The sequence below is a fragment of the Cohnella silvisoli genome, assembly GCF_021190915.1.
GTDB classification, from domain to species: domain Bacteria; phylum Bacillota; class Bacilli; order Paenibacillales; family Paenibacillaceae; genus Cohnella; species Cohnella silvisoli.
In genome coordinates, this window is the sequence record NZ_JAIOAP010000002.1 from 401852 (window position 1) to 459522 (window position 57671).

Annotated in this window: 57 protein-coding genes (2 of these 57 running past the window's edge); 7 read left to right on the top strand and 50 right to left on the bottom strand. The window is 49.8% G+C overall.

The genetic code is table 11. The features are described from left to right. Positions 1-4373, top strand: the 3' portion of a protein-coding gene (locus tag K7P76_RS05485; protein ID WP_232184139.1) for an SdrD B-like domain-containing protein. It extends 1099 nt beyond the left edge of the window; only the last 4373 of its 5472 coding nucleotides appear in the window; its start codon lies beyond the left edge, outside the window; it ends in the stop codon at positions 4371-4373. Positions 4374-4446: 73 nt separating this feature from the next. On the opposite strand, the gene K7P76_RS05490 is transcribed toward K7P76_RS05485, so the two are convergent. The 5 genes from K7P76_RS05490 to ald form a co-directional block, all read right to left on the bottom strand. After that, on the bottom strand, positions 4447-5274 hold the full coding sequence (locus K7P76_RS05490) for a purine-nucleoside phosphorylase (protein ID WP_232184140.1): 828 nt from the start codon (positions 5272-5274) through the stop codon (positions 4447-4449). 21 nt (positions 5275-5295) lie between these two features. Continuing rightward, on the bottom strand, positions 5296-6471 hold the full coding sequence (locus K7P76_RS05495; protein WP_232184471.1) for a phosphopentomutase: 1176 nt from the start codon (positions 6469-6471) through the stop codon (positions 5296-5298). 20 nt (positions 6472-6491) lie between these two features. Continuing rightward, positions 6492-7388, bottom strand: coding sequence for a site-specific tyrosine recombinase XerD (gene xerD / locus K7P76_RS05500; RefSeq protein ID WP_232184141.1), 897 nt, complete (start codon positions 7386-7388; stop codon positions 6492-6494). A gap of 128 nt (positions 7389-7516) precedes the next feature. Beyond that, a complete protein-coding gene (locus K7P76_RS05505; protein ID WP_232184142.1) occupies positions 7517-7750 on the bottom strand; it encodes a DUF4227 family protein in 234 nt (77 codons plus the stop codon). 57 nt (positions 7751-7807) lie between these two features. After that, positions 7808-8938: an alanine dehydrogenase gene (ald, locus tag K7P76_RS05510; protein ID WP_232184143.1), complete on the bottom strand. Its 1131-nt coding sequence runs from the start codon at positions 8936-8938 to the stop codon at positions 7808-7810. Between the two features lie 157 nt (positions 8939-9095). On the opposite strand from ald, the gene K7P76_RS05515 reads away from it, so the two are divergent. Continuing rightward, positions 9096-10244, top strand: coding sequence for a S8 family peptidase (locus K7P76_RS05515; protein ID WP_232184144.1), 1149 nt, complete (start codon positions 9096-9098; stop codon positions 10242-10244). 231 nt (positions 10245-10475) lie between these two features. Further along, entirely contained in the window at positions 10476-11588 is a 1113-nt protein-coding gene (locus K7P76_RS05520; RefSeq protein WP_232184145.1) for a response regulator, read from the top strand. A 72-nt stretch (positions 11589-11660) separates the two neighbouring features. Here K7P76_RS05520 and K7P76_RS05525 read toward each other — a convergent pair whose 3' ends face one another. Both K7P76_RS05525 and K7P76_RS05530 read right to left on the bottom strand, forming a co-directional pair. Then, complete coding sequence (locus tag K7P76_RS05525) at positions 11661-12125, bottom strand: glutathione peroxidase (RefSeq protein ID WP_232184146.1); 465 nt, start codon at positions 12123-12125, stop codon at positions 11661-11663. A 30-nt stretch (positions 12126-12155) separates the two neighbouring features. Next, a complete protein-coding gene (locus tag K7P76_RS05530; protein WP_232184147.1) occupies positions 12156-12608 on the bottom strand; it encodes a MarR family winged helix-turn-helix transcriptional regulator in 453 nt (150 codons plus the stop codon). Positions 12609-12796: 188 nt separating this feature from the next. Between K7P76_RS05530 and K7P76_RS05535 the strand changes: the two genes are divergently transcribed. After that, the gene (locus K7P76_RS05535) at positions 12797-13282 is read left to right on the top strand and encodes a glutathione peroxidase (RefSeq protein WP_232184148.1); all 486 of its coding nucleotides are present in this window, start codon (positions 12797-12799) and stop codon (positions 13280-13282) included. A gap of 78 nt (positions 13283-13360) precedes the next feature. Here the strand turns inward: K7P76_RS05535 and fur are convergent, their stop codons facing one another. From fur to K7P76_RS05555, 4 genes are all read right to left on the bottom strand, one after another. After that, positions 13361-13825, bottom strand: a complete 465-nt coding sequence (gene fur / locus K7P76_RS05540) for a ferric iron uptake transcriptional regulator (protein WP_232184149.1) — start codon at positions 13823-13825, stop codon at positions 13361-13363. 73 nt (positions 13826-13898) lie between these two features. Then, the gene (gene spoIIM, locus K7P76_RS05545; RefSeq protein ID WP_232184150.1) at positions 13899-14558 is read right to left on the bottom strand and encodes a stage II sporulation protein M; all 660 of its coding nucleotides are present in this window, start codon (positions 14556-14558) and stop codon (positions 13899-13901) included. A gap of 68 nt (positions 14559-14626) precedes the next feature. After that, positions 14627-15823 (bottom strand): endonuclease Q family protein, encoded by a 1197-nt coding sequence (locus tag K7P76_RS05550; protein WP_373692340.1) that lies wholly within the window; start codon positions 15821-15823, stop codon positions 14627-14629. Between the two features lie 2 nt (positions 15824-15825). Next, complete coding sequence (locus tag K7P76_RS05555) at positions 15826-16395, bottom strand: NUDIX domain-containing protein (protein ID WP_232184152.1); 570 nt, start codon at positions 16393-16395, stop codon at positions 15826-15828. A gap of 121 nt (positions 16396-16516) precedes the next feature. On the opposite strand from K7P76_RS05555, the gene mciZ reads away from it, so the two are divergent. Continuing rightward, positions 16517-16666 carry a Z-ring formation inhibitor MciZ gene (gene mciZ, locus K7P76_RS05560; RefSeq protein WP_309244737.1) on the top strand — a complete coding sequence of 50 codons (150 nt, stop codon included), beginning with the start codon at positions 16517-16519 and terminating at the stop codon, positions 16664-16666. Positions 16667-16754: 88 nt separating this feature from the next. Here the strand turns inward: mciZ and K7P76_RS05565 are convergent, their stop codons facing one another. Continuing rightward, a complete protein-coding gene (locus K7P76_RS05565; protein WP_232184154.1) occupies positions 16755-17888 on the bottom strand; it encodes a M20/M25/M40 family metallo-hydrolase in 1134 nt (377 codons plus the stop codon). Positions 17889-17960: 72 nt separating this feature from the next. Between K7P76_RS05565 and prli42 the strand changes: the two genes are divergently transcribed. After that, positions 17961-18056 (top strand): stressosome-associated protein Prli42, encoded by a 96-nt coding sequence (gene prli42 / locus K7P76_RS33620; protein WP_373692333.1) that lies wholly within the window; start codon positions 17961-17963, stop codon positions 18054-18056. Here prli42 and lipB read toward each other — a convergent pair. From lipB to K7P76_RS05630, 13 genes are all read right to left on the bottom strand, one after another. After that, positions 18028-18720 (bottom strand): lipoyl(octanoyl) transferase LipB, encoded by a 693-nt coding sequence (gene lipB, locus K7P76_RS05570; RefSeq protein WP_232184155.1) that lies wholly within the window; start codon positions 18718-18720, stop codon positions 18028-18030. The two genes, prli42 and lipB, sit on opposite strands and share 29 nt — an antisense overlap. Before the next feature lie 209 nt (positions 18721-18929). Continuing rightward, positions 18930-20909, bottom strand: coding sequence for a hypothetical protein (locus K7P76_RS05575; protein ID WP_232184156.1), 1980 nt, complete (start codon positions 20907-20909; stop codon positions 18930-18932). Beyond that, a complete protein-coding gene (locus K7P76_RS05580; protein ID WP_232184157.1) occupies positions 20906-21733 on the bottom strand; it encodes a carbohydrate ABC transporter permease in 828 nt (275 codons plus the stop codon). Before K7P76_RS05580 ends, K7P76_RS05575 begins: the two co-directional genes overlap by 4 nt. A gap of 15 nt (positions 21734-21748) precedes the next feature. Then, positions 21749-22633, bottom strand: coding sequence for a carbohydrate ABC transporter permease (locus K7P76_RS05585; protein WP_232184158.1), 885 nt, complete (start codon positions 22631-22633; stop codon positions 21749-21751). A gap of 85 nt (positions 22634-22718) precedes the next feature. Beyond that, positions 22719-24095, bottom strand: coding sequence for an ABC transporter substrate-binding protein (locus K7P76_RS05590; RefSeq protein ID WP_232184159.1), 1377 nt, complete (start codon positions 24093-24095; stop codon positions 22719-22721). Between the two features lie 107 nt (positions 24096-24202). Then, positions 24203-25810 carry a response regulator gene (locus tag K7P76_RS05595; RefSeq protein ID WP_232184160.1) on the bottom strand — a complete coding sequence of 536 codons (1608 nt, stop codon included), beginning with the start codon at positions 25808-25810 and terminating at the stop codon, positions 24203-24205. Further along, a complete protein-coding gene (locus tag K7P76_RS05600) occupies positions 25785-27614 on the bottom strand; it encodes a cache domain-containing sensor histidine kinase (RefSeq protein WP_232184161.1) in 1830 nt (609 codons plus the stop codon). Before K7P76_RS05600 ends, K7P76_RS05595 begins: the two co-directional genes overlap by 26 nt. A gap of 158 nt (positions 27615-27772) precedes the next feature. Next, on the bottom strand, positions 27773-29170 hold the full coding sequence (locus tag K7P76_RS05605) for a dihydrolipoamide acetyltransferase family protein (RefSeq protein ID WP_232184162.1): 1398 nt from the start codon (positions 29168-29170) through the stop codon (positions 27773-27775). 34 nt (positions 29171-29204) lie between these two features. Beyond that, positions 29205-30191 (bottom strand): alpha-ketoacid dehydrogenase subunit beta, encoded by a 987-nt coding sequence (locus K7P76_RS05610; protein WP_232184164.1) that lies wholly within the window; start codon positions 30189-30191, stop codon positions 29205-29207. Continuing rightward, positions 30191-31219, bottom strand: a complete 1029-nt coding sequence (locus K7P76_RS05615; RefSeq protein ID WP_232184165.1) for a thiamine pyrophosphate-dependent dehydrogenase E1 component subunit alpha — start codon at positions 31217-31219, stop codon at positions 30191-30193. The genes K7P76_RS05610 and K7P76_RS05615 overlap by 1 nt, the downstream gene beginning before the upstream one ends. A gap of 189 nt (positions 31220-31408) precedes the next feature. Continuing rightward, positions 31409-32842 carry a dihydrolipoyl dehydrogenase gene (lpdA, locus tag K7P76_RS05620; protein ID WP_232184166.1) on the bottom strand — a complete coding sequence of 478 codons (1434 nt, stop codon included), beginning with the start codon at positions 32840-32842 and terminating at the stop codon, positions 31409-31411. A 159-nt stretch (positions 32843-33001) separates the two neighbouring features. Beyond that, positions 33002-34243 carry a DHHW family protein gene (locus tag K7P76_RS05625; protein WP_232184167.1) on the bottom strand — a complete coding sequence of 414 codons (1242 nt, stop codon included), beginning with the start codon at positions 34241-34243 and terminating at the stop codon, positions 33002-33004. 14 nt (positions 34244-34257) lie between these two features. Beyond that, entirely contained in the window at positions 34258-35667 is a 1410-nt protein-coding gene (locus K7P76_RS05630; RefSeq protein ID WP_232184168.1) for an MBOAT family O-acyltransferase, read from the bottom strand. Positions 35668-35822: 155 nt separating this feature from the next. On the opposite strand from K7P76_RS05630, the gene K7P76_RS05635 reads away from it, so the two are divergent. Further along, positions 35823-36137, top strand: coding sequence for a DUF2627 domain-containing protein (locus K7P76_RS05635; RefSeq protein ID WP_232184169.1), 315 nt, complete (start codon positions 35823-35825; stop codon positions 36135-36137). 36 nt (positions 36138-36173) lie between these two features. Here K7P76_RS05635 and K7P76_RS05640 read toward each other — a convergent pair whose 3' ends face one another. From K7P76_RS05640 to K7P76_RS05760, 25 genes are all read right to left on the bottom strand, one after another. Then, complete coding sequence (locus tag K7P76_RS05640; protein WP_232184170.1) at positions 36174-36449, bottom strand: hypothetical protein; 276 nt, start codon at positions 36447-36449, stop codon at positions 36174-36176. Next, positions 36446-37132, bottom strand: coding sequence for a D-alanyl-D-alanine carboxypeptidase family protein (locus K7P76_RS05645; RefSeq protein ID WP_232184171.1), 687 nt, complete (start codon positions 37130-37132; stop codon positions 36446-36448). The genes K7P76_RS05640 and K7P76_RS05645 overlap by 4 nt, the downstream gene beginning before the upstream one ends. Next, positions 37129-37335, bottom strand: a complete 207-nt coding sequence (locus K7P76_RS05650; protein WP_232184172.1) for a hypothetical protein — start codon at positions 37333-37335, stop codon at positions 37129-37131. Before K7P76_RS05650 ends, K7P76_RS05645 begins: the two co-directional genes overlap by 4 nt. An 87-nt stretch (positions 37336-37422) precedes the next feature. Further along, complete coding sequence (locus K7P76_RS05655; protein WP_232184173.1) at positions 37423-38523, bottom strand: sensor histidine kinase; 1101 nt, start codon at positions 38521-38523, stop codon at positions 37423-37425. Beyond that, a complete protein-coding gene (locus tag K7P76_RS05660; protein WP_232184175.1) occupies positions 38501-39199 on the bottom strand; it encodes a response regulator transcription factor in 699 nt (232 codons plus the stop codon). The genes K7P76_RS05655 and K7P76_RS05660 overlap by 23 nt, the downstream gene beginning before the upstream one ends. Before the next feature lie 229 nt (positions 39200-39428). Beyond that, on the bottom strand, positions 39429-40610 hold the full coding sequence (locus K7P76_RS05665) for a peptidylprolyl isomerase (RefSeq protein ID WP_232184176.1): 1182 nt from the start codon (positions 40608-40610) through the stop codon (positions 39429-39431). A gap of 376 nt (positions 40611-40986) precedes the next feature. Then, the gene (locus K7P76_RS05670; protein ID WP_232184177.1) at positions 40987-41214 is read right to left on the bottom strand and encodes a hypothetical protein; all 228 of its coding nucleotides are present in this window, start codon (positions 41212-41214) and stop codon (positions 40987-40989) included. A gap of 206 nt (positions 41215-41420) precedes the next feature. Beyond that, a complete protein-coding gene (gene spo0A / locus K7P76_RS05675; RefSeq protein WP_232184178.1) occupies positions 41421-42230 on the bottom strand; it encodes a sporulation transcription factor Spo0A in 810 nt (269 codons plus the stop codon). 238 nt (positions 42231-42468) lie between these two features. Continuing rightward, the gene (gene spoIVB / locus K7P76_RS05680) at positions 42469-43767 is read right to left on the bottom strand and encodes a SpoIVB peptidase (protein ID WP_255678385.1); all 1299 of its coding nucleotides are present in this window, start codon (positions 43765-43767) and stop codon (positions 42469-42471) included. A 159-nt stretch (positions 43768-43926) separates the two neighbouring features. Continuing rightward, the gene (recN, locus tag K7P76_RS05685; protein WP_232184179.1) at positions 43927-45612 is read right to left on the bottom strand and encodes a DNA repair protein RecN; all 1686 of its coding nucleotides are present in this window, start codon (positions 45610-45612) and stop codon (positions 43927-43929) included. A 30-nt stretch (positions 45613-45642) separates the two neighbouring features. After that, positions 45643-46092, bottom strand: coding sequence for a transcriptional regulator AhrC/ArgR (gene ahrC, locus K7P76_RS05690; protein WP_232184180.1), 450 nt, complete (start codon positions 46090-46092; stop codon positions 45643-45645). Next, positions 46092-46556 (bottom strand): hypothetical protein, encoded by a 465-nt coding sequence (locus K7P76_RS05695; protein WP_232184181.1) that lies wholly within the window; start codon positions 46554-46556, stop codon positions 46092-46094. Before K7P76_RS05695 ends, ahrC begins: the two co-directional genes overlap by 1 nt. A 205-nt stretch (positions 46557-46761) precedes the next feature. Further along, complete coding sequence (locus K7P76_RS05700; protein WP_232184182.1) at positions 46762-47613, bottom strand: TlyA family RNA methyltransferase; 852 nt, start codon at positions 47611-47613, stop codon at positions 46762-46764. Further along, entirely contained in the window at positions 47613-49508 is a 1896-nt protein-coding gene (gene dxs, locus K7P76_RS05705) for a 1-deoxy-D-xylulose-5-phosphate synthase (RefSeq protein WP_232184183.1), read from the bottom strand. The genes K7P76_RS05700 and dxs overlap by 1 nt, the downstream gene beginning before the upstream one ends. Before the next feature lie 94 nt (positions 49509-49602). Next, positions 49603-50484, bottom strand: coding sequence for a polyprenyl synthetase family protein (locus K7P76_RS05710; RefSeq protein WP_232184474.1), 882 nt, complete (start codon positions 50482-50484; stop codon positions 49603-49605). A gap of 32 nt (positions 50485-50516) precedes the next feature. Further along, positions 50517-50813, bottom strand: a complete 297-nt coding sequence (gene xseB / locus K7P76_RS05715) for an exodeoxyribonuclease VII small subunit (protein WP_232184184.1) — start codon at positions 50811-50813, stop codon at positions 50517-50519. After that, on the bottom strand, positions 50806-52167 hold the full coding sequence (gene xseA, locus K7P76_RS05720; protein WP_232184185.1) for an exodeoxyribonuclease VII large subunit: 1362 nt from the start codon (positions 52165-52167) through the stop codon (positions 50806-50808). The genes xseB and xseA overlap by 8 nt, the downstream gene beginning before the upstream one ends. A gap of 14 nt (positions 52168-52181) precedes the next feature. Then, complete coding sequence (folD, locus tag K7P76_RS05725) at positions 52182-53033, bottom strand: bifunctional methylenetetrahydrofolate dehydrogenase/methenyltetrahydrofolate cyclohydrolase FolD (RefSeq protein ID WP_232184186.1); 852 nt, start codon at positions 53031-53033, stop codon at positions 52182-52184. After that, positions 53030-53491 (bottom strand): transcription antitermination factor NusB, encoded by a 462-nt coding sequence (nusB, locus tag K7P76_RS05730; protein WP_232184187.1) that lies wholly within the window; start codon positions 53489-53491, stop codon positions 53030-53032. Before nusB ends, folD begins: the two co-directional genes overlap by 4 nt. 148 nt (positions 53492-53639) lie before the next feature. Further along, positions 53640-53870 carry a DUF2273 domain-containing protein gene (locus K7P76_RS05735; protein ID WP_232184188.1) on the bottom strand — a complete coding sequence of 77 codons (231 nt, stop codon included), beginning with the start codon at positions 53868-53870 and terminating at the stop codon, positions 53640-53642. Between the two features lie 14 nt (positions 53871-53884). Continuing rightward, positions 53885-54448, bottom strand: a complete 564-nt coding sequence (gene amaP / locus K7P76_RS05740; protein ID WP_232184189.1) for an alkaline shock response membrane anchor protein AmaP — start codon at positions 54446-54448, stop codon at positions 53885-53887. 153 nt (positions 54449-54601) lie between these two features. Next, positions 54602-55009, bottom strand: coding sequence for an Asp23/Gls24 family envelope stress response protein (locus K7P76_RS05745; protein WP_232184190.1), 408 nt, complete (start codon positions 55007-55009; stop codon positions 54602-54604). A gap of 113 nt (positions 55010-55122) precedes the next feature. Then, on the bottom strand, positions 55123-56508 hold the full coding sequence (accC, locus tag K7P76_RS05750) for an acetyl-CoA carboxylase biotin carboxylase subunit (protein ID WP_232184192.1): 1386 nt from the start codon (positions 56506-56508) through the stop codon (positions 55123-55125). A gap of 19 nt (positions 56509-56527) precedes the next feature. Then, the gene (gene accB / locus K7P76_RS05755; protein WP_232184194.1) at positions 56528-57007 is read right to left on the bottom strand and encodes an acetyl-CoA carboxylase biotin carboxyl carrier protein; all 480 of its coding nucleotides are present in this window, start codon (positions 57005-57007) and stop codon (positions 56528-56530) included. Positions 57008-57264: 257 nt separating this feature from the next. Further along, a protein-coding gene (locus K7P76_RS05760; RefSeq protein ID WP_232184195.1) for a SpoIIIAH-like family protein crosses the window boundary here: on the bottom strand, positions 57265-57671 show its 3' portion. The gene runs 277 nt beyond the window's last position; 407 of the gene's 684 nt are visible here — the last part of the coding sequence; the start codon falls outside the window, past its right edge — the gene reads right to left on this strand; it ends in the stop codon at positions 57265-57267.

The following is a 57671-nucleotide window of genomic DNA, read 5'->3' on the forward strand; positions in this document are numbered from 1 at the left end:
ACGTTATCAACTTCTTGCTGGAAGAAATCAAAACGGCAACCTTTGCAGGAATTGCCGATTACGAGGTATGGTATACCGAACTGGAGAATCCGGGCCCCCTGAATTGGGTCAAATGGGGAGCCAATGTGCCAGCTGGAACAAGCACGACTTTAACGGTAGCTTCTCTTGGAGGAGCGGTTGTCAAGGGAATCGAATACCGCTTTCCTACTACGCTTCCAATCAATTTTATCCAGACTCGTAACTTCGACATGACTTACCGGGTAGATAGCAGCTTCAATCCGGGAACATTTAGAAAAACATTAACCAATAAAGCCGTTTTGAACTACACGTTTAATGGCATTGCCCACTCTCCTGTTCAACCTGCTTCTACAATAGCAATCGTTGGCAACCGGCCGATTATTTCATTGGTGAAAACTCGCCCGGGATCGGAAGCAAACCGTAAGCCAGGCGAGACGATAACCTATACGATTAAAGCGTCAAATGTCGGTCATAGTACCGCAGCTCTATATAACCCGTTTATAACGGATAGTTTGCCGAATGAACTGGAATACGGCGACGGAGATTCAGCCACTCTCGTAGATTGGCAGCTCGTACATGCGCCGGGAGGATTTGCCGCTCCAACGTTTACCCTTGTCGACTCTTTGGATCCGCTAAATCCGACGGGGAAAACTTTGCTGAAATGGGAGTGGAGCAACTCGCTTCCTATCGGCGAAAACGTTGAAATCAAGTTCACCGCTCGGGTTAAACCGGGGACGCCAATAACGAACAACGTCCAGAATCTCGTTACCCTTCAAGCAGGTGATGGCACTTATCTCAACGATACGAACTTCAACAATGCCGGTTGCCCGGGTTGTACAGCTCCAGGAGGCATCTGGACAATCGGTCAAGGCGTTAATATCAACGTCGTAGAATCCGTGGATTTGCTATCCGTCATGTGGGTTAAAGGCGAATTGGATGCCGCTTGGAAAAAGATGGGACATACGATTCCGGGTGGAGCGGCCAATTATAAGCTGGAAATCTCCAATGTCGGCAATGTCAACATGGACAGACTCGTTATCGTTAACAAGCTACCTTTGATTGGAGATACAGGGGTCGTTTCGTCCGGCACGAGAGGAAGTCAATGGGGTCCGATTCTAACCAGTCCGGTGACGGTCCCTGCTGCAATTAGCAATGAAGTAACGGTGCTGTATTCCACGGATGGGAACGTTAAGATGGACAATCTGACCGGCGCGATCACGGGTACTTTCTCGTCTACGCCTCCATCGGATTTGACAAGCGTTACCGCCATCCAGTTGAAGTTCGCTCCAAGCTTCGTATTCTTGCCTTCAAGCACATTCGAATTGGAATGGACGATGCGAGCACCCGTAGGAGCTCCGACGGGCGGAGAAATCGCATATAATTCATTTGGTTATCAAGTTTCGAAAGTCGGCGCTTCCACGTCGTTGCTGCCAGCCGAACCGAATAAAGTAGGTATCGACATCGCTCCGGACAATAAAGGTTCGATCGGCAACTATGTTTGGCTTGATCGAAACGAGAACGGGGTCCAAGACGTCGGCGAGCTTGGCGTAAACGGCATGACCGTTGAATTGTACGATGCCGGAACAAATACTAAGTTAGCAGGAACGTTAACGGGTAACGATCAAAACGGCCAACCTGGCTATTATCTTTTCCCTAATTTAGATCCTGGTACTTATTACGTTAAGTTCGTAACTAGCCCGCAATACCAAAAACTGACTAGCAACTTGCAAGGGGGAAATACGGCTAAAGATTCCAATGCTGATCCTATTACCGGAAAAACCGCTAACATTCCTATCATCGCGACCGAAACAATTGATACGATTGATGCCGGTCTCTTGCCGGCAGCCTTAGGAGATTACGTATGGGATGATAAAAATAATGATGGCATTCAAGATGTTGGGGAACCGGGAGTTAGCGGCGTAACCGTTCATCTGCGCGATATGAATGGAGTAGATATAACTACTACGACTACTAACGCCACCGGGTTTTATGAGTTTAAGCAATTGCTTCCAGGAGTTTATTCCGTTAAATTCGATCTTCCAACGCCAACAGCTTCGTTGAGCTACATGTTCGCAAAGCAGAACGCAGCGGGCAGCACAACCGCTAACGATTCCAATGCGAACATCACAGACGGAACGACTGTTAACGTAACTTTAGTTCCCGGGGAGACGAACAGTTCGATCGACACCGGATTGGTAAGGTTGGCTTCCATCGGCAACTTCGTTTGGATGGATCGGAACTTAGACGGCAAACAGGATCCGAGTGAGCTTGGCGTGAACAATGTGACCGTAACCTTGTACGATGGGGCTGGCGTTCAAGTTGGCGTTCCTACTGTAACCGCACCACTCAGTGGAGTCGACGGATTCTATCAGTTCAACAACCTTGTTCCCGGCGATTATAAAGTGAAATTCACTCTTCCGGCAGGTTACATTTTTACGACAAACAATTCTTCTGCACTTGGAATTACCACACTTAACGATTCCAACGCGGACCCTGCAGTAGGCGTTAATCAGGGTTTTACGGCTGTTACCACTCTCGATCCGGACGAGCATGATAACAGTTTCGACGCTGGACTTATCAAACTGGTCAAGCTCGGAGATACCTTATGGGTTGATACCGGAGTAATCGGTCACCAAGAAGGAGAACCCGTTCTGCCCGTACAAAACGGAATCGTCGTCCATCTTCTCGACGAGAATGGCGATCCGATTCAGAACTCGGGTGTAGATGTTACGACTACGACTGACGCTCTCGGCAAATATGTGTTTAACGATCTATTGCCAGGAAAATACCGCGTTAAATTTGATTTGCCTGCAGGCTATTTATTCACAAGAAAACTCTTAACAGGCACAGGTGTAACGACGGCAACAGATTCGAACGTCGATAGTAATGGATTAACTGACGTTATTACCCTCGTCGCAGGCGAAGACGATCTTACAATCGATGCCGGCATCGTACTCCCTGCTGCTCTTGGGGACTATGTATGGAACGATAATAACAGCAACGGAGTACAAGAAGCGGGAGAAACCGGTAGAAACGGTGTAACCGTTGAATTGTACAACGACAGCAATGCGCTTGTTGGAACAACGACGACAGCCGCTAATAGCGGAAACGATGGGTATTACTCGTTTACTAACTTAATTCCCGGCAGCTACAAGGTTAAATTCATTGCGCCCAGTGGATACATGTTCAGCGCTAAAAATTCCGGCAGCGATGTAACGAAAGATTCCGATGCATTCGCTTCAGGTTTTACCGATACGGTCACATTAACGCCAGGACAGAATAATATCGATATTGACGCAGGAGTCCATGTCATACCTGCAAGTCCTGTTATACCTACAGCGTCTCTTGGTAATTATGTGTGGGTCGACAGCAATGGCAACGGCATTCAAGATACGGGTGAAAAGGGGCTGGATGGAGTTACAGTCGAGCTTTACGATAGCTCAAATACCCGAATCGATCTCACCATCACATCAGGCAACGGATCCTATTTATTCCAAAATCTAAATGCAGGCAATTATACTGTAAAATTTATTTTACCTTCCGGCTACCGATTCTCGCCATCATTGTCAGGAACGAACCGTGCGGTTGATTCCAATGCATCGGATGATGGTAGAACAGCGCAAGTTAAACTTATGCCTGGAGACAATAACATGACGATCGATGCGGGTGTTGTTCCTCTTACAACATCACTCGGCGATTACGTCTGGATCGACAAAAACAAAAACGGAATTCAAGATGCTTCCGAGGTCGGCCAGAATGGAATTACAGTAACATTGTATAACGAAGCAGGGGTGCAGATTGCTACCACCCTAACAGATAACGGAAGCGATGGAAAACCCGGATATTATGAATTCAAAGATTTAATACCGGGCAAATACTCCGTGAAATTCGACCTCCCGGTAGGTTATGTGTTCACGAAGAAGCAAGCTGGGAGTTCCGTCGCGGTGGATTCTAACGCTGACGCGAACGGCTCTACGGAACTGATCGTGCTACAACCTGGTGAACGCAATCTAACGGTGGATGCCGGCTTATACCTCGACGTGAAGCCCGATCCGGACAAAGAACCGAATAAACCCGGAGATAAGGGGAACTCTGGCACCGGCAATGGCAGTACTCCTGGCAAAGGCGGCGTACCTGGTAAAGACAAGCCTAAGGGCGGCGGTAAATCCGGAACTACCGGAGGAAAAGACTCCTCGGGTAAAGGTTCCAACAACGGCAAAGACGGTAAAAGCGCCCTTCCTAAAACAGGCGAGCAAATGCCCGTTCTACCGATTGTCGGTTATGCCCTAATCTCGGCGGCAATCCTTCTACTTTCCGTTCGTTGGATTGTAAGGAAGAAACAAATGAAATCGTAATAAGGCTTAACAACGAAAAACCTTCAATTCCACCTCGGCGGAATTGAAGGTTTTTCGTTGTTTCGGCGTTAGGTTACATTTTCGGAATAACCGTAAGTACGAGCGATAAGAATTGTTCTTTCACCAGTTCCGTCGTCTCCATGACTTCCGCGTGGGAAAGGGGTTGATCCAGAATACCCGCTGCCATGTTGCTGATGCAAGAAATTCCGAGCACCTCTATGCCCGAATGTCTCGCTACGATGACCTCGGATACCGTCGACATACCGACCGCGTCCACGCCAAGCGTACGGAGCATGCGAATTTCGGCCGGAGTCTCGTAATTGGGTCCGAGCAATCCGACGTAGACGCCTTCCTGAATGGAGAATCCCAGATCCGCAGCCGTTTCCTTGGCTATCGTGCGCAGCCTGCGGCTATACGCTTCGGACATATCCGGGAAACGAACGCCTAAAGCGTTATCGTTCGGCCCGATTAGAGGATTACGACCGGTCAGATTGATATGGTCGGAGATAAGCATCAAGTTACCGGGTTTGTAATCGAGATTGACGCCGCCAGCAGCGTTCGTTACGAGCAACGTCGTTACGCCGAGCGCCTTCATGACGCGAACCGGCAAAGCCGTCCGCTCAGGCTCATACCCTTCGTACATATGGAACCGTCCGCGCATGAGCACCACGCTGCGACCTTGCAGTTTTCCAATCAATAACTCCCCGGCGTGGCCTTCCACCGTCGACACCGGGAAATGGGGAATATCTTCATACGGAATCGTTACCGCATCCTCCAATTCGTCTCCCAGTACTCCAAGCCCGGAACCAAGAATAAGACCGATTTCCGGCCGTACGTCCGTGGTAGATCGAATAAATGCCGCTGCCTCGTCAATAATCGCTTTCGAAGATACAAATGCCATGCGTACCTCTCCTCTATCCCTCTATTTAAGTAACTTCAGAAAACTTTTCCCGTGTGTCGCAAAATCAACGCCAAAGTTATCGGCGATTGTAGCGGCGAGATCCGCAAAGCTTACCCTATCCTCGATACCGCCAGCTCCGGTCAGACCGGGACTCCAAGCGAGCAAAGGCACATACTCTCGAGTATGATCGGTGCCCGGGTGAATCGGGTCGTTGCCATGATCGGCGGTAATAATCAGCAGGTCCTCGTCACCCAATGCGTCCATCAGTTCGGGAAGCGACCGGTCGAATTCCTCCAACGCCCGGCCGTAACCTTCCGGATCGCGCCTATGGCCGTAAAGGGAATCGAAGTCGACCAGATTCGTAAACACGAGCCCATGGAAACCAGACTGCATCTCCTTTAACGTAACCGCTAGGCCATCCGCATTGCTCTTCGTCGAAGTCGTCCGAGTGATCCCTTCCCCGCTGAAAATATCATTGATCTTCCCGACGGCGACCACATCTAGACCCTTTGCCTTTAAGGCATTCAGCAAAGTCGGCTGCGGAGGCTTAACGGCATAGTCATGACGATTCGATGTACGTTTGAACGCGCCGGGCTGTCCAAGATAAGGCCGGGCGATCACTCTGCCCACGGAAAACTTCTCTTTCATCGTCAGCCTGCGCGCGATACGGCAAGCGTTATAGAGCTCCTCCAGCGGAATGACGTCCTCATGCGCGGCTAATTGAAATACGCTGTCCGCCGACGTGTAGACGATCCAAGCCCCGCTTTTCATCTGCTCCTCTCCGAGCTCGTCCAATATTTCCGTACCGGAAGCGGGCTTGTTGCCGATGACGGCTCTGCCCGTCTGTTCTTCGAACTCCCTCAGCAGCTCAGCGGGAAATCCGTCCGGGAAAGTCCGAAACGGCGTATCGATCCGCAAGCCCATCAGCTCCCAATGGCCTGTCATCGTGTCCTTCCCGACGGATACCTCAGCCATTTTTCCATGATAGCCGACTGGTAAAGACTCCGGCTCCCAATCGGCGAGCGGCGCGATATTGCCGAGCCCCAACCGCCGTAAATTAGGTAAAGCAAGCCCTTGAACCTTCTGGGCGATATGTCCCAGCGTGTGCGAGCCCTTGTCGCCGTATTGTTCCGCATCCGGCAGTTCGCCGATGCCTACGCTATCTAACACGATAACCGTTATCCGTTGATAAGCCATCATTATGGTCCCTTCTGTGATCAAGTTTTGGCTCTAGGGTGACTGCGCTCGTACACCTCTTTGATCTTAAGCTTCGCAGAGGACTGATACATCTGAGTCGTAGAGGGATCCGCATGTCCTAGCATTTCCTGTACCGCGCGAATATCCGCCCCGTTGTCGAGCAGGTGCGTCGCGAAGGAATGACGCATCGTATGCGGGGTAATATCCAAACCTAACTTAAATGCGTATTTCTTCATCATTTTCCAGAACCCCTGACGGGTTAACCTCGTGCCCAGATGATTCACGAACAGCGCTTCATCGGATTTGTCCTCGTTGATTAGCCGCGGACGGGCTTCCTCCAAGTACTTCGATACCCAAGCCGTTCCATGGGAGCCGACCGGAACCATTCGTTCCCGCCCCCCTGTTCCCAAGCATAGCAAAAATCCCATGTCCAGTCGAACGTGTCCGACATCGAGCGAGATAAGCTCCGTCACACGCAATCCGGTTGCATACAGCAGCTCAAGCATGGCTCGATCCCTTAATCCCATATCGGTGCTTGTATCCGGGAGCTCGAGCAGTTTGTCCATATCGACCGAGGCGATCGAACGAGGAGATTTTTTGTCCGCCTTCGGCGATTCCAACTGCAGGGCAGGATTGTAGTCCAACGCTCTGCGAATCGTCAAAAATTTGCAAAAGGAACGAATCGATACGATTCGGCGAGTGATCGTTGCCGCCCGCCGCCCTTCCTTACGCATCTCGTTCAAATAAGAAGTTAGATGATGAGCTCGAAGGTCGTTTGCTCCGCTTACTTGATTAGATTCCAAATACGTCACGAAGTCGGACAAGTCGCTGAAATAACTTTGCTCGGTGTTGCGCGTTACCCCGCGTTCTTCTACCATATAGGAAAGATAAGACCGCAGCCAGCTTCTGATTTCCATTGCATACCTTCCTTATTAACGCGGCTTCTGATAATTCTCGGACATGTTCTGTATTCCACACGAAAGTCGAAATATCCTTCCCGATTCCACTGCCTCAAGCTTACCTTCGTCCGACTGTATCCCTCTCTTCATTCCCCCAGCCAATAAAACAACCGCAGCCGGTCGCCGGGTGACCCGGCAGGGTCGTTGCCTTCTCCGGCATGGAATACTTTAGACGCACGCCCCTCCGGCACTTTATAGGGATCTACCGGTCGCAGCCAGCTATGAAACCATCCGAACACCCCATGCACGAGCACCGTCAACGCAAGAAACAGGAGCGTGAATTGCAGACGCTCCCACCATTTGTCCAAAGGCTGTTTCATCCTTGTTCTCCCCTTCTTGTCCGGCCTGTTCTACACCGTATGAGAAAGGAAGCCAAATCATTCTAAATCCAATCCCCATAAGCTTTCCAGAGGTGAATACGGCAATCCGACGGCTGCTGCCACCTGCGGGTGCGTGATGGCTCCCCGATAAGCATTGACGCCGAGCGCAAGCATGGAGTTGGTATTTACCGTGTTATGAAAACCTTTGGACGCCAGTTGCAAAATATAATCGATTGTCACGTTCGTTAGCGCCAGCGTCGAAGTCCTCGGAACCGCACCAGGCATATTGGCAACCGCGTAATGAATGACCCCGTATTTCTCGTAGATCGGATTCTCATGAGTAGTGGCGCGATCAATGGTAGCGATCGATCCGCCCTGATCGACGGCGACGTCCACGATGACGGCTCCCTTCTTCATCGTCTTAACCATTTCTTCCGTCACAAGGCGCGGAGCGCGGGCACCCGGGACGAGAACGGCGCCGATCAGCAGGTCGGCTTTGCGCACCGCATTCGCGATATTATGCGGGTTGCTCATCAGCGTGCGAAGTCGCCCTTGAAATACATCGTCCAAATAACGCATGCGGTCGCCGCTTTTCTCGAGGACGACGACCTCTGCCCCAAGTCCAAGAGCCATTTTCGCCGCGTTCGTCCCCACGATGCCCCCGCCAATAATGATGACCTCCGCAGGCGGAACGCCGGGCACGCCTCCAAGCAGCACGCCTCTGCCTCCTTGAAAAGCCTCCAAATATTTGGCTCCCTCCTGGACCGACATCCGTCCTGCCACTTCGCTCATGGGCGTAAGCAGCGGCAAGCTGCCGTTAGGCGCTTGAATCGTCTCGTATGCGATTGCCGTAACCTGCTTATCCATCAGAGCTTGCGCGAGCTCAGGCGCCGCGGCTAGATGCAAATACGTAAACAAAATTTGCCCGTTACGAAAATGAACGAATTCCACCTGCAGCGGCTCCTTCACCTTAACGATCATATCAGCGGTCGCCCACACCTCGGCTGCATCTGCTACTAACCGCGCGCCAGCCGCTGAATACTCATCATCGGCGAATCCGCTGCCTTCGCCTGCACCATGCTGGACAACAACCTCTTGGCCTTGTTTGACGATCATACCGCAGCCAGCAGGCGTTAGGGCAACGCGGTATTCTTGTTTTTTGATTTCCTTAGGCAATCCTACGATCATAATAAATTCCTCCCGCCGCTTTCCGGCTCATCTATCGTCATTACAGTATCCCTAGCAAACAAAAATATGTGTCTCAAGATCCACACATGCACCTAATACCCGATTTCTCCATATTTTACAACAGAATACGGCCAAGACCCGCCCAGGAGGACACTTCATGAAAGCTTTGGCTAGACAGCTGTGCGACTCGGCTAAACGCAAGCCCTCCTTGCGCACGGAACGAAGGAACATCGTGCTTCATCGCAAAGAAGATTATCGCCGCTGTCTGAAGCAACTGTCCATTGCCGGAATCAAACCGGTAAAAGTCGTCGATTCGCTGAATTTCATTTGTTATCATGCCGATCGAGCCAGCAATTGGAAACAGCTGCACGGCCATCCGCGCGTTGCTTACGTCGAGAAGGATCTTAAGGTGAAATCCCACGTTATCGGGCATTCCGCAGTCAAAACCGCGGTCAATAAAGCCCGGATCCCCTGGAATGTAAGCCGGGTGCGCGCTCCTGAAGCTTGGAAAACAGCAAATTTCGGAAGCGGCATTAAGGTGGCTATCGTCGATACGGGCATCGCCCGCCATCCGGATTTAAGGATTGCCGGAGGCGTCAATACGCTGGACGGCAAATCCTTCGCGGATGACAATGGCCACGGCACCCATGTCGCGGGTATTACAGCCGCAACGGGAAGTCGAAGAATTTACGGGGTCGCCCCGAAAGTCAAGCTATATGCCGTCAAAGTGCTCGATGCGACAGGCACCGGCTTTATCTCCGATATCGTCGAAGGGATCGATTGGTGTTTGGCGCGCGGTATCAAGATCATGAATATGAGCTTTGGCCTAAGCGGTGACAGCCAATTGTTAAGGGATGCCGTCCGCAAGGCAAGAAGCCAAGGCGCCGTAATGATCGCCTCGGCAGGCAACAGCGGCACAATGTTGAAACGGATCGATGCGCCTGCGCGTTATCCAGAGACGATCGCGGTCGCTGCTACGACCCGAGGCAATCGCGTCGCCTACTTCTCCAGCCGTGGCCGCGGCGTCGACATCGCTGCGCCTGGAGTCCATATTTTATCCACATGGCTTGGAGGAACTTACCGCAGTGAGTCCGGGACATCGATGTCTTCGCCCCATGTAACCGGCGCTGCCGCGCTCCTGCGCCGAATCAATCCAAGACTAAGCGCTTCGGAAGTGAGCCAGAGGCTCAAGAAAGCAGCCCTAAAAATTACCGGCGGCAGTAACGCTGTTGGCAGAGGATTGCTGCAAATTGCCCCGGCTGCTCGGCTGCTAAGCGGTAAAGCTCGCGTCAAACATCGACATTAAGCTTTATCAAGTTGCCTTTTTTATTGTTTTCCAACCTTATTTTGGCTTATGATCAAATCATTGATTATCCAATAGGGGAGCCAAGCAGTCGCATATTCATTTGAACAATTCTATTCTTGTCATAGTCGATCACTTAGCGCTGCTTGGGGAAAACAAGCCGAGGGAACGCTCACAATATCGATTACATATGCCGATGGAGAATTATAAAGTTATGGTTGGAGGGAAAACCGGATGCGAGCGATTTTAGTGGATGATGAAGGATTGGCATTACGAGATTTAGAGAGACAACTGACCAAGATCGGCGGCATGGAAATTGTCGGTACCTTCTCGTGGGCCCGCGAGGCACTCGAGCAAATTACGAGATTAAAGCCCGATGTTGTGTTCCTAGATATCGACATGCCGGAAATATCGGGTTTGGAAGCTGCCGAACAGCTGCAAATCATAGATGCGACCATAGATATCGTATTCGTGACCGCATATGAGGAATATGCCATAAAAGCATTCGATCACGCAGCGTTGGATTATGTGTTAAAACCTATTCATTCAGAGCGATTGAGCCGCACGGTCCGAAGATTACAGCAGCATAAGCCTCACCTTGCCAAACAAACGATAAAACCCGTAATCGCAACTGTCCGTTGCTTCAGTAGATTACAAATTGAATATGGCAAATCCGAGCCATTCTCTTGGAGAACGGTCCGTTCGCAAGAATTGTTCGCCTACATGGTGTACAAGAGAAATCAACCGGTGCGCAAAGACATTTTGCTTGAGCTGTTCTGGCCGGATACGGATTACAAAAAAGCGTTCACGCAGCTGTACACGACGATCTATCAAATCCGTAAATCTCTCGAAATGGCCGAATTGAACATCCGGTTGACCAATAGCGGAACCGATTATTACCTCGACTTGGGCAACAATCATTATGACATTAACGATTGGGAAGAATCCAGACGCGAGTTGCCCGAATTAAAGCCGGAAACCGCACATCTTCATCTCCAATGGCTTGAAGCTTATACGGGCGATTACTTGTCTGAGCACGATTACATATGGGCTGAGAACGAAAGACAGCGGCTGCGCGACATATGGTATAACCATGCTCTGGCTGTCAGCCTAGTATGGAAGGAAGCCGGCTACCGCAAGGAAGCTCTTCAAGTGTACGACCTTATGGAGCGAAAACTCCCTTTCCTGGAAGAGATTTATTTTCTGGTCATGCAATGTCATGCCGAGGCTGGCAATCTATTTCTAGTGAACAAGAAGTACGAACAACTATGCATGATGCTCCAAGAAGAATTCGGTATCCCGCCTTCTCTTCCCGTCCAGCAATGGATTGCGGATTTAAACAAATAAGAGGCTGTCCCCCGGTCGATTTCGACCTTACGGGGCAGCCCCTTTATTTTTATCCAACCCGAATCATCACCGTTAAACTAGCAACTGTTCAATGTCCGGTCCGATTTCGAGCGGCGTAATCGATGAATCGTATTGCTTGACGACTTGCCCCTTGCGATCTACGAGAAATTTCGTGAAATTCCACTTGATCTCCCCGCCCGTCTGCTCCGTCAAATATTGAAATATTGGGTCCGCGTCAGGACCTTTAACGTCAACTTTCTCGAACAGCGGGAAAGTTACGCCGAAATTCAAGCTGCAGAACGCTTCAACTTCCGTTGCGGTACCCGGCTCCTGCCCCCCGAACTGGTTGCAAGGAAATCCGAGCACGACAAGCCCCTTATCCCCATAAGTCTCGTGCAGTTTCTGGAGATCCGTATATTGCGGCGTAAACCCGCATTCGCTAGCCGTGTTAACGAAGAGCAGCACCTTATCTTTATACACACTCAAATCCACGGCTTCACCGTTTGGCTTATGGGTCGAGAACTCATAGATTGACATTGTATTTTCCTCCTAATAGTCCTGATAGTTCTAATTGTTATCGCCTTGAATGTGTTGAACCTTCTCTAACATATCCGTTATTTGTTTGCGAAAGGCTTCCGCTTCCTCTGGAGATAAGCCTGCTTGGCAAAATAACCTTTCAGGGATGTCGATGGCCTTATCTTTTAAACGTATGCCCTGTTCGGTCAATTGAATGATTACGCTGCGTTCATCCTGCTTATCCCTTGAGCGGGTAAGAAGCCCCATTGCCTCAAGCTTCTTTAACAAGGGAGTTAACGTTCCGGAATCTAAATAAAGCCTGTGGCCCAACTGCTTCACCGTAACTTGGTCCTGTTCCCACAGAGCGAGCATCGTCACGTATTGCGTGTAAGTAAGGCCAAGCTCCTTCAAGAGAGGATGGTAAAGCTTCGTAATTTCCCTGGCGCACGCGTAAACCGCAAAGCACAGCTGATTGTCCAGCTTTAATACCGAGTCGGTATTCATTCGCGCCTCCTTAGTCTCGTTCCATCGGCGAGGAATTAATTGCATGCAATTTAATCGCCTTAACTATACCATCTGATAATCGTGCTGTCAAAGCCTTGACTTCGACAAATTGGTTGTATACAATTTAATTTATAGCGAGGATTCCATTGAACAGTTTTTATCATCTATTTGCATGGGAGGCGTTAACGATGTCTTTATACGACATTCAAGTAAAATCTATACGCGGCGAATCGAAGGACCTTTCCGACTACCGCGGTAAAGTCATGCTTATCGTAAATACGGCCAGCAAATGCGGCTTCACTCCCCAATACAAAGGCTTGCAGCGGTTACATGAAACGTATGGCGGTCAAGGCTTGGCCGTACTCGGATTCCCCAGCAACCAGTTCGCCAATCAGGAACCCGACGACGAGGCTACGATAGCCCAGCAATGCGAACTCAATCATGGCGTAACATTCCCTCTTCATGCGAAGATCGACGTGAAGGGCAGAGGTATTCATCCTTTGTATAAACACCTTACCAAGGAAGCGCCAGGATTTCTCGGATTGAAAAGCATCAAATGGAATTTCACGAAGTTTCTCATCGATCAGAACGGACGGGTAGTTAAGCGCTTCTCTCCGACAGATACGCCCGACAAAATCGAGAGCCAAATCCAGAAGCTGCTGAATCGGAAATAAATGGATGAACAACGAATATGCCAAATAGAGGCTACCCCGTAGATTACCTGGGGATAGCCTCTATCTCATTCGTATATTTTATTCGTTGTCCGATTCTGGCGGTTTCTCCGGTTGGCATTTCGCGCATATCCCTTGGAAGTCTAGGCGATGGTCAAGTACCGTGAATCGGTATTCCAGCTCTAGTCTTTCCTCTAACGGTACAAGCCAATCCTCCATGATCTCCGACATGGAACCGCATTTCACGCAAATGAGATGATGATGGTGGTGTTTGTTGTTGTCCGTACGCAGATCGTAACGGGCAACGCCATCTCCGAAGTTCATTTTCTCGACGACGTGCATCTCGCTTAGCAACTCAAGCGTCCGGTACACGGTCGCTAGACCGATTTCGGGAGCCTTGTCCCTGACAAGCATGAACACGTCTTCCGCGCTAAGATGATCTTCTTCGTTCTCGAGGAGCACCCGAACCGTAGCTTCCCTTTGCGGGGTCAGTTTGTAGCCCTGAGATTGCAATTGCTGTTTGATTTTTTCAATGCGGGCTTCCATAGTTTCCCCCTCCGGTCGCTGGTGCACTTCCCTTCATTATAGGATGAGCTTATTCGATAAGTCAAACCTTGTATCAGAATTTAGAAGATAGAGAAGAAATTTCTGCGGACGCGACAGACGGTGTTATTCGCTCTAACAATAGCGGAGACAGGTACGCTTCATATAAGGAAGCTAAGCATAACATGACTAGCATAACCAGCGTTACGGCCGTGTGGGCCAGAAATGGCGGCAACAGCTGTCCTTTGCGCCTGAACAATCGCTCTCTCACGACAAAATAAGCGAACCTTGCGGCCGACACGCTCGCGATCATGAGCGCAGGTATGACGAGCGCATTCTGGGGCGCCGTCGCGACTAGGAAGAAGAATACACCCTTCCAGGCAAGCTGTTGGGCCAGCAATGCGACTGCGAAGCCAATTAACACACCCTTCAGGAAATCGAGCGCAAGCACGAACGGCAGCCCGATGACGGACAAACCTAACAACCAAATCAGAAACAACCACTTCCCGTAAAACCAGAAGCTATCCCAGAATGTCGCCGCATGAGAAAAATTTTGTGAGTCTTTAACGGTAGTCATGTAGACCCCGATTTCATCCGCCAGCTCCTGCTGCTGCTCTAAAGTCAGAGCGTTCACGAGCAACGCCCCGAATATCGCTCCGACGATAATGAGAACACCCATGAAGACGTACAAATTCAGATTATCGCGAGCCGACAAATTCCATAACCGAAAGTTCACGGGGGCTTCCTCCTTGTCCACAAATCACGGTATACCTCGTGCCTATGTGTATGTTGGACAAGTCGACTTTATGATTGGCTCATGCTCCCGTAACTTCCTCCGCTGCCCGGCGTAAAGACGGCTTTCCCCTCTCTTACGCCGATGATCAGATCCGCCGTTTTGTCCCCTATAACGGCAGCCAGCCGTTCCCGTGGTATTCGATGCAAAACCTCCATCTCCGTACCGACTTCCGTGAACAAACGCTCGCGTTTGGCAGGACCGACTCCGGGAAAAAAAGACAGCGGCACTTGCGCGCGATAAGGAGGACGGTTAGCGGGCTGCATCGATTGTTCGCGATCGGCAAGTCGTTGGATGCGCCCGGACACGCCGCGGATTAGTTTGGAATTGCCGCAAAATGGACACTCTCCTGAAAACTCGTTCGCTTGCGGAATCGCCTTTTTGCATCGGTTGCAATAAGTCGTATGATATTTCCCGAGCTCTGGATGGAGCCCGTAATTCGCAATGATTTTACGCCCGAATTGCCCCTTCAATGCTCTGTTCAATTCATCGAAAGACGGCTCCGCCAGCAACAGCTCATTGCACTCGCGGCCAATCATGCCCGTTGAATGGGCATCGGAATTCGTCAGAAACGGATACCGGTCCAATTCGGACAAGTAACCGGCCATTTCGGAATCCGCGCTCAGCCCAAGTTCGATCGCCGCGATCCCATCCGGATCAAGCCGATCGGCTAGCCTGTCCGCCGAACATCCCAGCAATCCCCGATGCGGCGTGAACACATGCGCGGGAACGAGAAGACCTCCTCTTGCCAGCAGTTCCGCCTGCAATTCCCTCGCCGAGACCCGGATGCGTTGCGAGCTCAAAGCAATATTCGTCACCTTTGGCTTCATCCAAGAAGTCCATTCCTGCATCGCTTGCAAGCTCGGCAAATAGACGAGCAAGTGAAAGGGCCCTCCGCTCTCCTCCTTAACCTCCATCTCCGCGCCAAGCACGATCGTCGTATTCCGGTAACGTATGCCGCCGCCCGCTATTTCCTCCATCTCGCCCGAATGCAGACTGTTTAAGATGTCGGTTTGAACGGACGGGGAATGGCAATCGATAATTCCGATGAGTTCAATGCCTTTGCGCATGGAGGCTTCCTTCGCGATATTCACGAAAGTTAAGTTTTTGCTGCCGCTTATCTTGATAGGCTGTCCATCCTGGCTGCGGCCGATATGTACATGCAAGTCCGCATAATAGGGCTGTAGCTTTAATTCGGAGGCAATCATGGTCAGAACGAGCCCGTTAGCGTCCGCATGCGCCAAGCGTAGACGGCTAGCAACGTTTTTGCATCGCATATTCGCCCTTCCCGGATGTATTGCTGCGCCTGTTCCAACGTGATTGCTTCACAGGTCAGAAACTCCTCATCATCCAGATGTACCTCGCCCTTCTCCAGATCGTCGGTGAAATACAAATGAACGATTTCTTCCGCGAAGCCCGGCGACGTGGAGAACGACTGCAAATGAACGATACTCCGCGCCCGATACCCCGTCTCTTCTTCCAGTTCCCTTAGCGCTGCCGCTTCCGGTTCTTCTCCGGCATCAAGCTTGCCTGCGGGAATTTCCACCTGCACCTTTTCCAGCGGCTTGCGGAACTGCTCTACGACCAGCATTTTATCGTCTAAGAGCGCGACGACGGCAACGGCTCCCGGGTGACGCACGATTTCTCTTGTCGCTGTTTCCCCGTTGGGAAGACGCACCGTATCGACTTGCAGCGAGATCATTCTTCCTTGGAAAATCGGTTTCGTTTCCAGCGTTTCTTCATAGAAAGGATGTTGCGGCTGCTTTATTTTATCGCTCATATAATGGCCTCCATACATGAAATCAAGTTTACGCGCATAGTCTCAACATATAGTCTTGTCCGATCGATTGCAAGCGCGGGCAGACAAAGTTGTTTTTATCCAGAGGAGGTTCATAACCATGTTGAAAAAATATGCCACGCCGCAGAAGCTCCATTTGGTCGGCAAAGCTTGGGAAATCCGCCACGCCTTACGTCAGGAGAAGAAGCTTCGGGGCGGGAATACCCCCTTAATTGAATTGCTTTCCACTGTGAGCCGCAAGTCCGGTACCTGAACCGTTCACAGCCCAAAAACCAGCAATCCCTTATCGGGAATCTGCTGGTTCTTTGCCATAATCTCGCATCAATCTTCGATTGGAACGATTACCCTCGTTTTAACGTCTCAGACACAATTGAAAGCACCAGATCCGTTGTTTTCACGAGATCATCCGCTTTAATCTGCTCGTTGGTCGTATGGATATGCTCGTAGCCTACCGCAAGATTAACGGTAGGTACGCCATTACCGTTAAACATATTCGCATCGCTGCCGCCGCCGGATGAGAAGGTGTGCGGCTTTAGCCCGATCGCTTCGATGGCCGCTTTGGCCACCTTTACGACCTCGTCGTCATCCCCATAGGAATAAGCAGGGTATATCGTAGTCGTAACGAATTCGAATTCGGCGCCGTATTCCTTGGCCGCGCTTTCGACAGCTTCGCGCATGGAATCGATCTGACGATCCATCTTCTCTTGGACTTGACTGCGGGCTTCGGCGAAAATCTTGATCGTATCGGTGACGATGTTCACTTCGCCGCCGCCTTCGAAACGGCCGATGTTAGCGGTCGTCTCGCTGTCGATCCGGCCGAGCTTCATGCGTGAAACCGCTTTGGAAGCGACCTGGATGGCGCTGATTCCGTCTTCCGGATTAACGCCGGCATGAGCGGCTTTGCCGCGTATCGTTATGTATTGCCGGGAGTTGGTCGGCGCAGCGACCGCGATGTCTCCGATCGCGCCGTTGGAATCGAGCGCATAGCCGAATTTAGCGCGGAGTCGCGAGCCATCCATTGACCGAGAGCCGAGCAAGCCCGATTCTTCTCCGACGGTAATGACGAATTGGATGGCTCCGTGCGGCAAGCCTTGCTCCGTAAGGACGCGAAGGGCTTCGAACATCGCGCTTAAGCCAGCTTTGTCATCGGCGCCAAGTATCGTCGTCCCGTCGCTGCGGATATAGCCGTCCGCATCCAAACGCGGCTTGATCCCCTTACCCGGGGATACGGTATCCATGTGGGAAGTGAAAAGAATAGCCGGTACATGTTCCTGTCCAGTTGAAGCAGGAAGCCACGCGAACAAATTTCCCGCTCCGTGTCCGATTTTGCCCGCTACGTCATCCTCTGTCACTTCAAGTCCCAAAGCTTCGAATTTCCGCGTAAGCACTTTGCTGATTTCCGTTTCGTATTTCGTCTCGCTGTCTATCTTTACCAGTTCCATAAATTCTGCCAATAATCGTTCTTTTTGTACCATGATCTTTCCTCCTGACGATGCTTTCGTTACAATAGAAGAGTAGACAAGCTCATTTTGAAAGGATGTTTATCGATGAACAACCGTTGGTTTAAGATCGTTATTTACGTAACCTTATTGGTATTACTCGTCTCTACGCTGCTTATGAGCTTAGGGTCTCTGCTGCAATAGGTATGGAGTAACCGAACACCTCGGTAAAGTAAGGAACGATTCGTCTTCCGATTTCTTCGACGTTTATTTCCGAACCCGTAAGCGTCTCGATCGAAGTGACGCCGTACTCATCGATACCGCATGGTATGATGCCTTGGAATCCTTCTTGCTCCACGTCTTTCTTAACGTTCAGAGCGAACCCGTGACTCGTGACGAATCCTCGCCGGGTGCGGGCTTTATTGAATTTAACGCCGATTGCGGCGATTTTCAAGTCCCCGACCCAAACGCCCGTATATTCCTGTTTTCTTCCGCCTACGATTCCGAAATCCGCCAGCAACTTAATAATCGCTTCTTCAAGCTTCCTTAGGTATGCATGAAGATCCAATCCGACTGCGTCCAAATACAAGAGCGGGTAACCTACCAACTGCCCGGGGCCGTGATACGTGATGTCGCCGCCCCGGTCGATTTCATAAAGCGCGATTCCTCGGCGGGCCAATTCCTCTTTCCCGTACAGCAGATGCTCGGGGTGGCGATCCGAACCGATCGTATAAGTCGGCGTATGTTCCAACAGTAACAGCGTATCGTTGCGTTCTTCGCGATCAATTTCTTGGATAAGCTTCTTCTGCAGGTCCCATGCTTCTCCATAATCCAACCGGGACAACCAATCCGTATGTAGAAAGTTCACCGCGCACCTCCTTGCTTTCGAGCTCTCCGTTCATTGTAACGCAATCCGGCGATTAACCGCAAACGCTAAACATCCCCGCCGCGCGGCCCCTGTCATACCCGGTGATTTTCGCCTCATTTTCAACCATCGTCGTGGATGTTTTTGCATGACAAAATGTAAAAACAGGCGCTGTCTCTCAGGTCATAAGACCTTACAAGACAGCCCTGCTTTCATTTTCTATATAACTCGATTAAAGATGCCGATGCCGCGCCATTGCCCCAGTCAAATATTGTAAACTCTCCGATTCCGTCAATAGAGGTACCGTCGTGATGGTTGAAATTTTCCATATTGAATCCGTAATCGCGATGATCGAAATGACCGTGAACGGATTCGTACTTTCGTTTGACGACGGGATTCTCCGGGCAGTACATCATATAGAAGGACGCTTTCATCGCCCACAACGAACGGCGTTTATAGCTTTCATTCCCAGTCATGACATAGTAATCCCAATAAGTTAGCGCAAATAGGCTTTGCCGGGCGTCATTCCATTCATCGTCGCTGTTCATGACTCCGAATCCGCCGATTGTCCCGATTTCAAAAAAAGGCGGCTGCCATATTTGCTGATAGAGGGAAAGCTCGGCCAGCACTTGTTCACCCTCGAGCAAATAACTTTCTTTTCCCGTCAGTCGATAAAGCTCCTTCATCGCTTCCGCCGTCCAATAGATGCCCAAATTGTTCTGATTGTAAAGTCCGCTTCTCGGATCAGGTTGTCCATAAGCCTTTCCTTCCCACTCCCGGGAACAAGACCAGTACGTTTCGAAGTCTTCCCAACGGCCGATCGGGATAACCCGCTCCCGGACGAAAGCCATCGCTCTCTCCGCTGCCGCCAGGTAAGACGCGCTTAGCTCCAATTCGTAAAGCTTGCACAGCAGCATCGCATGAACGGCATTTTCCGGACTTTGGATCAGATACGGCGCGCTTGAGAAGGTTTGGGGGCTCACCCAAGCTGGAAAACTACCGTTGTCAAATTGCAGCTCCAGCAAACGAAATACATACTTGTGGACATACGGAAGGATCCGCGGATCCCGATCAACATCAAGATACCATTTGAGCAGCCAATAACACGTCCACGAACTATCCGCCAAATGAACATAATCATCCAAACCCGCCGGTTTTCGCGGTGCGGACCAATGCCACCTTCCGTTTTCCCAGCTTTGATCGGCCCCCGCTTCGTACACGGCCGGAAACAATCCGTTCCGCTGCGGGGCGGATAACGCGAAATTCAAAGCTTTCTCTGCCTTCTCCATCCAGTCACGGCGTTCCAGATGCCGGCCCCATAACGCATAACCGTATGCGCTGCGCAAGCTGCAGAACCAGAGTTGATTCCAGATGCTCTTGGGCTCCCGCCACACGTTCTCCCTTCCCTGGCCAGGCTTCTGTCCGGCCGTCACGAGAAACGCTACGCCGCCGACCGTCGCCCCCAGAAGCTTGAACTCTTGCCAGCAAACGTCCTTCCAGCTTTCGAACGCCCAATGATAGGTGTGCTCCATATAAGGCAGCATCGAGGCGAGCGTGTCTTTCGCGTCCAAATTTGTGAGATTCCGCTCCCCATACAGCTCCCATAACATCTGTTCCACTTTGCGGAAATCACGATACGGCTCAGGAGCATTTTTTTTCCAGGTAACAATAAACAGCTTGAAACCGATTTCTCCTTGAATTCGATAAAGCTTCGGATCCAATCGATGATAGACGTGGTCGCTCTCCTTATAATGGCATAACCCGTAGGTAAACCGATGCTCCGTCTGTACATAATCCATCAGATGGGGAATTGGGCGCGTAGCTGCGATTCCATTCAAATCGGGGATAAACGCCTTCATCTCGGTAGCGTTCTCCACAATGACAACCGGCGAACGAAACACCTTGTCGCCGATGACCATATCCTCATCCGGGCACAAATGAGGTTTCCACGCGCACCGCAAGCTCCGATCGATCGGCCAATCCAGCTGCAGCCCGTAAAAGTCCGTTTCCTGCTCAAAGGTCATGTTTACCGTAAGCTCCAAGGTTTCCCCCGAACCACGTGCCGGCAATCGTTTTCCTTCTACCTTAATTTTTCCGTTATCCCAGAAGCTTGTTTCGAACAAACCTTCTTCCAAAAAAGGGATATCCACCGCCGACCACGCTACTCCGTCTGACACCCGGATCCGAATCATTTCAATACCGCTCCCGCAGTCAATGCGTTCTCGATTTTCTCGCTAAATCCCAGATAGACGAGAATGGTTGGCACGCTGGAAACGACCATTACCGCTCCGATCATGCCCCATTCCGGCGTCCCTCTCCCGACGAAAAAATTCAACAAGCCGATCGGAAGCGGCCTGAACTCCTCTTGTCCGGTCAAAATAAACGCCATGAAAAATTCGTTCCACGTGTTCATGAAGATTAGAACGATTTGCGTAGCGATCGCAGGCATGATGATCGGTAGAATGATGCGGAAAAAGGCGCCGTAGACGTTGCAGCCGTCCATTATCGCCGCTTCTTCCATCTCTTTGGGCACGGTGCGGAAAAAAGCGTAAAGCATCATCACGCACAGCGATAACGCGAAAGCGGAATAAGGCAAAATCAATCCCAAGTGGGTGTCCTTAATATGCAAGCTTCTTAGCAGCATGAATAGCGGAATGATCGTCACCTGGGCCGGAATAATCAAGCCGAGCGCGACGTAGGACAAAGCCACCGACTTGAATTTCCAGTTCATTCTTGCCACGCAATAAGCGAACATACTTCCCAAAATCAACGTGATCAGGATGGTTCCCACGGAGTAAATGACGCTGTTCGTGAAGTAAAGTGTAAAATCGAACGACTTCAAGGCGTTCGGATAGTTGTCAAAGATCCATTGCTTGGGCAATCGGAAGGGGCTCCCGTACACTTCGCCGGGTTTTTTGAAGGATATTAAAACCATCCAGATAAGCGGGAATATCCAACCGATTCCGAGAACGATCAGCACCGCTTTCAGAACGCCTCTGTTTATGTTTCGGACCACGCCGGCATCCCCTCGCTAAAACTCCATTTTTTCTCTCGCCACCAGATTGTTGATCATAAAAGTAATCAGCAGGCAGGCTACGACGAACAAGATGGCGATCACGCTGCCGACCCCGAACTCGTACATGTTAAACGCGCGATAGTATAATTCGTAAATGACGGTTCGGGAGGCGCTGCCGGGTCCGCCGTTGGTCATCATTTTCACATGCTCGAATTGCCTCAAACAGCCAATGACCGAGATGACCAGAACGAATTTGACCACTTCCTGCAAAAGCGGGAGCACGATCCGGACGTTCGTTTGGAAAAAACCGGCCCCATCGATCAGAGCGGCTTCATAGTACGTCTTCGGAATGGATTTGATCCCCGTATAAAATAGCACCATATTGAGCCCGATGTACTGCCACAGAAACGCAAACGCAACGCTGGGCAAAGCCGTTTCCGGGTCACCCAGCCATATGCGTTTAAGATCCCCGAGCCCGACCGTCGACAAAGCTTGATTCAACGCGCCGAAGCGCGGCTCGAACATGGCGATCCACATTTGCGCAATAACCGTAACGGACAAGACGGCAGGCATGAAGCTGGTCATCCTGAAGTATCTCCGGATGCCGGGCGACATCCGATCCAACACAAGGGCCAGCAGCAGCGAAATCGGGAGACCGACGAACGTCGAAATCAGCACGATTTTCACATTGTTGTACGCCGAGTGCCAAAACTCCGACGAATGCAGCACGTCCCTATAGTTGTCCAGCCCCACGAAGCCGTTGTAATTAATCCCGTCGTGATCGAAAAAGCTGATCCGGATTTGCGGGAAAAGCGGATAGACGACGAACAGGGTAAACAAAATCAACGTCGGAGCGGAGAACAGAAACAGCGCCAACCGATTGTTATAGAAGCTGGACATTCCTTGATCCCTCATTTGTAAAGTCCCGATAGGCCGAAAGACTGACCTGTCGGGACATAGATGTACGATAATATTGAGCCTTCTATTACTTCGAGCCCTTCTTCTCTTCTTCCCACGGCTTCGCGATGTCTTTGGCGAATTGCTCACCGGTATACTGCCCGGTCAACAAGCTGCTACTGAGCTTAAGATATTCGCTGAACATTTTGGAACCTAGGTTCAAGGCGAGCGGCGGAACCTTGATCGTCGTCTGGTCGAATTGCTCCAGGTTTCGTTTCGCCAAATCCGACATGTCCATCTTCGCATCCGTCTTCAGGGCGGAAGGCGATTTCCCGATTTCCGTAAACCCGAAGGAGCTGATCTCGGCTGCATACTCGGCCAGTTTCACTGCCTCGGCGATATGTTTGCTCTTCGAACTGACAGCATACCCGCTATTCGGCGCTCCCCAATACATCGTCACGCTGTTCGGATCGACAGCGGGGTTCACTTGCGGCCAAAGCATGAAATCAACGTCCGGCGTTTTCTCGATCGAGGACAAATCCCAGGTCATTGCCGCATACATGGCCGCTTTCTTGGTGGCGAACAGATTTGCCGCGGCACCGTAGTCCAGATTTACTACCCCTTCGGGCAACACTTTTTCATTCACCAGCTGTTTGACCCGGTTCAACGCAGCTATGACCTTCGGGTCCGACCAATCGATTTTGTGATCGTTAAGATCGAGCACGGTTTGCGGATTGTCGAGCATCATCATGACGATGTTCAGGAATAATCCGGCACCGTTGAAGTCCTTGGCAGGCACCACCATAGGAATGACGCCCTTATCATTCAAAGTTTTGGACACCGCAAGCAGCTCGTCATACGTTTTCGGAATGTCCAAGCCGTACTTCTCGAAAATGTCCTTGTTGTAGAATAGCCTCGGGTTGAAGTAAAAATCGAACCCTTCCGGCATGGCATACATTTTGCCGTCGGATGCGGGCGCCAGCACGGCCGGATCCGAATACTTCTTCGCAAAGCCGTCTTCTTGGATGTAGGAAGTCAAATCGATAACGTTGCCAGCTTTAATGATCGGAAAGGATGGCGCTCCCGCCATGTAGAACACATCGGGCAAATCACCTGTCACGTTGTAGGTGCGAAGCTTGTTTTCCCAATCCGTTGCCGTTCCGACCAGCTCGAACTCCACCTCATAGCCGGGCAATTTCTCCGCCAAACGATCCTTCATCATTTGGGCGATCGCTTTCCGGGTGTCGTCGGCTACGTGCATCATCAATTTCAGCTTGACCGGCTCCTGTTTCGTTTCTTGGCTCGGTTCTTCGCTTGCCTCCGATTTTCCGGTCTCCGATTGTCCGGTACTTGATTTTCCCGGTTCGGCGTTATTTCCACCCGATTTCCCGTTTCCGCATGCAACCTGCATCAATAACAGGAAAACCAAAGCAAGCAAGCCGATCCATTTTGTCCGATTCCGCATAGATATCCCCCTACTGTCGAATGTTTGCAACGCGTTACAGGTCAAGTTTAATTTGTTTTTCATGGGGGTTGAAGGGAATATCCTAGTATTCATAAGGAGGATTATCGTTACTTTCCTTTTAAGCTTTGGATATAGGCACTGGGCGTTACTCCCGTCTGTTTTTTGAAGCATTTGCTGAAATAGTTCGCGTCGCCATATCCGACTTTTTCCGCAACTTCAGCGATATAATCGTTTCCTCGGTCGAAATGTTCCTTCGCCTTCAGAATTCTCGTCTCGGTCAAATAGTTCACGATCGTGGTTCCCGTCGTCTTTTTGAAAATATAGCAAATATACGCATAATGAATGTACAGGTGCTTGCAAATATCCTCGATTTTCAAGTCCATTTTCGTATAGTGTTGTTGGATGAATTGTTTCGCTTCGCCGACCAGGATGTGCGAGCGGTCGGTTTTTTTCCGTTGAACGGTTTCGATGCATCTCCCGAAAAGGTCCGCCATCCATCGCTCCAGCTCTTCGATCGTGCTCTTGGCTGCGACTACATCCAATACGTTCACGTTTTTGGGAATGATCCGCTCGATGGGTTCGTTGTTTTCCGCCAGAAATTCCAGGCAAACCAAGAACAGCTCGATACTGGCGACCACGAGCATTTCATGGCTCCAATCGCGCGTACGGAATGCGGACAAGATGCGGCGGATAACCTCCGTCGCTTCATCGGTTTTGCCCAGCCGCAAACTCATGAGCAGACCTGCCCTGATGTCCGAAGACATCGGACTGCTCGACAGCCCCTTCTCTTCAATGGCCCGATGCAAAATGACCCTGCTTCCCTCAGACAATGCCTTATGTTGAAGGGCAACCTGCGCCTCTTTGTAGGAGACGTTCATGTCTTTCAAACCGCGATAGTCATTGCCGATCCCGATCGTTACGGCAAATTTCAGCCACTTGAGCACATTTGCGCAGATTCGATCGCTGACTGCGGCGATGTGCGAATCATTGTTTTCGATCTCCCGAACTCCGACAATGATTCCGATTTTGCCCGCGTAATCCTGACATACGTAGGCTCCGTAATACGGCTCCAGCAGTTCCTTCGCCATATTGCCGACGGCAAATAACCACAGCGGCTTCTCATGCATCCGATCGTCCGCGGCATCCATTTCGATGGCAAGAGAACGATAATAAGGAAAGGAAGTATCGATGCCCAATTGCCGGAATTGTTCCGGCAGATCGTTGGCCAACCCGCTCACATTTCCATGCAGCAGATCGTTCATCAACTTATCCCGGAACATCGGCAATTGCTCTTTATATTTTTGTTTGATCATCTCCATTTCGACCCGCACGGCTCTTTCATTCACGATAAGCTGTTTCAGCTCCAGCAAAATATCCGTTAATTCCACTTCGTTCACCGGTTTCAGCAGGTAGTTGTATACCCCTAGCTCGACGGCTTGTTTGGCATACTGAAACTCGCTGTAACCGGTCAGGATGATTATTTTGGAGTCCATCTGGAATCGTTTGATTTCCGAGATCATCTGCAGCCCGTCCATATGGGGCATATTGATGTCGACCAGCAAAATATCCGGCTGCAATTGCTCGGCTTTATTTAAGGCATCCATGCCGTTATTCGCCTCGCCGCACACCCTGAAACCGAGTTCCTCCCAGGCTATGGAAGCCTTTAACGACTGTCTGAAGTAGTACTCGTCATCCACGATCAGAACTTTCAGCATCCGGTTCCCCCCTTTCGTGAAGCTTCTGTTTAGGCAATCGGATCGTGACTCTGGTATATTGGCCGATCCGACTTTCGATCGTAAGCCCATACTCTTCACCATACAACAGCCTTATTCTGGAATGGACGCTGCCGACCCCGAAACTCTGGCTTCCATGCCCTTCCTCTCTCGCTTTCAGCATCTCGCGAATCGTCGTTTCATCCATCCCGACTCCGTCGTCCTCGATCTCGAAAACGATCGTCTCCTTCTCGGCATATCCTTTGACAACGAGCATCCCTTTCGTCATCCTTTTCTTCAGGCCGTGATAAACGGCATTTTCCACGATCGGCTGCAGGGTCAGCTTCGGAACGGCATATCCGAGAATCGACTCCTCCACCTCGATGCGATAATCCATAAACTCCACATACCGATAAAACAAGATCGACAAATAATCCCTCGTCAGTTGGACTTCTTCTTCTACGCGAATCCGGTCGTTCCCGTTACTGAGCGAGATCCGGTAAAATCCGGCCAAATTTTTCGTCGCCGTAATCGCATCATTCATCAAACCCAGCTTGCTGAGCGATACAATCGTCTCCAGCGTATTGTAGAGGAAGTGAGGTTTGATCTGCGATTGCATCAGTTTGAATTCGCTTTCCCGTTTGGCCTGCTGTTCCAAATAAATGTCCGACATCAGCTTTTTCATTTGGTCCATCATCCGGTCGAACCCGCCGCTTAGAATTCCGATTTCATCCGAAGAGGTCAGTTTCGTCCTGACATCCATATTGCCTCGAATGACCGATTTCATCGCTTGCGCCAGGCGGAGAATCGGCTTTGAAATGCGATTGGACAGCATATAGGCGGCGGTAACGGCGGCCAACAAACAGAGGCACCCCACAAATGCGATCAATTTGACGATGTTGTCTTTTTCGACCGTTATCTCGTGCAGCGGGACGATATTGACGATTTTCCAGTTCAGCTTGTCGAACGTTTTGACCGTAATCAGCATTTTCTGATCGAACAAGGTACCCACGCGCGTACCGTCCTGGGTCAAGAAGTTCCGTTGCCCTTCGGTCAATTCGTCAAACGGCCGGTACAAGTGATCTTTGTTGCCGGATGAGATGATCATTCCCCGATCGTCGACCAAATAAAATCGTTTGTCCAGCTCTGCAGATTGTTCCTTGTAAACAGATGAAAGTTCTTTCTCTGACAAAAATAGGAGCGCTACACCGAGGGTTTCTCCGGAATACTTATGGACGATCGATTTGGAAATCGCAAATCCGTTTTCGCTCGTCTGCATGCCATACCGGTAAGAAATCGGAAACAGGCTGGACCAAACCGGTTTCTGGCGGTCGATAATTTCTCGGATATACGCCTTGTCGAACACCGGCTTAAGGCTGCTCGCGTCTACTGCGCCGAGTTCGATAAAGCTCCCGTCATTCAGCACGATGCTGGCCGCGGACATTCGAGTAGCCGGAAAAGTCACATTGCCCAGCACCTCGGATAGAACAACCTTTTCCTCCAATTCCTGCAGCAGACTTCGATCCATTTTCGCAATTTTGTCCATCGTTTCCTGCAGTCGGTAGTCCAGTACGAGAATTCGGATATAATCTTCGGCATTTGTCGTGATGCTCGCCAAATTCCGCTCGACAAGCGCTATTTCTCTTAGCGAGCTGTGTCTGGCTTTTTCGATAATCGCTTTGGACGAAATCTGCGCAGCAAAATAAGAGAGGATAAGCAGAGGAATCAAAACCGTTGAAATACATAATATGAGAATTTTATTTTTGATCGAGATATTCTGAAACAGCCCGCGATGCGGCTTTGGCATATGACCACCCCACAGCCATATTCGACAGAGCACGCCAAACTCCTTTAGAAGAACATGGCGCTTCATGAATGAAAAAAAGAGCAATCCTTTGCGGCAAATTCGTGCATTGCCGTAAAAGATAGCTCTGGGAAAACAGAGGGAAATCATGACTTATGTGCTCAATATACTTTCGTATCCATGTTATAACTTTCGAGGTTTTCCTTCACCCGTTGCAGGAAACGGCCGCAAATGACGCCGTCTAAAATCCGATGATCGAGCGACAAGCACAGGTTAACCATGGAGCGAACGCCGATCATATCGTTGATGACGACGGGTCTTTTGACGATTGACTCGAAAGTCAGAATCGCCGCTTGCGGATAGTTGATAATCGGTTGGGTCAGGATCGATCCGAAGGAACCGGTATTGTTAACCGTGAACGTCCCGCCCTGCACATCGTCTAACTTTAATTTTTTGTCCCGGGTGCGGCGCGCCAAATCGTCGATTTCATGGGCAATACCCGCGATATTCTTCTGATCCGCGTTGCGAATGACCGGCGTCATGACCGAATCCTCGGTGCCAACCGATAGGGAAATGTTGATATCCCGCTTTACGATGATTTTATCGACCGCCCAGACGGAGTTCATGATGGGGTAGTCTTTGATCGCGTTTACCGCCGCTTTAATTAAGAACGGCATGTAAGTCAGGTTGATGCCTTCCCGCTTCTGGAACTCTTCTTTCAGCTTACTGCGAAGCATGACGAGATTCGTGACGTCGACTTCAATCATCATCCAGCCATGGGGAATTTCGCTGACGCTCTGACGCATACGGGTCGCGATCGTATTGCGGACTGGAGTTACGTCTATGAATGTTTCTCCGCGTCCCGGTACTTCTTGACCTTGTACTTCTACGGATGGGATGCGAGGAGATTCGGATAAATGAATTCCCGTCGAGCGAACCGGAACTTTAGGATCCATGTTCACGAAATTCGATGATGAACCGCCGCTTGTCCCGGCAGGGCTTTCCGTTTCAACTGAACCCCGTTTGGCATTGCCCGACTCTGCTGCAAGCAGCACGTCTTTGCGCGTAATCCTTCCGCCTTCTCCCGTTCCCGGAACGCGGTTCAGATCGATGCCGTGTTCTGCAGCCAGCATCTGCACCGCTGGCGAATAGCGATGACGCATCGGCGCGTTTGTGTCGAAGCCTGCCGGCGAGGATACGGCTGCTGCCACTGCAGGACGGGTTGCGGAAGCCGGCTGATTTCCGGAAACTTGTACCTCGGTATCTGCTGCCGCATTGCCGACGCTCGGTGCATGATCCGCGGTTTCCGAAACTTCGATTTCCACAAGACAGATCGCCGCCCCAATCTCGACCGTTTCGCCCGTGCCGACTAAATGCTTAACGAGCTTTCCCCTTACTGTGGAAGGCAGTTCCGCATTTACTTTATCGGTAATGAGCTCGCATATAGGCTCGTACATGTTTATTGTATCGCCCGGTTCCTTTAACCATCTGTCGATCGTTGCCGATACGAGCGACTCCGCTAACTGCGGCATCGTAACTTCGATAATCTGTTTAGCCATTTACAAGTTCTCCTCCCCGGTAACGACGGCCGGCTTAGTAACGCGCGAGCTCCAGCATTGCTGTTTTGAGCTTCTCTTTATTCAACAGGAAATGCTTCTCGCCTGGCGGATTAATCGGCATGGCCGGCACGTCCGGTCCGCATAGACGGCGAATAGGCGCATCTAAGTCGTATAGCAGCTCTTCCGAGATAATCGCCGACACCTCAGCGCCGATACCGCCCGTCTTGTTATCTTCATGAATGATAAGTACTTTGCCCGTCTTCGCGGCAGCTTCAAGAATCCCATTGCGATCCAACGGCTGAAGCGTACGCAGATCGAGAATATGCGCCTCGATGCCATGTTCTTGCGACAGTTCTTCCGCAGCCTGCATCGCAAAATGAAGCGGCATACTGTAGCCGATCACAGTAAGGTCGCTGCCTTCCCTCATCACATTCGCTTTACCGATCGGAACGACATAATCCTCATCCGGTACTTCATCCGTAATGAGACGGTAGCATTTCTTGTTCTCGAAGAAAAGGACCGGGTCTGGGTCGCGGATGGCTGCTTTAAGCAATCCTTTGGCATCGTAAGCGGTAGCTGGAGCTACGATCTTAAGCCCGGGCGTTCCGAAGAACACCGACTCTGGGCATTGTGAATGGTATAAACCGCCGAACACCCCGCCCCCGATGGGCGCGCGGATAACGATCGGACAATCCCAGTCGTTGTTGGAACGATAACGAATTTTGGCAGCTTCGCTTATGATTTGGTTTGTAGCCGGAAACATGAAGTCCGAATATTGCATCTCGGCAACCGGCTTCATGCCCGCCATGGCCGCGCCAATCGCAACGCCTGCGATTGCGGATTCAGCAAGCGGAGTATCAAGCGCCCGCTCCTCTCCGAACTGCTGCTGCAACCCTTTGGTCGTGCCGAATACCCCGCCTTTAAGCCCTACATCTTCGCCAAGGAAAAAGACATTGTCGTCTCTCTCCATCTCTTCTTTCATCGCCAATCGAATCGCTTCGATATATTCGATAACCGGCATTAGCGACCCTCCTCGCTTGTTTCCGCAAAGACGTACCGGAAAGAATCTTCCACCGCCTGATATGGCGCTTTCTCCGCATATTCATTCGCTTCATCAATTATCGCGCGGATTTCGACTTGAAGCTTGGCTTCCTGTTCATCGGACCAAAGACCCGCATCCACTAAATATTGCTTGTAATCCTGCAGCGAATCTTTCTTCTTGTGTACTTCGACCTCTTCTTTGGTTCGATAGTCCAAATCGTTGTCCGTAGCCGAGTGTCCGGTTACTCGATAGGTCATAATTTCGATCAGCGTAGGTCCCTCGCCTTTTACCGCCCTATCCCGCGCTTCGCTTACGACGCGATAAACTTCAAGCGGATCGCTGCCGTCGACACGAATGCCGGGAAAGCCGTATCCCAAAGCGCGATCGCAAATTCGCCCTCTCGTCTGCTTGGAGAGCGGAACCGATATAGCATATTGATTGTTCTCGCAGACGAAAATAACCGGAAGCTGATGGACTCCCGCGAAATTGCAGCCTTCATGGAAATCCCCTTGGTTGCTCGAGCCGTCTCCGAACGTCACAAGCGACACGGAAGATTGTCCTCTCATTTTAGCCGCCAATGCGAATCCGGTGGCATGAGGAACCTGTGTCGTTACCGGACTTGAACCCGTAACGATGCGCAGCCGTTTGCTGCCGAAGTGTCCGGGCATCTGCCGGCCTGCGCTGTTCGGATCTTCGCCTTTGGCATATAGGCACAACATTAACTCTTTCACCGTCATCCCAATGGAGAGAACGAGTCCGTAATCCCGATAGTAAGGCAAGAACCAATCCTTTTCTAGATCCATTGCGAAACCCATCGCGACCTGTGAAAGCTCCTGCGTAATTCCCGAAATATGAAAGTTTACTTTACCTGCGAGTTTCAGCAACTGCCCTCTTTCGTCGAAGCGACGGGCAAGCATCATGGTCTTATACATGGCGACAGCGCGTTCGTCGGTTAAGCCGACAGCGGTGTGCCTTAGAGTTTGCTGGACGGAACCTGCTTGTTTCATGGGCGCGTCCTCCTGCTTTGGTATAGGTTTATAACCTGGTCTTAATACTTGAGCTTAAATCCTATTATACTCTGCTCGAATGCAAAAAGAAACGCCCAACCCACTTGTGCGGATTAAATTGCCAAAACAGGCATTTCATCCGTCACCGCGGAGACTAAGTCTCCCGGGTTGAGCATTCGATCGGCTTGATTAACCGTGACCCGCTCTGCCGTCCAAAGCCAACATGACCTCTTGCATCGCTTCCGACAGCGTAGGATGCGGATGGATGGCGCGGCCTATTTCCCATGGAACGGCATCGAGCAGCTTCGCAAGCGCTGCTTCCGCAATCAATTCGGTCGCATGCGCGCCAACCAAATGGACACCAAGTAAATCACCGGTCGCGATATCCGCCACAACCTTGGCGAACCCTTCGCTTTCTCCATAAACCAAAGCTTTACCGAAAATACGTAACGGCAGTTTGGCCGTTTTCACTTCAAAACCATTCGCTTTGGCATCTGCTTCAGTCCAGCCAATTGAAGCGGCTTCCGGCCTGGAATAAATGCAGCGTGGAATATCCCGGTCGACAGCACGAGTCGGCTTGTTCCCCGTAAGGTGCTCTATCGCCACATTTGCCTCATGCATAGCTGCGTGCGCTAGCTGGATCCCGCCGATGCAATCTCCAATGGCATAAATATGAGATTCGCCGGTTTGTAACGTCGCCGGATTTACTTTGACAAACCCTTTGTCCGCTTTAACATCCGTATTCTCTAATCCTAGGTTTTCAACGTTCCCTTGTCTTCCGATAGAAACGAGCATCTTCTCAGCAATTATGTTATGAGTTTCACCTTTAACGGTAACCACGGCATGAACGCCCGATTCCGTCAGCTTGCAGCCCTCTGCTTGCAAAGACGCTCCCGTAAAAATCTTAACGCCTCTCTTTTTCAGCGCTTTGGCCAACTCCGAGCCGACATCCTTGTCCTCGGTCGGAAGCAGCCTGTCCGCCGTTTCGACTAGCGTTACCTCCGTGCCGAAGTCGCTTAGCATAGATGCCCATTCGACTCCGATAACACCGCCGCCAATAATAAGAATAGATGAAGGCCGGGATGACCAATCCAAAGCTTCGTCGCTAGTTGCGATATGAACTCCGTCATAAACGAGGCCTTCAAGCCGACGAGGACGAGAGCCCGTTGCTATGATTACGTTTTTCGGGATAATCGTGTCCGATTCGCCGTACTTGAGCTCAACCGCGATTGCGCCGCTTCTCGGGGAAAAAATCGAAGGACCTATTATACGTCCGCTTCCGTTAATGACCTTTATTCCGTGCTGCTTCATAAGGGCCTGCAATCCCTTGTGCAGCTGCTCGACAATGCTATTCTTGCGGTTGAGCACCGCTTTCCAGTCAACTGTTGCCGCAGTTCCCTCGGGTAACGAAACGCCGTAAGATGCCGCTTCCCCGATCGTTGCGTACACTTCCGCGCTTCTAAGCAACGACTTGCTAGGGATGCAACCGCGATGAAGGCATGTCCCGCCCAGCTTATCCCGTTCAATAATAACAACGCTGCGGCCTGCTTTCGCAGCAAGAACAGCTGCCGTATAGCCTCCCGGCCCGCCGCCTATAATGGCGACATCGACTTCGATGGGCATAGTTTCCCCTCCGTATGTAAAAAACTCACGTTTCCATTGTACCTTTTTTTGCTGCCCGGGACAAAATCCTTTTCGACGATATTCCATTGACTCATTATTCTCGTACCCTGACAACTAAAAGAGCGGCGACCCATTTGGGTCACCGCGACAGTAATATGCTTATTTAGCTGCGTCCAATTCCTCGATTAGGAGCTTGGCGATGCCGTCGTTCCGGGCTACGGTCGAGTTGTTAAGGAACAATACGTCTGTAATCTTCTGTTCTTTAACGAATTCGGTCAAGCTTTCATTAAAGTGCCTAGGGTCAAGATAGTAGACCTTCTCGAAATGCGGCAACAGGAACGGGATAAATGCGTTAGCGTAAGAATCTTTGACTACGACGATCCGTTTGCCGTTGTTGTTATTCGTCTTGATTTCCCCCCACGGAAAATCTCCTCCGAGGAATACCGCATAAAATGTGCTGCTATTCTTGGCATAATTCGGATCCACTACTTTACGTTGAATAGCTTTGCCTGTGGAAGAGTGCATCGTATACGTATAACTCGTAAACGGCGTGTAATAAGTGAGCGTATCCGGGTGAGTTTTGAGCTCATTTTTCAATGTCTGTTTATAAGCCGTCCCCAGGAATTCTTTGATATCGTTTTTCTTGTACTTACTGAGCGGAACCGGCGTTTCGCCGATTTTCTCCATAAGCTTCGAATAGGCGTAATAAGCGCCAAGCGCTGTCCAGTGGTGATCGGTACGGAAATAGACGTATTCATCTTTGTGATCGTTTAACCCGCCGTAAGCGTCAACCTGTCCAATTTCCTCATCTAGAAGACCATTGATGTGCGCAAACGCGTCTTTCTGCGAATCCGACAATTCCTTGTACTTCTCGTTCTCGATGAATTCAATTGAAGTAGGCGCTAACAAGGAGTATACGCGTACTTTAGAGTCGACGGAATCTCGAAACCGATTTAGTGCGTCTGCATACATTTCTGCTGCCGGAGCCGAATATTTGAACGCCGTAAAAGCCCGATCCTTAAATATTAAATATTGACTGGAATTGACATCGGTAACGGAACTGCCTTCGCCCTTGTCGGTCTGACTAACGGCCATGTTATCGCCGCCTTGAACAACGATGGAGGCACCATCCTCGTCCGGAAATCCTTTAAGTTCTTTTAATCCGGTTCCAACTTGGACGAGTGAAGTCCGGAAAGCGAAATTATCGGAGAAGTAATTATCGAAATCGCGCGTATAAGCACCGTCGAAAAATCGATCTACCGTAAATTCCGGCTGCTTAGTTATATCACGCTGCTCGAGTTGAGACATTTCCTGCGATTGCGGCCGAAATAAATTCACAACAGCAAACCCGAAAATAAAAACCAAAAACAAAATGAGATTAAGCTTGACCTGCAACTTCATATTCACCCTCCTCATCAGAACCGATAATAAAGAAACGGATTATACGTGCTGCCGATTAGCAGTATCGTAGCGATAATAAGAATCGAGATATTAAGCACCGGTATGCCTAAACCGTTGAGGCCAACCCCAAGCTTAGGATTGGATTCCGCCAATCGCGCAAACATCCACTTCATAAGAGGCGTCGAAGCGATGATGGCAACAAGAAATAGCAATAAATTTTCTTTGAAGTAAATTTGCAACTCAAGCGTATACCATTCTCTATGGTACAATCCGAACATCGTTAGCAGCGCTTTAATAGCTGACTTGAGGTCGGTAAAGTAAAACCAGACCCAGCCCACAAGCATAGCTAGCGTGGAGTACACATGTGCGACGAACGACGGGGATTTCTCCAGCAATTTTCCAATAAACAGTCTTTCAAGGTAGATCAGCAATCCGAAATAAAGGCCCCAAATGATAAAGTTCCAGCTCGCACCGTGCCAGAAGCCTGTCAGAAACCAAACGACGAATAAGTTACGCAAATAAAATTTTCTGTTGCCGCCTAACGGAATGTATACGTAATCCCGGAAAAATCCGCCTAGAGACATGTTCCAACGCCGCCAGAAATCGCCTGCAGACTTCGATATATACGGATAGTTGAAGTTTTCGCGCAAGTTAAACCCGAACATTTTACCTAAGCCGATCGCCATATCCGAATAACCGGAGAAATCAAAGTAGATTTGCAGGGCAAACAAGCTGATTCCGAACCATATGCCGAGAACGGAAGATGAGCCGGAACTCGGATTAAGTAACTGCGACACGCTCTCGCCAAGCAAATTGGCGATAATGACTTTTTTGCCGAGACCGATCATGAAGCGGGTAATTCCTTCGCTAAAACCTGCCATCGTTACCTTGGGATTATCAATCTGGTGCTGAATATCCGAATAGCGGATAATCGGGCCAGCGACCAAATGAGGAAAGAAGGAAACATATAGCAATAGCTTCTTAGGAGACCTAGGCGCTTTGATCGTACCCTTATAGACGTCTGTCAGGTAACAAATGATTTCGAATGTGAAAAAAGAAATCCCGATAGGCAAAGTTACTTCAGGATGAGGGATGTTGAACGGTAAAAACGAGTTTATGTTATCGACAAGAAACCCGGCATATTTGAAAAAGCCCAATATCCCGATGTTGACCGCGATCGCAGCGATAAACTGCGCCTTGGCCAACCAAGTTCCTCTATATTTCTCTATGCCAAGAGCAAATAAATAACCTATTATCGACGCTAGCAGCAGTAAGATAATCCACACGGGTTCCCCCCATGCGTAAAATGCGAAGGAAAAGAAGATCAGAATCCAGTTGCGGTACGTCGTATTCTTAAAAACGAAGTAAGCAATAAGCAAAATCGGCAAGAACAGGTACAAAAAGAATAAGCTGGAAAATACCACTTCCCGTATCTCCTCTCTCTCTAGTTTTCTTGTGTCATAATACCATAGGTTTTTGTCGGATCATAGTGGATATGAGAGGAGTTTGATGGCTTTCATAGACAATTCCTACGTAAATCGTTATGATTAAAGGAATGGAAGGAGGGCTTTCACAACCTATGAAATTGATTATACAACGCCTGATTGCCATTCTACTTCTTGTCATTCCCGGCCTCGGTGCCGCTTACGGTTTTTTGCTTATGAAAGACGCTCTGTACGATTACTTCGCGCAAATGGGTGGCGTTGATTCGTCAGCTCCCGATTTTTCCTGGGGGTCGTTTATAATCGGAGCTATTCTTTTTCTGATCGGAATCGGCTTTATCGGCGGTTGGACCTTTTTCCGGGATCGCAAACGCAATTATTTATCTTCACGTTTTCGGCCCAGCAAGCCTCGCCCGCCGCGTCCGAGCGTTGATGATGGCAAGTCGGAATAAACGAATTGCAAATACCGGTTTCAAGGCTCCTCCCCACTACGTGGCGGCGGAGCCTTTTTGCTTACCGAAACGATCGCGGAACCTTTGTTGGGCCGCGAGTTCAATGGATCTGGAAATCGCCTGTCGCCGAATTCGTTTATCCCGCTCTGTACCCTCAAGGAGCCAAAACTGTTCATCATCATATAGATCGAGCAATGTCGCCTTTGCCGCAACCGTTGCCAATGCTTCCTCTGCAAGCAGATGAATACATAACGAATAACAGAATACTTCTATGGATTTCAAACCGTCGATCCGCTTCCGATAATCGCTCATGAGGCAGCCGCCTCGCCATAGGCTAATAGCTTCTTCGTCTCTTCGAACCGCGCTTCGGGCGAATTCGTTCCCATCACGACCGTAATATACCGTCTCCCGTCCAGCACCGTCGTTCCGGCAAAGCAGTATCCCGCACGTTTCGTGTACCCGGTCTTCAATCCGTCGTTGCCTTTCGTCCCATACCGCTGCCCAGGCAGCATTTCGTTCGTGGTCGGTAAATCCTTATTTTCAATGCCAGTAGTTGAAGCCTGTTTAGTTACCTTCAACACTTCCGGATGGGTTTCGATCAAATAACGTGCTAACAAAGCGACATCTTTGGCTGTCATTTCCGTATCGCCATCCGCAGCGGCAGTAGCGTAATTATCCAAGTCAACGCTGGATAGACCCGTTGCATTGGCAAAATGGGTATCCGCGGACAATCCGATTTGTTGTGATTTGACGTTCATTCGTTTCACGAAATTCGCTTCCGAGCCATCTGAGAATTCGGCTAACGCTATTGCGGCATCATTAGCGGAATGGATAGCCATAGCATTAAACAGTTGTCTTACGGTAACCGTTTGCCCAGTGACAAGCCCCATTCCGGCTCCACCTACATTTGCTGCATAGGAGCTGACGACAACCTGATCCTCCCAACCGATCTTGCCTTCTTTGAGCTTGTCCAATACTAGCACTTCGGTCATCATCTTAGACATGCTCGCCGGAGGTAAAGGTCCTGGGCGTTGCTCAGATAAAGCCACTTCCCCGTATCTGCATCCATCAATACCGCAGATACTACATTTAACTCTAAATCGTAGTCCTTCGCAAAACCTAACTTTTCCCTAATGTTCAGTGACCATCCGACAACCAAAATCAATGCCGCTAAAATCAATAACCGTTTCCACTTCATGTAACTTTTCCCTCCTGAACACCACTCTATATTGTTCATTGTAGGGGTAACTTTTTAAACAAAACGAAAGCAAATCATAAGATTACCTTAAGATAACGGGAGTCTGACTCGAAAGTTAGTGCTATTGCCATCACTGGATACCATTATCGAACCCCCATGCTTCTCGACCAACCCTTTTGAAATCGCCAGACCTAAACCCGTCCCCCCTGTGTTCTCCGTCCTGGATTTATCGACTCTATAAAACCGGTCGAATAAATGGGGTAAGTCCGCAGAAGGAATCGCCTCGCCATAGTTGACGACTTCAATAACAGCCTCCGTATCGTGCTCGCTTAAGAAAATGTCCACCTTACCGCCTGAATGCCCATACGATATCGCGTTGGCAAGCAGGTTCTCGAATACGCGTACTAGCTTATCCGGGTCTCCCATGATCGATAATTCGCTCACGCTCGTAATGAGGCGTCCTTTCATATTTGCATTTTCCAGCGACAACCGGTGATGTACGAGCAGCTGATTCATCATTTCAACGAGGTTAAAGGCATGTTTCCTAAGAGGAATGACATCATGGCGCATTCGCGTATACTCGAACAAATCGTTAATGAGCACATTCAATCTTTCGGCTTTTGCATAAGCAATCTGAACATAATGCCTAAGCTCGACTTCATCTCTATAGCGGTCCTGCTCGATTAGCCCGAGATATCCAATAATCGAAGTGAGCGGCGTGCGCAAATCGTGGGACACGTTCGTGATAAGCTCGTTTTTCGTTTGTTCGGCATTCCTTTCTTCATCGAGCGATCGTTTGAGCTCCTCCACCAATAAATTCATATTTTCAGCGAGTAAGGTTACTTCATTGTTCTGCTTAACGGGAACGGTATCGTTAAAATGTCCATTCGCGATATGTTCCACGGAACGGCTAAGCTGGTCATAATAACTGAAACGTCTCCAGTTTATGAGCACCATATAGAAGCAAAACAACACAAAACAACCAAACAACATCAAGGGCATCTGACCGAACGCATAATAAATATCCCTCAAAAAAGAGCGCTGAGTGTAATTGTTCCGAGTCATTCGTTCCAATACGATAATTGCCAAATAATTAGTTAGAACGGCGAGCACCGAACTCAATACAATCTGCCAAACCATACGCCACGCCATCCGCAAAGCCAGATTAGGTTTCAATTTTGTAGCCAACCCCCCATACGGTCACGATCAGCTTGCGGCCCATCTCGTGCTCGAGCTTGTCCCGAAGCTTGCTTATGTGCACCATTACCGTATTGTTAGATTCAAAATATTTTTCCTTCCATACCTGTTGGAAAATATCTTCGGCGCTAAACACGCGCCCCGGGTTGCTTGCAAGCAAATATAGAATGCCAAATTCCGTTGACGTCAAATGAACGGGACGACCGTCAACTTCTGCGGAATGGGTCGATTTGTTAACGGTCAGCTCATTAATCTTCAATAACCCGTCTTCATCCTGCGCTATCGGGGCTTGCTGCCCGTATTGATAAGCACGCCGGAGCAGGGTCTTAACCCTTACGACCAATTCCAACGGATTAAAGGGCTTCACAACGTAATCGTCAGCCCCCGTCATTAACCCGAGAATCTTATCCATGTCCTCCGCTTTGGCGCTAACCATCAGAATCGGAATTGAACCGGTTTCTCGCACGCGTCGGCATACTTCCATCCCATCCATCTTCGGCATCATGATGTCTAGAACGAGAAGATGGAATTCTTGAAGGGACAGCAATTCCAATGCTCCTTCTCCATCATGGGCTTGAGCGGTTTCAAAGCCTTCGTTCCGTAAATAAATATCGATCAGATTGGCGATTTCACGATCATCGTCAACGATTAGAATTTTTTTGGCCATCGGCAGGCGACTCCTTTGTCGGAAAGCATAAACTCCGTTTCCTATTCGGCATTATCTTCCCCACTATACCTCAACCGTTGCATTTCTGTCCGCACATCGAGCAAGGTTTTACACTTTTTAAGAAAGCCTTAAGGTTTACTTTAGTTTTAAGATTTTGTCATTAAAAAAGACGGCTCGTCCGAGAATCCGTCGAACATTGGATTCGGAAAGCCGTCTTTTCTTGTTTATTTTACTTTGCTGCCGGAGAAGCTGACGGAGATGCTGATGCCGTCGGCTCAGGCTCTTTTTTCAACAGGTTTTTGTAATTTTTGTCTTTTTTCATTTTTTCGATCCACGTCTGACCTTCGGTTTGAAGCTTCTCATTATAGAAAGCTTCCTTTACTTGGTCTTTGAGACCGTCGTAAGCCGGAATAACCGCTTCTTTAATGTCCGTCACTTTGATGATATGGAAGCCGCTCTCGGCTTCGACGACTTCGCTCATTTGACCTTTAGCAAGCGCGAAAGCCGCTGTTTCGAATCCGGTATTCATTTTGCCGCGCGGGAAAAATCCAAGGTCGCCGCCATTGTCTTTAGAGCCAGGATCCTGTGATTTCTCTTTAGCCAGCATCGCGAAATCTTTACCCGCCTTCAAATCGGTCAATACCGCTTCAGCTTCTTCTTTAGTCTTCAGAAGAATGTGAGAAGCTTTCACTTCTTTCGGAGTCGTTGCGAAGTTTTCTTTATTTTTATCGAAGTACGTTTTCAGATCATTGTCCGTCACCGGATTTTGTTTCTCGTACAATTTTTTGAATTTGAGTTGCGTCTTCAGCTTTTCCTTGAATGATTCCAGGGTCATGCCGGACTGCTGCAACGCCGCCGTAAGATCCTCGTCCGTTGTAATGTTGTTGGCTTTCTTGATATTTTCGATTTCTTTCTTAACGTCCTCGTCAGTGACGGCAATACCTGCTTTTTCGGATTCCGAATCAATCAGTTTAAGCTCGGCGATATTATCAACTAAAGCGCTTTGTTGCTCATTGCTCATTGGCTTGGTCATCTCGGCAAGCATGTCGGATTTCTTAAGGGTTATTCCATCCATCTTCCCGACAACTTCATCCAAGCTGCCACCAGATGGGTTACGGACGAGCACGAACACTAAGGCAATTATTGCGATAGCCGTAATTACCCAAGGAGCAATCATCGCTCCTGTGTTTCTTGCAGGAGCCGAAGGCGGTGTGGAATAATTCGTCGTTTCGCCTGAAGGGACAACGCCTGCGATTACCTCCCGTTGCTCTTGCTCATCTAATTCCTTCTCGATTTCCTCATTCTCGAAGACATCGTTCTCGACGACTTCGCTTTCATTGATTTCTTTCTCGATTTCTTCGTTCGTAAGCTGTTCGTTATCGTTCAATTCATTCTCTTTACGTTCGCTCATTAACATGTACCCTCCTCAAAATTTTACAATCGCCTCATTTACTATATCAGAATTTCGGGATTATACCTTAAAGACTCCTAAATTTTTTGCGAAATTCCGACGGAGTACTATCATAGATCGACTTAAATCTTTGTTAAAGCAACCAAAGTTCGCCAGCGAGCCGAAATTAACGGTTATCGCTAGCCGGAGCAAGGTACTCAAGTCGTTCCATCCATTGGAGCTGCATCGATCATCATCACGCTATAACAATCCAAAGAGCTTGCCGACAGTCCATAGGGGACCACGGCAAGCTCTTTTAACCAATAATTGACCATGCTACTTACCACTCACGATCTTCTCGACTTCTTACGCGCTTATTGGCAAGTCGCCGATTGTCTTAGATCAAGGCTATGGCCAGAAGGGTAAACAGGGATAAAATTAAAATATCATTTGCAGCTCCGAAGCCCCATCCCCATCCCGATATTCTTAAATCTCCCGAAGTCCGTAAATAAACGTTGTTCCTGTCCACATTAACAAGAACGCCTTCATAACATTCTCCGCAACGAGTTTGAATACGTACCCGGCGATTCATATGCTTCGTACATAATTGATACATTTCATCCATTTAGATCAGCCTCCTTCATAATCATATTTACAGGGCTTTCATATGATATGGCAGATGTCGTTCCGGGGATTGGATTGAAAGCGAAATGTGTTTTCGTCCCCCTCGTGGAACCTAGGTATACAATTAAAAAACCGCTCATGAATTGGTTTAATAAACCAATTCATAAGCGGTTTTTATTAGCTAAATCCGTCAATACTCTCCCCGTTTCAGCTCACTTTATGTTCGATACGAAGCTTGTCGGCCACCATCGCGATAAACTCGCTATTGGTTGGCTTAGACTTCGCAATGTTGATCGTGTAACCGAACAGATGGCTGATGCTGTCGATGTTGCCGCGCGTCCAAGCAACTTCGATCGCATGGCGGATAGCGCGCTCGACGCGGGATGGCGTCGTTTTGAATTTTTCTGCGATCGCAGGATATAACGTCTTCGTAATCGCGCCGAGAATTTCGATATTGTTGTACACCATCGTAATCGCTTCGCGTAAATACTGATAACCTTTGATGTGAGCTGGAACTCCGATTTCGTGAATGATGCTTGTAATATTGGCGTCCAGATTTTTGGGTTTGCCGATTTGAACAATATTCGAGCGATTGCTGCTGCTCGACGATGAAGTCGTAACGGAAGAGGAAACTGAACTTCCGGCCAACTGCCGGATCCGATTAGCCAGAACATCCATATCGAACGGTTTAAGTATGTAGTATGAAGCACCAAGTTGTACCGCACGCTGCGTGATGTTCTCTTGACCGAATGCCGTGAGCATAATGATTTTTGGCATCGGCGATAAATTTAGATCCCGCAATTTTTCCAGAACGCCAAGTCCGTCCAAATGCGGCATAATAATATCGAGGATCATGACATCCGGTACCCTGCGTGTTTCCTCTAGTTGACGGATGACCTCTTCTCCGTTGTACGCCACTCCGATGACCGTCATATCATCCTGCTCTTGGATGTACTCTGATAATAAATTCGTAAATTCTCGGTTGTCGTCTGCTAGGAACACTTCAATCCGTGGCAATGTCTGGTCCTCCCTTTCTCTGTGCAAAATTTAGTGATGAAAAACGCTTATCGTTTCTCTGTTTATCCGTTTTCGACATTGCTATTCTGTATTCCTTCTGAATTAAAAAATTTTTCTTTATTTATTTCTCAAAATCGAATATACTATTTAATTTACGTCATTTCACGCCAAATGATGATTTATTTCGCTTTTTTTCGACAATCGTTCGCCTTTTCCATTATGCGCAAAATCTAAGGCGTTAAACCGCCTTAGATGTCGCTTGTTCGGGATTCAACATGATGCCTGCATCCTGTAACATCCATTCGATAAAGCAGCCATAACCTGATGCTGGGTCATTAACGAATACATGCGTTACGGCGCCGACCAATTTTCCTTTTTGAATAATCGGGCTGCCGCTCATTCCCTGAACAATTCCTCCGGTGCGTTCGAGAAGCCTCGGATCGGTAATTTTGATGACCATTCCCTTAGTTGCAGGAGACGACTGTTTCGATACATGCACGATTTCAATATTGAAACGTTCAACCTTCTGCTTCTCGACCACCGTTAATATTTGCGCTGGACCTTCTTCCACTTCTTCGGCGAACGCTACCGGTATCGGTTCTTGATCGTAAGAATGCTCTGGCATTTGCTTCATCTTTCCAAAGATGCCAAAAGGTGTATTTCGTTCTACGTTACCGAGCGTTCGACCGCCTTTAAGGAAATTGGCCCGTTTTTCCCCCGGTTCGCCGCTTTGGCTTTTAGAAATCGAATTGACGTTAGACTGCAAAATTTCCCCACTGCCTACAACGATCGGAGTTTGAGTGTCCATATCCGTAATCACATGTCCCAGAGCTCCGTACACGCCTTGATCGGGAGCATAGAATGTCAATGTGCCTACTCCTGCTGCTGAATCGCGAATGTACAACCCTAACCGCCAAGCTTTATCTTCCTCGTCATAGGCTGGCTTCAATAAAGTTTTAAATCTTTCTTTGCCTCTTTGTACCAATAATTGCAATGGTTCGTTGTTGCGGCCTGCGGTTTCTGCATAAGGTGCGATCTTGGAAATGTCATTGCAGGTTTGGCCATTGATTTCAACGATGAGATCGCCAAGTCGGAGCTTTGCTTCTTCTCCAGGCGATATTTTCGTCTTCGCATTAGTTTGAACTAAATGATGGCCGACAACCATAATACCTGCCGACTTCACTTTAACGCCAATCGTCTGCCCTCCGGGAATAACGCGCAAATCCGGAATGACTTGCAGACGAACGGTTTTAAAGGGGATTTTGCCAAACAGCTTGAGCTTTAAATCCGTTACGCCGCTATGTTTCGGTTGAATGGATAAAGGCTGGCTGAGATCGACGCGAACAGAAGCATTGCTGCTTCCATTAATTCCAGCTACTTCGGGATTTAAGCTCCCTTGCGCGTGAACGGGCATCGCATAATGAAGGGAAACCGCCTGTCCTTGAAACAGCCTTAATTGATTAGGAAATTCTGCAAAATGTTGAAAAGGCGCGGAGCATACGGCGATAATCAGCATAAGAACGACAACAAGTCCCATACGGCGTTTTCTGGAGTGTTTCTGGTACAAGTTCTCACGCTCCCCTACAGACTGAATCGGCTCTTTGTTTATTTCGCCGATAACGTACCTATAAGGTAACCGCGAGTCCCTTCTTTTATGTTCTCAAAAAGCTTCCTTTTAGTTTGTTTTTTCGCGCCGTTACGCGTTTTTTTGACGCTGGGCCAAAGTAAGCATTTCTTGTGCGTGATGGCGGGTTTTTTCCGTTACTTCCACCCCGCCCAACATCCTTGCCAGTTCTTCAATTCTTTGGACTTGAGTCAACTCCGTTACGGACGTTTGCGTACGCTCTTGGCCGGTTACCTGCTTGTAAATTTCGTATTGATGATCCGCCATGCAAGCAACCTGCGGAAGATGCGTAATCGCGAATACTTGGCAATGACGAGATAATAACGACAGCTTCTCGGCGACGGCTTGAGCCGCTCTCCCGCTTACTCCCGTATCCACTTCATCGAACACCAGTACAGGAATTTCATCGATTTGGGCGAATATCGCTTTAAGCGCAAGCATAACACGCGACATTTCCCCGCCCGATGCGATCTTGGCAAGCGGCTTTGGCGGTTCGCCAGTGTTCGTGGATAAAATAAACTCGGCGGTATCCGCGCCTGAATTCGTTAGCGCTGTAGTCCCGAGCTTAACCTCGAATACGGATCTATCCATCTGCAGATGAGTTAACTCTTGCTCGATTTGACGGGACAGCTGCCGAGAAGAAGCCCGACGGATAGCGGTCAATTTCTCCGCTCTCGCCTGCAGCTCGCTTTGAAGCAATTCCTCTTGTGCTGCCAATTCCCGCAGCAAGTCGTCTCTGTTCTCAAGCTGATCCGCTTCCGTCTTGATCCGGATATGATAATCGATAATTTCTTCGGTTGTTTCCCCATATTTCCGCTTCAAGCCATGCAGCAAATCAAGCCTCTGCTCGATCTGAGCGAGCCTCTTCGGATTAAACTCAATGCCTTCTTTATAATCGCGTAATTGAAACGAGCTATCCTCAATGCCATAATAAGCCGATTGCAATTGCTCGACGAGCGGCTGCAAAATAGCTGGATCGACCGATACGATATCTTGCAGCCTTGTTAAGGCACGTGATATCGCTGACAAGCCTTTACTGCCATATAGGAGATCGTAGGCCTCCGTTACAGCCTCCGTGAGCTTCTCGGCATGAGTTAGTTTGCGCCTTTCATCGGCAAGAGATTCATCTTCTCCCGGTTTTAGCCTTGCCGCTTCGATCTCCTCGATTTGGAAGCGGTATAGATCGAGCATTTGCATGCCTTGACGGGATTTCTCCTCCAACTCGCGACGCTCTCGGCTAACCGTTTGGAATTGTTGATATAGGAGGCGATACGCCGCTTTCTCTTCTTGAATTTCTTCCCCGGCGAACAGATCGAGCCACTCCAGATGCCGCTCCGTTCGAAGCAATGATTGATGCTCATGCTGTCCATGAATATTCACGAGATGCTCCCCGACTTCCCTGAGCATCGTAAGCGTAACTGCTTGCCCGTTAATGCGCGCGGATGACTTGCCTTGGGAAAGAATTTCTCGACGGATGAGCAAAGTTTCTTCGGAATCCGCCTCGATACCAAGGCGTTTAAGCGTCTCCCAAACGGGATGCTGGCGCGGCAAATCAAAGACGGCTTCAATATCTGCCCGGTCGCAGCCATGACGGATCATCTCCGCCGAACCTCGCCCTCCGGCCGTTAAAGTTAAAGCATCGATAACAATGGATTTGCCTGCGCCGGTTTCTCCGGTAAGTACGTGGAATCCGGGATGAAAGGTCACTGTAACATTCTCGATAACCGCCAAGTTGTGAATGGTTAATTCCCGAAGCATAAGATGCCTCCTTGCTTTTCTCGAATGTAGTTATTGCATCATGTCGTGAATGCGCACCAATACGTCTTCCCCATGACTTCTCGTTTTACTGATAAGCAGCATGGTATCATCCCCGCCGATCGTTCCGATGACTTCAGGCCAATCCATACCGTCGATCAGCGCCGCGATCGTACCCGCCGTACCCGGCAAACACTTAAGAACGATTAAATTTTCCGCGGCTTCGGCTCCTACGAAGTGATCCAACAATGCCCGCTTAAGCTTATGAGCCGGGTTATAACGTTGATCTTGCGGCATGGAATACTTGTAACGCCCATCTTCGAGCGGCACCTTAATCAATTGCATTTCTTTTATATCGCGTGATACTGTTGCTTGCGTGACCTGCATGCCTTCCAAGCTCAGAACATCCACAAGCTCTTCCTGCGTCTCGATTTCTCTTGATCCGATTAACTCGCGAATTTTCCGTTGCCGTTGCCCTTTCATTACTCGCCATCCCCCACTTTGAATCGTACTGTTCTCAATTGTTGGCTGTCGAACTCCACGATTACGATGCCTTCGCAATCCGGAAACAACAAAATGAATAAGAGAAATTTATCGCGAAGCCCATTCGTCGTCCAATCGGTCGGTTGGCCCGACCGTTCCGATTTCACCAAATAATATTTGTCTTCCTTGGATACCAAATAATCAAAATACGGGTATGTACTCTTAACAGGACCGTCATCCAATATTACTCCAAGCGGTATACGGTGTTTACCCGTCAGCACCTCGTAACCATGCTCCTGCAGCAATATAACCGTATCGTCTTGCTCAACCCCTCCCGCGAGCGCGAGTTTCCTTAGCCTAGATCCCGGAGGCTCATGAAGCCAATGGTCGAAACGCCTTAGCAACCACCATATCATGATTCCGGCAGCAGCTATAATAATGATCCAATCCCCAAACCTCTCCACGTGCTGACCTCCTCGGTCATTCCAGTAACGGAGGAAAGAATATGTTGATCGGACATGATGTTGACGCTCTCTTTCCTTTCGCGATTCATCCCTGATTATCCTCTTTGCAAGCAAAAACCCGAAGCAGGCCAGTCCGATCCGGTTCGTTTCTCCGGCCGTTCTTCGGCAGCTCCGGGCACAACCGGGCAATTACTTTTATTTATTGTTACTGGCTTCGACGAAAAGTTAAAGCCGCTTCATCTACGGTATCTTTAATAAGCTTGGACAAATCAACAGCGACGAATTCCGGCAATGCGGTCGCTTGTTCCGACAATCGCCAGTAAGCGAGAAATTCGATATTCCCTTCCCCGCCGGTTATCGGAGAGTAAGTAAGCCCCTTTAGCTCAAAACCAAACTCGTTCGCATTCGTCAGTACTTCGCGCAATACGCTGGCATGGATCGCCGAATCCCGAATTACGCCTGATTTGCCGACATGTTCTCTTCCTGCCTCGAATTGCGGCTTTATAAGCGCGACGGTGTAGCCGCCTCGCTCCAATAAACCCGCGAGAACCGGCAAAATAAGTTTTAAGGAGATAAACGATACATCGATCGTCGCAAACCCCGGCCTAGGCCCATCCAATTGCTCTAATGTCATATGCCGGAAGTTCGTCCGCTCGAGCACTTGCACGCGCTTGTCCTGCCGCAAGGACCAATCTAACTGGTTGTAGCCAACATCGACAGCATACACCCGGGACGCCCCATTCTGCAAGGCGCAGTCGGTAAAACCCCCGGTCGATGCGCCGATGTCCAACATGACGGCATTCTGCAAATCCAAGCCGAAATGTTTGATCGCCTTCTCAAGCTTTAATCCGCCTCGGCTTACATAGGGATGAAGCGCGCCTTTGACCATTATTGCCGCGTCGCGAGACACTTTCGTGCCTGCTTTGTCGACGCGCTCTGTCCCTACGAGCACCAAACCGGCCATGATCGCCGCCTTGGCTTTTTCCCTGCTTTCGTAATAACCAAGCTCAAGCAGCAGTACATCCAGCCGCTCTTTCGTTGCAGTCGTCTTCTCCATTAAGTGGCCCTTTGCCTTTTCCGTACCGGAAGCGATGCCAGCTGTTTAGCGATTGCATCAGCCGTCAGACCGCTTTCCGCGCGTTGTTCCTTGATCGTGGCATGCTCGACGAAAATATCGGGAACGCCGGCAATATGGATGGACACTGGCTGTATCCCTTTTAACGTATAAAACTCTAGAACGGCGCTTCCTAAACCGCCTAGGACCGCCCCTTCTTCAATAACCATTAACGGGATCCGTTCCTTGGCCATCGCAAGCAGCATTTTTTCGTCCAACGGTTTGACGAATCTGGCATTAACGACGCGAACGTTAATTCCTTCGCGTTTCAATAATTCGGCCGCTTCCTCGGCAACTTGAACCATCGGTCCGATTGCCAATACCGCCGCGTAATCTCCCTCGCGTACCGTTTCCCAAGTACCGATCTCGATCGGAGTCATTACGTCATCAAATGCGGCACCGGTTCCGGATATACGTGGATAACGAACTGCGATTGGACCATCGTCATAGTTAATTGCCGTCTTCAGCATATTTCTTAATTCGTTCTCGTCTTTCGGCATCATAATCGCCATATTAGGGATATGCCTTAGAAAAGCGATATCGTAAACGCCTTGATGGGTTTCACCGTCGGCACCGACGAATCCAGCCCGGTCGATGGCGAAGATGACATTCAGATTCTGCCGGCAAATATCATGCACGACTTGGTCGTAAGCACGCTGCAAGAAAGTGGAGTATACCGCGAAAACCGGCTTCATCCCTTCCATGGCAAGCGCCGCCGACATCGTAGCCGCATGCTGTTCGGCAATCCCCACATCGAACATTCTGTCGGGGAATTTCTCAGCGAACTTCAACAAACCTGAGCCGCCGGGCATCGCAGGCGTTACCGCGATTATCCGTTTATCTTGCTCGGCAAGCTCAATCAAGGTGTTGCCGAATACCTCGGTGTACATCGGAGGACCGACAGGTTTGACCACTTGACCGGATTCGATCTTGTACGAGCCCGTTATTCCATGCCACTTATGAGAATCGGCTTCCGCGGGGGAATAGCCTTTTCCTTTCACGGTCAATACATGAACGAGAACGGGACCGTCCACGTTGTCGGCTTGTTTGAATGCCTCGATTAATTTGTTAATATCATGGCCGTCTACGGGGCCGAAATATTTCAGACCGAATTCCTCGAACAGCATTCCGTCTGGCGCGACGAGGTATTTCAGGCTGTCTTTCACCCGATCGGCCGTACGTGCGAGTTTCCCGCCGATGGCCGGAACTTTGCGAAGCAGCCAATCGAGCTCGTCTTTTGCTTTGCGATATATTTTCTCGGATCTAACTTTTCCTAAATAATTATGAATCGCGCCTACGTTAGGAGCGATGGACATTTCGTTATCGTTAAGCACGACCATCAAATTGCGTTTCTCATGGCCGATATGGTTCAACGCTTCAAGCGCCATGCCGCCCGTAAGCGCACCATCGCCGATGATGGCAATTACCTTGTTCGCTTCACCTTTAAGATCGCGCGCCAAAGCCATCCCCATCGCTGCGGACAAAGAGGTACTGCTATGTCCGGCTTCCCATACGTCGTGCTCGCTTTCGTTGCGCTTAACGAATCCGCACAATCCGTTTTTCTGCCTTAAGGTGTCGAAACGTTCTTTGCGCCCGGTTAACATCTTATGCACGTAGGCTTGGTGTCCAACGTCGAAGATGAATTTATCTTGCGGGCTGTTATACAAATAATGCAACGCCAGCGTAAGCTCCACAACGCCTAAATTCGGCGCAAGATGGCCTCCGGTAGCAGATAATTTCTGAATTAAGAAGTGACGAATCTCTTCCGCCAACTGAGGAAGCTCGGGTAACGTTAATTTCTTTAAGTCGGTAGGACTGTCGATATGCTCGAGCAGCAAGTATTGTTCCCCGCTTTCCCCAAAAGGATATTACCGCTATTATACCATATCCCCAAACAATGCCCAAACAATAACCGTGGAGGGTTGTCTAGGGTTAATGATCTCTGTTCAGCAAATATTCGGCGATTCCGATTAAGGGTTCAGGTTTTGCCAACCCCGCCTGCAGCAGTGTCTCATTCGCTTCTCTGGTTAGCTCGGCGACGCGTTTGCGACTTTCATCCAATCCAAGTAAATACGGATAGGTCACTTTCTCTTGTCGTTCATCGCTTTTGACCGGTTTGCCCAGCTTCGCTTCGTTGCCGGTTAGGTCAAGAATGTCATCTTGGATTTGAAATGCAAGGCCGACGTTTCGACCGAATAACCCATATGCGTGAAGCTGTTTATCGTCGGCTTCCGCCGCATGCCCGCCCGCTCTAAGCGAGAACGCGATTAGATCGCTTGTCTTATGCAAATGGATATTTTCCAACTGCTCAAGGGAAGTTAATCCTTGTTCGCCCAACATGTCATCGACTTGTCCGCCGACCATGCCCGTAGGGCCCGCGTATCTAGAAAGCTCCCCAACAACAGCCAAAACCCGCTCCGCGGGTACTCCCCTTGAAGCGGCTTGAGCCGCAACGTGAAAGGCATGCGTTAACAACCCATCACCGGCCAAGATCGCCATCGCTTCGCCGAACACTTTATGATTCGTTTGACGGCCGCGACGGAAGTCATCGTTATCCATCGCCGGCAAATCGTCGTGGATAAGCGAATAGGTATGGATCATTTCCACCGCGCAGGCGAATAACATAGCCCTATCTGCTGCTGTTTCTTGGCCAGCCACGGCTTCCGCCGCTGCAAGAACGAGAATGGGTCGCAAACGTTTACCGCCTGCAAGAAGCGAATAATTCATCGCCTCGCTCAGCGTCCCCGGTATTGCCCAGTCCATTGGAAATACCGACTGCAAAGCCGCTTCCACTTTTTCGCGCTGCAGTTGCATATATGTGTTGAGCTCAACTGAAGTTATCACGACTATACCCCTTTATCTCCGGACGCTTCTTCTTTCGACGCCGTGAATGGCTTGCGCTGCATTCCGCCTTCGCCTTCCACCAGCATCTCGATCCGACGTTCCACCTGCTCTAGCTTCTGTCCGCATAATTTGGAGAGAGACATGCCTTCCTGGAACAGCTCGATAGCCGTTTCCAGCGGTACATCCCCGCTTTCCAGCTTGACGACGATCGCTTCCAGCGTTTCCATCGCTTGTTCGAAAGAAATCGCGGGAACGCCGGTTTCCTTCGCAGAGTTGTCAATCGAGCCGTTCTTAGCCATTTGATTGCTCCTCCCCATGAATACCCCATATTTGACAATCCAATTTACCGTCGGCTAAACGCACATGAATCAGATCGCCAGGTTGGACTTCGTTAATTGTGCGAATAAGCATTTTCTCTTGCTCGTCGTAGACAAGACTGTATCCGCGCGCCATCACTTTAAGCGGGCTCAGAGCATCTAAATGGCGGACGATCGAACCGAATTGGCTTTGACGTTGACGTACGATTCCGCCCATAGCCAATTCCAGTCCCCGCGTGGCGGAAGTGATGCGTTTGCGAGCAAATGCAGCCTGTTGACTGGGGTTAACCGCATTCAGCCTTCCGCTTAAGCGAGAGAGTCTTTCTTTCGCCCTTGCATGCCCGGCAATCATCCGGTACTGAAGCGTATCGCGCAGCCGATCAAGCCGCTCGGCTTGGACGAGCAGACTGCGTCTCGGTTGCGTAAAATAAGGCGACCTCGCCGCATGCTGCCAACGCTCTCTCGCTCTGCCGAGCATAAAGCTTAGCGATTTCGCCATTTTCTGCTCAAGATGAACAAGTCCTTGCTTTAATTCCCCGGTATGCCGGACAGCAATTTCGGCTGCTGCCGTCGGTGTCGGTGCCCGCAAGTCCGCGGCAAAATCGGAAATCGTGAAGTCAGTCTCGTGTCCGACCGCTGAGATGACGGGTATCGCGGATGCTCGAACCGCCCTCGCCACCGCTTCTTCATTAAATGCCCAAAGCTCCTCCAAGGAACCGCCGCCTCGGCCAACAATGAGCAAGTCGACCTCAGCCATTCTATTCATCGACTGAATCGCTTTAACGATTGAAGGTGCCGCATTAGCCCCTTGTACGGATACGGGATATAACAATACGTTAACGGTTGGATTCCGGCGTTCAAGAGTGATAAGTATGTCCCGCACGGCTGCTCCGGTCGGCGAAGTGATGACGCCTATCGTGCGTGGAAAGCGCGGAATAGATCGTTTGATTTCCTCGCGGAACAAACCTTCCAACTCTAGCTTTTTCTTTAGTTGCTCGAACGCGAGATAGAGACTTCCGATACCGTCCGGCTGCATTGCCGTTGCGTAGAATTGATATTGCCCGTCTCTTTCGTATACAGAGATGCCTCCGCGAGCCAACACTTTCATCCCGTCCTTAGGGGCAAAAGGAAGCCGTTGGTTGTAGGAGGCAAACATGATGCATTTGAGTCTTGAGCCTTCGTCCTTCAGCGTAAAATACATATGCCCGCTGGAATGGAAGGTGAAATTGGAAATTTCGCCTCGCAGCCAGATGTCTTGGAGCCCGGAGTCGCCTTCAAGTTTCATCTTAATGAGGCGGTTGATATCGCGTATGCTTATCGCGCGTGCCGGTTCCATCGATTGGCTCCTTTCTACTCGTGAGCCCGCTTCGCGGACTTCAAGGTGTTAGCCATCAGCATCGTGATGGTCATCGGTCCGACTCCGCCCGGAACGGGAGTTACCCAACCGGCTACATCGAGCACATCGTCATAATCGACATCGCCGCACAATTTGCCATCGGGCAAACGATTGACCCCGACATCGATGACGACGGCTCCCGGCTTAACCCAATCCTTTTTCACTAGCTTCGGAATGCCCACGGCGACGACGAGAATGTCCGCTTGTCGTGCCATCTCCTCAATGTTCTGGGTACGGGAATGACAGATCGTAACCGTTGCATTTTCCCTAAGAAGCAGCATCGCCACGGGTTTGCCTACGATATTGCTTCTTCCGATAACGACCGCATGTTTGCCGGCAGGATGGTTTCCCGTCCTCTTAAGCAACTCGATAACGCCGGATGGGGTACATGGCAGCAACGCGTCATCGCCGATCATCAGGTTGCCGACGTTCTCCGGATGGAATCCGTCTACGTCTTTCTCAACCGAAATCGCATCGATGATCGCCTTCTCTTCGATATGCTTCGGAAGAGGTAGCTGCACGAGTATGCCATTGATATTCTCTTGCGTGTTATATTTCTTAATCAGCTCTAATAGCTCGTCCTGCGTCGTCTCTGCAGGAACTCTGACGACCTCGGAATAATACCCGAGCTGCTCGCAGGCTTTGGCTTTGTTTCTCACGTACACTTGGGAAGCCGGATCTTCCCCGACTAGAATAACGACAAGACCCGGCGTAATGCCCTTAGACTTAAACGTCTCAACCTCATGCAGCAATTCTTGGCGAATCGAATCCGAAATACTTTTTCCGTAAATGATTTGTGCGCTCATTGCTTGTCATCCCCCTGCGGCTGGTTTTCTTCTCTCTCCCGCAACATCCGTCCAAGAACCCCGTTTACGAATTTCCCGTTCTCTTCCAAGCCGAAATGTTTGGCGAGTTCAATCGCTTCGTTAATTACGACCTTAGGCGGAACATCTTGACGATACGTCAGTTCGAAAACGGCGAGTCGCAGAATTTGCCGATCCACCCGTGACAGCCGATCCACCTGCCACCCCGTTAAATACACGACGAGGCTCTGATCGATAAGATCCTTCTTATCTTGTATTCCTCGCACCAAATCGCGCGTAAAGCTATCAATGCTCGCCAATTCGGCGACATCCGCGCCTATTTCGTTGTCTTGACGGGCTTCTTCCATCACAATGTCGACAGCCTCGTCGCCGGTTACCCCGTTCATCTCTATCTGGTACAAGCTTTGTACCACGATTTCCCTAGCCAGTCTGCGTTTCATGAGTCCTCCCGAATGTGCCTAATCGTCCTAACCTAATACTGTAGTATGGTGCTACAAAAAACAAAAAAACCCATGAGTTTCTTTTCCATCGGAAACTGCGAAGCAAGTAGCTCCGCCGTCCCTGCCTGGGCAAGAACATTCACAGGGATTATCGCGACCAAGGCCAGCGGTCCGACACCCAATCCGTCAGTCTTTCCCACGGAAAAAGCGGTCCCCGCCGTTCGTCCTTATGCTTTCCAATCCAATATCCGATGCCAATGAGCAAAGCGCAGAACAGCATGTCCCAGAAACCGCTAATTAAATAAATAATGCCGAATAAGAGGCCCGCCGCAACTCCGGCGATTCTTCCACCGAAGGTTTCCCACCAAACTTTCCACATAGGTGGTTCTCCCCCTATTCTACACGGCTCTTAAAGGTAGTTGGTGCATGGGTCACGTTCGCGATGAAGACGGATACCTCCGCAACCGGAATACCGGTAGCCTCTTCGATCTGCTGAGAAACCGTGCGCTGCATTTCTTCGGACAATGTTGGAATGGAGCCTTCTCCATCTACGAAAGCCCGAATAAGAATTTCCAGCCCGGATTCCGCGACTCTCACGCGAGCGCGCAAATCTTTAACTCCGCGCGTCCGGGATGCCGCTTTAAGCGCCAAATTCTCAACCGTTTCCACCGAGATACGAATGTCGCCATGGTCGGTCCGTTGGTTAATGGACGGAGCGGAGCTGCCATCGCGACGGACGGAAAGAATAAAAAATCTCAAACTGATGAGCAAGATGAGAATTGCCGCTCCGATAACGGAAGCTTGCACGATTTTTACTTCGCCCGAAAAATCTGAAACGACTTCCTTCATCCAACTCTGCGAGAATCCGCCGCTTGCGGCGATAATAGCCACGATGGATGCGGCTCCGATCGCCACGCTGTACAAAAACAACAATAGCCTGTCCAAAATTTTAATCAACGTAAGAGCCCTCCCTGTTCCCTGATAGGTAAATGTCCCCCAGTTGCGAAAAGACCTCTGCGAGATTTCCCTGAAGGAAAGTTCTCGTCAGAGGGCCATCGTCGCAACCGCAGGTTGTTCCGTTACCGCGGAAATCAGGTTGCGGTCACGTCATTATCGGACACGTACATGGGTATCTTCTTCTTCGGGCTTATCGCCCGTTTTGAAATGAACGTCGTGTATATGAACGTTTACTTCTACTACATTAAGTCCGGTCATCGTCTCGATCGAGCGTTTGACGTTACGTTGAATTTCCGTTGAAATTTCCGGAATCCGGCGTCCGTATTGAACAATAATCGATACGTCCACAGCGGCTTCGCGTTGTCCGACTTCCACTTTCACGCCTTTAGACAAATTCTTGCGTCCCAGCAACTCGGCAATACCGGCCGAAATCCCGCCGCTCATTCCTGCCACGCCTTCGATTTCCACTGTCGCCAAGCCGGCTATTACTTCGATGACTTCCGGGGCGATTTCAATGGTGCCCATATCCGTCCGTTCGTAATCCGGGGCTATCGTTTCCATGCGTAGTTCCACCTCCACATACCCGGAACAAATCTGAGTAAGTCCGAGCATTCGCCTTCACTACTTATAAATATAGCATTCCCGGATAATTATGACAAACGCTTGGCCCGAAATTATATCGAGAATTCGTTGTCGGTTGACGATTCGTCATCCCCGTTAATGTCGTGCTCTTCGAGAAACTTAATATCGAACGTGCCTTTGTTGAAAATCGGGTGGTTCATCAGCTTCAAATGGAAAGGAATCGTTGTCTTAACTCCTTCGACCATAAATTCGTTCAAAGCCCGACGCGCTCTAGCAATCGCTTCATGGCGCGTAGGCGCCCATACGATCAGCTTCGCAATCATAGAGTCGTAATGGGGAGAGATCACATATTGCGGATAAGCCGCGCTATCAACGCGAACTCCCGGACCTCCCGGCGGCAAATAAAAACCGATTCGTCCGGCTGAAGGCATGAAATTACGCTCGGAATCTTCCGCGTTGATCCGGCACTCGATAGCCCAGCCTTCGAACTTCACGTCTTCCTGCTTAAAGGAAAGCGGCGCTCCTTCGGCAATGGCGATCATCTCTTTGATCAAGTCGATGCCCGTAATCATTTCCGTTACGGGGTGCTCCACCTGAATACGGGTGTTCATCTCCATGAAGTAAAATTGACCGTCCGGACCGAGCAAATACTCAATGGTACCCGCACCGGAATAATTCACCGCGCGAGCCGCTCTTACCGAAGCTTGACCCATACGTTCTCGCAGCGCGGGCGTCATGACGGAGCATGGCGCTTCCTCTACGAGCTTCTGACGACGGCGTTGCACGGAGCAGTCCCGCTCGCCTAAGTGAGCTACGTTACCGTGCTTGTCGGCGATAATCTGGATTTCTACGTGTTTCATGCCCGTTAAATACTTCTCAAGATATACGCCCGCGTTGCCGAAAGCTTTCTCCGCTTCCTGCTGCGCGGTCGTAATCTCGCGAATAAGCATTTCTTCATTCTCAGCGAGCCGAATTCCGCGACCGCCGCCGCCCGCCGTCGCTTTGATAATGACGGGGTAGCCGATTTCGCGAGCTACGCGAATTGCCTCGTCCAAGTCTTCAACTAATCCGTCCGAGCCTGGAATGACGGGAACGTCGGCATCCTTCATCGTTTGCTTGGCGACCGATTTGTCGCCCATCCGGCTAATCGCTACCGAAGAAGGACCGATGAAGCTAATATTGCAAGTTTCGCAGATATCCGCGAAATCGGCATTTTCGGAAAGGAATCCGTATCCCGGATGGATCGCGTCACAATCCGTTAAGGTCGCAACGCTCATAATATTCGTTAAGTTCAAATAACTGTCCTTGGACGCAGTCGGTCCGATACAATACGCTTCATCCGCCAAACGAACGTGCAGCGATTCCCGGTCGGCTTCGGAGTAAACCGCTACCGCGGTTATTCCCAGCTCCCGGCATGCGCGGATAATTCTTACCGCGATTTCGCCGCGATTGGCCACCAAAATCTTATTAAATTTCAAAGTGAAATCCTCCTCGGGATTATTCCGGCTTCACTAGGAACAGCGGTTGGCCGAATTCGACGAGCTGTCCGTTCTCCACGAGAATGTCCACGATCTCGCCCTTCACTTCCGCTTCCAAAGGATTCATCAGTTTCATCGCTTCCAAGATGCATACAACCGTTTTGTCGGATACTTTGTCTCCGATGTTAACGAATGAAGACGCATCCGGCGATGGAGAACGATAAAAGGTGCCTACCATCGGAGATACGATGCGGTGAAGGTGGGAATTGTCAGCCGCTGCCGTTTTCGCTTCCGGTTGGGAAGCAACTGGTGCGGCTTGAGCTGTCGGTGCAGTTGGCAGGTATGTATGAGAAAGGGGGGCGGTTTGCACGTTAACGATTTCAGTGCGACCCGGTTTGCGGATTGCCAATCGCATACCTTCGTTCTCAATTTCCAATTCATGTACTGAGGTTTGGTCTACCAGTTTGATCAATTCTTTAATTTCGCTTAGCTTAAACATGTCGGTCACTCCTTGATTCGGGTTTCCCCGTTAAAGAAAGCCTGTTCGTTCCCACAACGGAACTATTATACCACAATCGGATGAATTGAAAAGAGTACCGTCCCGATGGAACAAGGCTTGCGCTTCGACAATGACATCTCGATGAGAAATCACCTTAATTGCGACACGTTAGATTCTAGCACAACTGAATAAAAAACAAGGAGCCATCCGCGAAGTAGAATGTCGCTCTACTCGTGGATAAGCTCCTAGTTACGGCATTATTGAACGTATTGTACGGTTACTTTATCAGGAGTAACATTTAACTCTTTGGTTGCCAATTCGATGATGCCGACCGCTTGTTTTTTCTCCAGCTTATCGCTCAGAACGATGACCTTGAAGTTCGTATCCTCCTCGGACACGACCGCGTTATCGAAGTCCTGGAGCAATTTCTCCTGCAAGCTCGTAATCCGCTCATCCGTATCCTGAAGTCGGCTCAGCTCTTCGGCCGCAGTGATCGCTTCCTCTTGGCTGACTTTCGTGTTGGCGATGATCGCGTTGAGATCTTCCGATTTTTTACTGATGCTTTCCCGCTGATCCAGCAGCTTCTGTTCGAGCAATTGGTTGCCCTTCTGATTCGTCAGCCCCTTCAATACCGCTTCATCATCCTTGGAACCGCTCGAGGTTT

Coding starts and splice junctions, on each gene's coding strand:
- ahrC (WP_232184180.1), bottom strand. CDS start 46,092: ATGAAAGGGCAACGGCAACGGAAAATTCGCGAGTTAATCGGATCAAGA.
- xseA (WP_232184185.1), bottom strand. CDS start 52,167: ATGGAACCGGCACGCGCGATAAGCATACGCGATATCAACCGCCTCATT.
- K7P76_RS05605 (WP_232184162.1), bottom strand. CDS start 29,170: ATGGCTAAACAGATTATCGAAGTTACGATGCCGCAGTTAGCGGAGTCG.
- K7P76_RS05525 (WP_232184146.1), bottom strand. CDS start 12,125: ATGTCAATCTATGAGTTCTCGACCCATAAGCCAAACGGTGAAGCCGTG.
- K7P76_RS05590 (WP_232184159.1), bottom strand. CDS start 24,095: ATGCGGAATCGGACAAAATGGATCGGCTTGCTTGCTTTGGTTTTCCTG.
- K7P76_RS05530 (WP_232184147.1), bottom strand. CDS start 12,608: ATGAATACCGACTCGGTATTAAAGCTGGACAATCAGCTGTGCTTTGCG.
- folD (WP_232184186.1), bottom strand. CDS start 53,033: ATGAGCGCACAAATCATTTACGGAAAAAGTATTTCGGATTCGATTCGC.
- nusB (WP_232184187.1), bottom strand. CDS start 53,491: ATGAAACGCAGACTGGCTAGGGAAATCGTGGTACAAAGCTTGTACCAG.
- K7P76_RS05615 (WP_232184165.1), bottom strand. CDS start 31,219: ATGAAACAAGCAGGTTCCGTCCAGCAAACTCTAAGGCACACCGCTGTC.
- lpdA (WP_232184166.1), bottom strand. CDS start 32,842: ATGCCCATCGAAGTCGATGTCGCCATTATAGGCGGCGGGCCGGGAGGC.
- K7P76_RS05505 (WP_232184142.1), bottom strand. CDS start 7,750: ATGAAACAGCCTTTGGACAAATGGTGGGAGCGTCTGCAATTCACGCTC.
- accB (WP_232184194.1), bottom strand. CDS start 57,007: ATGTTTAAGCTAAGCGAAATTAAAGAATTGATCAAACTGGTAGACCAA.
- K7P76_RS05670 (WP_232184177.1), bottom strand. CDS start 41,214: ATGGATGAAATGTATCAATTATGTACGAAGCATATGAATCGCCGGGTA.
- ald (WP_232184143.1), bottom strand. CDS start 8,938: ATGATCGTAGGATTGCCTAAGGAAATCAAAAAACAAGAATACCGCGTT.
- K7P76_RS05600 (WP_232184161.1), bottom strand. CDS start 27,614: ATGCCAAAGCCGCATCGCGGGCTGTTTCAGAATATCTCGATCAAAAAT.
- K7P76_RS05565 (WP_232184154.1), bottom strand. CDS start 17,888: ATGGTACAAAAAGAACGATTATTGGCAGAATTTATGGAACTGGTAAAG.
- fur (WP_232184149.1), bottom strand. CDS start 13,825: ATGGAAGCCCGCATTGAAAAAATCAAACAGCAATTGCAATCTCAGGGC.
- K7P76_RS05495 (WP_232184471.1), bottom strand. CDS start 6,471: ATGGCTTATCAACGGATAACGGTTATCGTGTTAGATAGCGTAGGCATC.
- prli42 (WP_373692333.1), top strand. CDS start 17,961: ATGAACAACCGTTGGTTTAAGATCGTTATTTACGTAACCTTATTGGTA.
- K7P76_RS05520 (WP_232184145.1), top strand. CDS start 10,476: ATGCGAGCGATTTTAGTGGATGATGAAGGATTGGCATTACGAGATTTA.
- K7P76_RS05595 (WP_232184160.1), bottom strand. CDS start 25,810: ATGCTGAAAGTTCTGATCGTGGATGACGAGTACTACTTCAGACAGTCG.
- xseB (WP_232184184.1), bottom strand. CDS start 50,813: ATGGCTAAGAACGGCTCGATTGACAACTCTGCGAAGGAAACCGGCGTT.
- K7P76_RS05535 (WP_232184148.1), top strand. CDS start 12,797: ATGTCTTTATACGACATTCAAGTAAAATCTATACGCGGCGAATCGAAG.
- K7P76_RS05640 (WP_232184170.1), bottom strand. CDS start 36,449: ATGAGCGATTATCGGAAGCGGATCGACGGTTTGAAATCCATAGAAGTA.
- K7P76_RS05515 (WP_232184144.1), top strand. CDS start 9,096: ATGAAAGCTTTGGCTAGACAGCTGTGCGACTCGGCTAAACGCAAGCCC.
- K7P76_RS05610 (WP_232184164.1), bottom strand. CDS start 30,191: ATGCCGGTTATCGAATATATCGAAGCGATTCGATTGGCGATGAAAGAA.
- K7P76_RS05660 (WP_232184175.1), bottom strand. CDS start 39,199: ATGGCCAAAAAAATTCTAATCGTTGACGATGATCGTGAAATCGCCAAT.
- K7P76_RS05555 (WP_232184152.1), bottom strand. CDS start 16,395: ATGAGCGATAAAATAAAGCAGCCGCAACATCCTTTCTATGAAGAAACG.
- xerD (WP_232184141.1), bottom strand. CDS start 7,388: ATGGAAATCAGAAGCTGGCTGCGGTCTTATCTTTCCTATATGGTAGAA.
- K7P76_RS05635 (WP_232184169.1), top strand. CDS start 35,823: ATGAAATTGATTATACAACGCCTGATTGCCATTCTACTTCTTGTCATT.
- recN (WP_232184179.1), bottom strand. CDS start 45,612: ATGCTTCGGGAATTAACCATTCACAACTTGGCGGTTATCGAGAATGTT.
- K7P76_RS05745 (WP_232184190.1), bottom strand. CDS start 55,009: ATGGAAACGATAGCCCCGGATTACGAACGGACGGATATGGGCACCATT.
- K7P76_RS05710 (WP_232184474.1), bottom strand. CDS start 50,484: ATGCAACTGCAGCGCGAAAAAGTGGAAGCGGCTTTGCAGTCGGTATTT.
- K7P76_RS05585 (WP_232184158.1), bottom strand. CDS start 22,633: ATGTCCAGCTTCTATAACAATCGGTTGGCGCTGTTTCTGTTCTCCGCT.
- K7P76_RS05625 (WP_232184167.1), bottom strand. CDS start 34,243: ATGAAGTTGCAGGTCAAGCTTAATCTCATTTTGTTTTTGGTTTTTATT.
- K7P76_RS05700 (WP_232184182.1), bottom strand. CDS start 47,613: ATGGAGAAGACGACTGCAACGAAAGAGCGGCTGGATGTACTGCTGCTT.
- K7P76_RS05735 (WP_232184188.1), bottom strand. CDS start 53,870: ATGTGGAAAGTTTGGTGGGAAACCTTCGGTGGAAGAATCGCCGGAGTT.
- K7P76_RS05650 (WP_232184172.1), bottom strand. CDS start 37,335: ATGAAGTGGAAACGGTTATTGATTTTAGCGGCATTGATTTTGGTTGTC.
- K7P76_RS05665 (WP_232184176.1), bottom strand. CDS start 40,610: ATGAGCGAACGTAAAGAGAATGAATTGAACGATAACGAACAGCTTACG.
- K7P76_RS05575 (WP_232184156.1), bottom strand. CDS start 20,909: ATGATTCGGATCCGGGTGTCAGACGGAGTAGCGTGGTCGGCGGTGGAT.
- K7P76_RS05490 (WP_232184140.1), bottom strand. CDS start 5,274: ATGGCATTTGTATCTTCGAAAGCGATTATTGACGAGGCAGCGGCATTT.
- spoIVB (WP_255678385.1), bottom strand. CDS start 43,767: ATGGGACTTGTTGTCGTTCTTATGCTGATTATCGCCGTATGCTCCGCG.
- K7P76_RS05645 (WP_232184171.1), bottom strand. CDS start 37,132: ATGATGACCGAAGTGCTAGTATTGGACAAGCTCAAAGAAGGCAAGATC.
- K7P76_RS05550 (WP_373692340.1), bottom strand. CDS start 15,823: ATGATTGCCTCCGAATTAAAGCTACAGCCCTATTATGCGGACTTGCAT.